Source organism: Terriglobia bacterium, from assembly GCA_035712365.1.
Taxonomy (GTDB): domain Bacteria; phylum Acidobacteriota; class Terriglobia; order UBA7540; family UBA7540; genus SCRD01.
This window is the reverse complement of sequence record DASTAW010000008.1, coordinates 1-57,671: the sequence shown is the minus strand read 5'-3', so window position 1 is coordinate 57,671 and position 57,671 is coordinate 1. Positions and strand designations below refer to the sequence as shown.

At 57.9% G+C, this 57,671-nt stretch carries 49 protein-coding genes; 33 read left to right on the top strand and 16 right to left on the bottom strand.

What is annotated here, in order from left to right:
- Positions 1 to 889: 889 nt before the first annotated feature.
- The 5 genes from recO (at position 890) to VFQ24_02215 (ending at position 7,975) form a co-directional block, all read left to right on the top strand.
- Positions 890 to 1,636 (top strand): DNA repair protein RecO, encoded by a 747-nt coding sequence (gene recO, locus VFQ24_02235; GenBank protein HET9177158.1) that lies wholly within the window; start codon positions 890 to 892, stop codon positions 1,634 to 1,636.
- Positions 1,637 to 1,679: 43 nt separating this feature from the next.
- Entirely contained in the window at positions 1,680 to 2,624 is a 945-nt protein-coding gene (locus VFQ24_02230) for a glycine--tRNA ligase subunit alpha (GenBank protein ID HET9177157.1), read from the top strand.
- The gene (gene glyS / locus VFQ24_02225; protein ID HET9177156.1) at positions 2,621 to 4,798 is read left to right on the top strand and encodes a glycine--tRNA ligase subunit beta; all 2,178 of its coding nucleotides are present in this window, start codon (positions 2,621 to 2,623) and stop codon (positions 4,796 to 4,798) included. Before VFQ24_02230 ends, glyS begins: the two co-directional genes overlap by 4 nt.
- Before the next feature lie 265 nt (positions 4,799 to 5,063).
- The gene (gene ppdK / locus VFQ24_02220) at positions 5,064 to 7,784 is read left to right on the top strand and encodes a pyruvate, phosphate dikinase (GenBank protein HET9177155.1); all 2,721 of its coding nucleotides are present in this window, start codon (positions 5,064 to 5,066) and stop codon (positions 7,782 to 7,784) included.
- A gap of 11 nt (positions 7,785 to 7,795) precedes the next feature.
- Complete coding sequence (locus tag VFQ24_02215; GenBank protein ID HET9177154.1) at positions 7,796 to 7,975, top strand: hypothetical protein; 180 nt, start codon at positions 7,796 to 7,798, stop codon at positions 7,973 to 7,975.
- 126 nt (positions 7,976 to 8,101) lie between these two features.
- Here the strand turns inward: VFQ24_02215 and lptG are convergent, their stop codons facing one another.
- Positions 8,102 to 10,402 (bottom strand): LPS export ABC transporter permease LptG, encoded by a 2,301-nt coding sequence (gene lptG, locus VFQ24_02210; protein ID HET9177153.1) that lies wholly within the window; start codon positions 10,400 to 10,402, stop codon positions 8,102 to 8,104.
- A gap of 299 nt (positions 10,403 to 10,701) precedes the next feature.
- Entirely contained in the window at positions 10,702 to 11,724 is a 1,023-nt protein-coding gene (locus tag VFQ24_02205) for a cytochrome D1 domain-containing protein (GenBank protein HET9177152.1), read from the bottom strand.
- 753 nt (positions 11,725 to 12,477) lie between these two features.
- Between VFQ24_02205 and VFQ24_02200 the strand changes: the two genes are divergently transcribed.
- From VFQ24_02200 to VFQ24_02185, 4 genes are all read left to right on the top strand, one after another.
- Positions 12,478 to 13,401: a deoxyribonuclease IV gene (locus tag VFQ24_02200; protein HET9177151.1), complete on the top strand. Its 924-nt coding sequence runs from the start codon at positions 12,478 to 12,480 to the stop codon at positions 13,399 to 13,401.
- A complete protein-coding gene (locus VFQ24_02195) occupies positions 13,382 to 14,050 on the top strand; it encodes an ankyrin repeat domain-containing protein (GenBank protein HET9177150.1) in 669 nt (222 codons plus the stop codon). The genes VFQ24_02200 and VFQ24_02195 overlap by 20 nt, the downstream gene beginning before the upstream one ends.
- Before the next feature lie 94 nt (positions 14,051 to 14,144).
- A complete protein-coding gene (gene leuS, locus VFQ24_02190; GenBank protein ID HET9177149.1) occupies positions 14,145 to 16,652 on the top strand; it encodes a leucine--tRNA ligase in 2,508 nt (835 codons plus the stop codon).
- A 22-nt stretch (positions 16,653 to 16,674) separates the two neighbouring features.
- A complete protein-coding gene (locus tag VFQ24_02185; protein HET9177148.1) occupies positions 16,675 to 17,001 on the top strand; it encodes a hypothetical protein in 327 nt (108 codons plus the stop codon).
- Between the two features lie 297 nt (positions 17,002 to 17,298).
- On the opposite strand, the gene VFQ24_02180 is transcribed toward VFQ24_02185, so the two are convergent.
- Positions 17,299 to 17,844: a hypothetical protein gene (locus tag VFQ24_02180; protein HET9177147.1), complete on the bottom strand. Its 546-nt coding sequence runs from the start codon at positions 17,842 to 17,844 to the stop codon at positions 17,299 to 17,301.
- Positions 17,845 to 18,353: 509 nt separating this feature from the next.
- Here VFQ24_02180 and VFQ24_02175 point away from each other — a divergent pair.
- The 3 genes from VFQ24_02175 (at position 18,354) to VFQ24_02165 (ending at position 19,554) form a co-directional block, all read left to right on the top strand.
- Positions 18,354 to 18,674 (top strand): hypothetical protein, encoded by a 321-nt coding sequence (locus VFQ24_02175; protein HET9177146.1) that lies wholly within the window; start codon positions 18,354 to 18,356, stop codon positions 18,672 to 18,674.
- Positions 18,675 to 18,778: 104 nt separating this feature from the next.
- A complete protein-coding gene (locus VFQ24_02170) occupies positions 18,779 to 19,147 on the top strand; it encodes a DUF6804 family protein (protein ID HET9177145.1) in 369 nt (122 codons plus the stop codon).
- Between the two features lie 194 nt (positions 19,148 to 19,341).
- Positions 19,342 to 19,554, top strand: coding sequence for a hypothetical protein (locus VFQ24_02165; GenBank protein ID HET9177144.1), 213 nt, complete (start codon positions 19,342 to 19,344; stop codon positions 19,552 to 19,554).
- 962 nt (positions 19,555 to 20,516) lie between these two features.
- Here VFQ24_02165 and VFQ24_02160 read toward each other — a convergent pair.
- Complete coding sequence (locus VFQ24_02160) at positions 20,517 to 20,969, bottom strand: fatty acid desaturase (protein HET9177143.1); 453 nt, start codon at positions 20,967 to 20,969, stop codon at positions 20,517 to 20,519.
- Between the two features lie 141 nt (positions 20,970 to 21,110).
- On the opposite strand from VFQ24_02160, the gene guaA reads away from it, so the two are divergent.
- Entirely contained in the window at positions 21,111 to 22,649 is a 1,539-nt protein-coding gene (gene guaA, locus VFQ24_02155; protein ID HET9177142.1) for a glutamine-hydrolyzing GMP synthase, read from the top strand.
- Positions 22,650 to 22,712: 63 nt separating this feature from the next.
- Here guaA and VFQ24_02150 read toward each other — a convergent pair whose 3' ends face one another.
- Positions 22,713 to 23,087 (bottom strand): helix-turn-helix transcriptional regulator, encoded by a 375-nt coding sequence (locus VFQ24_02150; protein HET9177141.1) that lies wholly within the window; start codon positions 23,085 to 23,087, stop codon positions 22,713 to 22,715.
- Positions 23,088 to 23,237: 150 nt separating this feature from the next.
- Here VFQ24_02150 and VFQ24_02145 point away from each other — a divergent pair, with 150 nt between their 5' ends.
- Genes VFQ24_02145 through VFQ24_02135 form a run of 3 tightly spaced genes read left to right on the top strand, consistent with a single transcriptional unit; the run spans position 23,238 to position 24,713 of the window.
- Entirely contained in the window at positions 23,238 to 23,849 is a 612-nt protein-coding gene (locus tag VFQ24_02145) for a sigma-70 family RNA polymerase sigma factor (GenBank protein HET9177140.1), read from the top strand.
- Positions 23,839 to 24,324, top strand: a complete 486-nt coding sequence (locus VFQ24_02140) for a hypothetical protein (GenBank protein HET9177139.1) — start codon at positions 23,839 to 23,841, stop codon at positions 24,322 to 24,324. The genes VFQ24_02145 and VFQ24_02140 overlap by 11 nt, the downstream gene beginning before the upstream one ends.
- The gene (locus VFQ24_02135; GenBank protein HET9177138.1) at positions 24,321 to 24,713 is read left to right on the top strand and encodes a hypothetical protein; all 393 of its coding nucleotides are present in this window, start codon (positions 24,321 to 24,323) and stop codon (positions 24,711 to 24,713) included. Before VFQ24_02140 ends, VFQ24_02135 begins: the two co-directional genes overlap by 4 nt.
- Positions 24,714 to 24,833: 120 nt before the next feature.
- Here the strand turns inward: VFQ24_02135 and VFQ24_02130 are convergent, their stop codons facing one another.
- The 9 genes from VFQ24_02130 to VFQ24_02090 all read right to left on the bottom strand — a co-directional run bounded on the left by VFQ24_02130 (position 24,834) and on the right by VFQ24_02090 (position 34,609).
- A complete protein-coding gene (locus VFQ24_02130) occupies positions 24,834 to 27,104 on the bottom strand; it encodes an NADP-dependent malic enzyme (protein ID HET9177137.1) in 2,271 nt (756 codons plus the stop codon).
- A gap of 304 nt (positions 27,105 to 27,408) precedes the next feature.
- Complete coding sequence (locus VFQ24_02125) at positions 27,409 to 27,966, bottom strand: outer membrane beta-barrel protein (protein ID HET9177136.1); 558 nt, start codon at positions 27,964 to 27,966, stop codon at positions 27,409 to 27,411.
- Positions 27,967 to 28,260: 294 nt separating this feature from the next.
- The gene (locus VFQ24_02120) at positions 28,261 to 28,725 is read right to left on the bottom strand and encodes a single-stranded DNA-binding protein (GenBank protein ID HET9177135.1); all 465 of its coding nucleotides are present in this window, start codon (positions 28,723 to 28,725) and stop codon (positions 28,261 to 28,263) included.
- Positions 28,726 to 28,772: 47 nt separating this feature from the next.
- Positions 28,773 to 29,705, bottom strand: coding sequence for an outer membrane protein assembly factor BamD (bamD, locus tag VFQ24_02115; protein HET9177134.1), 933 nt, complete (start codon positions 29,703 to 29,705; stop codon positions 28,773 to 28,775).
- A gap of 264 nt (positions 29,706 to 29,969) precedes the next feature.
- Entirely contained in the window at positions 29,970 to 30,734 is a 765-nt protein-coding gene (gene pal, locus VFQ24_02110) for a peptidoglycan-associated lipoprotein Pal (protein ID HET9177133.1), read from the bottom strand.
- Between the two features lie 392 nt (positions 30,735 to 31,126).
- Positions 31,127 to 32,470, bottom strand: coding sequence for a Tol-Pal system beta propeller repeat protein TolB (gene tolB, locus VFQ24_02105; protein ID HET9177132.1), 1,344 nt, complete (start codon positions 32,468 to 32,470; stop codon positions 31,127 to 31,129).
- A gap of 60 nt (positions 32,471 to 32,530) precedes the next feature.
- A complete protein-coding gene (locus tag VFQ24_02100; GenBank protein HET9177131.1) occupies positions 32,531 to 33,364 on the bottom strand; it encodes a TonB family protein in 834 nt (277 codons plus the stop codon).
- A 33-nt stretch (positions 33,365 to 33,397) separates the two neighbouring features.
- Positions 33,398 to 33,823 carry a biopolymer transporter ExbD gene (locus VFQ24_02095; protein ID HET9177130.1) on the bottom strand — a complete coding sequence of 142 codons (426 nt, stop codon included), beginning with the start codon at positions 33,821 to 33,823 and terminating at the stop codon, positions 33,398 to 33,400.
- Between the two features lie 93 nt (positions 33,824 to 33,916).
- Positions 33,917 to 34,609, bottom strand: a complete 693-nt coding sequence (locus VFQ24_02090) for a MotA/TolQ/ExbB proton channel family protein (GenBank protein ID HET9177129.1) — start codon at positions 34,607 to 34,609, stop codon at positions 33,917 to 33,919.
- Between the two features lie 226 nt (positions 34,610 to 34,835).
- Between VFQ24_02090 and recN the strand changes: the two genes are divergently transcribed.
- From recN to VFQ24_02055, 7 genes are all read left to right on the top strand, one after another.
- Positions 34,836 to 36,554, top strand: coding sequence for a DNA repair protein RecN (recN, locus tag VFQ24_02085; protein HET9177128.1), 1,719 nt, complete (start codon positions 34,836 to 34,838; stop codon positions 36,552 to 36,554).
- 113 nt (positions 36,555 to 36,667) lie between these two features.
- Positions 36,668 to 38,098: a tRNA (N6-isopentenyl adenosine(37)-C2)-methylthiotransferase MiaB gene (gene miaB, locus VFQ24_02080; protein HET9177127.1), complete on the top strand. Its 1,431-nt coding sequence runs from the start codon at positions 36,668 to 36,670 to the stop codon at positions 38,096 to 38,098.
- Positions 38,099 to 38,158: 60 nt separating this feature from the next.
- Complete coding sequence (locus tag VFQ24_02075; protein HET9177126.1) at positions 38,159 to 38,644, top strand: bifunctional nuclease family protein; 486 nt, start codon at positions 38,159 to 38,161, stop codon at positions 38,642 to 38,644.
- Between the two features lie 79 nt (positions 38,645 to 38,723).
- The gene (locus VFQ24_02070; protein ID HET9177125.1) at positions 38,724 to 39,488 is read left to right on the top strand and encodes a ParA family protein; all 765 of its coding nucleotides are present in this window, start codon (positions 38,724 to 38,726) and stop codon (positions 39,486 to 39,488) included.
- Positions 39,478 to 40,302 carry a ParB/RepB/Spo0J family partition protein gene (locus VFQ24_02065; protein ID HET9177124.1) on the top strand — a complete coding sequence of 275 codons (825 nt, stop codon included), beginning with the start codon at positions 39,478 to 39,480 and terminating at the stop codon, positions 40,300 to 40,302. Before VFQ24_02070 ends, VFQ24_02065 begins: the two co-directional genes overlap by 11 nt.
- A 91-nt stretch (positions 40,303 to 40,393) precedes the next feature.
- Entirely contained in the window at positions 40,394 to 41,428 is a 1,035-nt protein-coding gene (locus tag VFQ24_02060) for a YpdA family putative bacillithiol disulfide reductase (GenBank protein HET9177123.1), read from the top strand.
- A 106-nt stretch (positions 41,429 to 41,534) separates the two neighbouring features.
- On the top strand, positions 41,535 to 42,506 hold the full coding sequence (locus VFQ24_02055) for an aldo/keto reductase (GenBank protein ID HET9177122.1): 972 nt from the start codon (positions 41,535 to 41,537) through the stop codon (positions 42,504 to 42,506).
- 53 nt (positions 42,507 to 42,559) lie between these two features.
- Here VFQ24_02055 and VFQ24_02050 read toward each other — a convergent pair whose 3' ends face one another.
- Together VFQ24_02050 and VFQ24_02045 are read right to left on the bottom strand one after the other, a co-directional pair.
- Complete coding sequence (locus VFQ24_02050; protein ID HET9177121.1) at positions 42,560 to 43,507, bottom strand: MBL fold metallo-hydrolase; 948 nt, start codon at positions 43,505 to 43,507, stop codon at positions 42,560 to 42,562.
- 174 nt (positions 43,508 to 43,681) lie between these two features.
- A complete protein-coding gene (locus VFQ24_02045; GenBank protein ID HET9177120.1) occupies positions 43,682 to 45,067 on the bottom strand; it encodes a sulfatase in 1,386 nt (461 codons plus the stop codon).
- 368 nt (positions 45,068 to 45,435) lie between these two features.
- Here VFQ24_02045 and VFQ24_02040 point away from each other — a divergent pair, with 368 nt between their 5' ends.
- From VFQ24_02040 to VFQ24_01995, 10 genes are all read left to right on the top strand, one after another.
- Positions 45,436 to 46,119 (top strand): CerR family C-terminal domain-containing protein, encoded by a 684-nt coding sequence (locus VFQ24_02040; GenBank protein HET9177119.1) that lies wholly within the window; start codon positions 45,436 to 45,438, stop codon positions 46,117 to 46,119.
- Positions 46,120 to 46,123: 4 nt separating this feature from the next.
- Positions 46,124 to 47,350, top strand: a complete 1,227-nt coding sequence (locus VFQ24_02035) for an efflux RND transporter periplasmic adaptor subunit (protein HET9177118.1) — start codon at positions 46,124 to 46,126, stop codon at positions 47,348 to 47,350.
- Positions 47,351 to 47,359: 9 nt separating this feature from the next.
- The gene (locus tag VFQ24_02030; protein ID HET9177117.1) at positions 47,360 to 48,103 is read left to right on the top strand and encodes an ABC transporter ATP-binding protein; all 744 of its coding nucleotides are present in this window, start codon (positions 47,360 to 47,362) and stop codon (positions 48,101 to 48,103) included.
- Positions 48,100 to 49,251, top strand: coding sequence for an FtsX-like permease family protein (locus tag VFQ24_02025; GenBank protein HET9177116.1), 1,152 nt, complete (start codon positions 48,100 to 48,102; stop codon positions 49,249 to 49,251). The genes VFQ24_02030 and VFQ24_02025 overlap by 4 nt, the downstream gene beginning before the upstream one ends.
- Entirely contained in the window at positions 49,251 to 50,423 is a 1,173-nt protein-coding gene (locus tag VFQ24_02020) for an ABC transporter permease (GenBank protein HET9177115.1), read from the top strand. The genes VFQ24_02025 and VFQ24_02020 overlap by 1 nt, the downstream gene beginning before the upstream one ends.
- A 124-nt stretch (positions 50,424 to 50,547) precedes the next feature.
- Positions 50,548 to 51,930 (top strand): alpha-L-fucosidase, encoded by a 1,383-nt coding sequence (locus tag VFQ24_02015; GenBank protein ID HET9177114.1) that lies wholly within the window; start codon positions 50,548 to 50,550, stop codon positions 51,928 to 51,930.
- A gap of 248 nt (positions 51,931 to 52,178) precedes the next feature.
- Complete coding sequence (locus VFQ24_02010; GenBank protein HET9177113.1) at positions 52,179 to 53,597, top strand: Gfo/Idh/MocA family oxidoreductase; 1,419 nt, start codon at positions 52,179 to 52,181, stop codon at positions 53,595 to 53,597.
- Between the two features lie 390 nt (positions 53,598 to 53,987).
- Positions 53,988 to 55,703: a trypsin-like peptidase domain-containing protein gene (locus VFQ24_02005; protein HET9177112.1), complete on the top strand. Its 1,716-nt coding sequence runs from the start codon at positions 53,988 to 53,990 to the stop codon at positions 55,701 to 55,703.
- 132 nt (positions 55,704 to 55,835) lie between these two features.
- The gene (locus VFQ24_02000) at positions 55,836 to 56,885 is read left to right on the top strand and encodes a carbon-nitrogen hydrolase family protein (protein ID HET9177111.1); all 1,050 of its coding nucleotides are present in this window, start codon (positions 55,836 to 55,838) and stop codon (positions 56,883 to 56,885) included.
- Between the two features lie 41 nt (positions 56,886 to 56,926).
- Entirely contained in the window at positions 56,927 to 57,328 is a 402-nt protein-coding gene (locus tag VFQ24_01995) for a hypothetical protein (protein HET9177110.1), read from the top strand.
- Positions 57,329 to 57,671: the final 343 nt, after the last annotated feature.

Below are 57,671 nucleotides of genomic sequence, written 5' to 3'. Positions count from 1 at the left end.
GCGGCGTGATGTCCCCCGCCTGTCTCCAGTCAAACGACACGGACAGGGTGGCCGGGCCGCGATGGCGAACAAATTTGAGGCACAAAAATCAGACGCGGGTGTCGCGTTATTGCTGCTCCCAAAACAGAGCTTGGCGTCGTACGGCCACTGGACCTTCAGACAAAGTTGAAGCACTGTGGATCCGTCGTGAGGCAATCGCTTTACCGGCAGCCGCCGGGCCCCTCAACCAACGCCGCAAACACCATTGCACGGCTGTCCCAGCGGTTCCTTCTGAATGCCAGTGCTGGTGGCCTCCTCAAAACTTTCAGGTTGGCGCCCCAAAACAGTTAGGTGTTAGGGCGGGGAGGTGCGGTTCTCGAACGCAATCCCCGAGTCGAGCGGGGCAGAGCGCCAGAGCCCAAAGTCGTGCCACCAGCGAAATCCAGGCTACCTCGACGGATGCGTCTGATAATATTTAGAGTGCGCGACGACGGTTAACATAATCTGCCGCGCCAGCATCCCGCTTCTCTACCCATAAATTAAAGTGTTACTTTAATAATCAAGGGGCGCGGCGTCGTGGCTTTGAGGCCGCTTTTGTTGACGGCGGTGGCGCGAATCGGCTTGTCCGAAGGTGTAAAAAATCGCTGTTTCAAGGTGCTGCGGCATTACTCTGGAATTGGCCGGGGATTCGCGGTGGGCGGTGTGAGGTCGTACTTTGTCGTTCCTGCAGGAAGGTGGCACGGGCGCGGCGGATGCACGGCGTTTGGAGTGGTGTCAGGGGGCTATCTTGCATGGTTGGTGGGGCTTTCCGAGAAGGGCGGTGCGGCGCCTTGGCGAAATATTCTTTCGAACCTTTACGGCCTTGTGCTAAGTTAGTTTGTTTGCCGGAATAGCGACATAGTAATCTGCAATGCCCCTTATTGAAACAGAGGCCATCGTTCTCAGGACCTACCGGCTGGGGGAAGCTGACAAGATTGCATCGCTGCTCACCCGGCAACTGGGCCGAATACGCGCCGTGGCCAAGGGAGCTTTGAGCCGCAGGGGCCGCTACGGTGCGGCGCTGGAGCCGCTCAGCTATATTCGGGTCTGGGTTTATGATCGGGAGCAGCGGGACCTGCAGCGATTCGGTTCGGCTGAGATTGTGGAATCCTTTTTTGAGATGCAGACGGATTATCGCATCCAGCTTGCTGCGCAATATCTGGCGGAAGTCACCGAACGCTTCCTGCCCGACCGGGAAGTGAACGAGCGCGTCTTCCGGCTGCTGCTGGCTGTTTTGAGGGCTTTCAAGCGCTACGGCGAAGTGAATCGGTCGCTACTGTTTTTCGATTATTGGCTGCTGCGGCTGGGAGGGTTTCTCCCTGACCTGAGCCGATGCATGGCGTGCCAGAGGCCGTTTGCGGGTGAAGACGGTTTCTATGATCCGGTGGCCGTCGCACTTGTGTGCGCACAGTGCAAGGGCGGCGTTTCGAATGAGCAGGTCTCAGCGGGTGCCCTGGGGTTGGTTCCGGCGTTTCGTACGGCCCGCATCGAACAGTGGATCGAAAAGGAAGCCGCCCCGCAGGGCATCAGTGAACTTCGGCGGCTGCTGGAACAGATCATCGAGGCGCACCTGGAGAAAAGGCTGACCACGCGAGCGATGTTGGCGGATGAAATTTAGCCTCCGGGAAGTGATAAAACCAGAGTCTGAATCGATAGGGACTATGGCGGAAAACGCATCGGCAGTAAGGGCAGGAGTAAACGGCCTTACCTTCCAGGACATGGTAAGCCGGCTCACGAGTTTCTGGGCGCGGCAGGGCGCGGTTGTGGCGCTACCCTATGACATGGAGGTTGGGGCAGGAACGATGTGCCCGGAGACTTTCTTCCGTGTTCTTGGGCCGAAACCTTGGAGCGTGGCGTACGTTCAGCCGTCCCGGCGGCCTGCAGACGGGCGGTACGGCGAAAACCCAAATCGACTGATCAAGCACACCCAGTTGCAGGTGATACTTAAACCACCACCTGAGGATGTTCAGGACATCTACCTTCGCAGCCTCAGGGATATCGGAATTGACTTCCACAACCATGACATCCGGTTTGAGGAAGATAATTGGGAAGCCCCAACTTTGGGCGCATGGGGAATTGGCTGGCAGGTGATGCTCGACGGACTTGAAATCACGCAGTTCACCTATTTCCAGCAATCGGGTGGTGTGGATCTCGACCCGATCTCGGTTGAGCTGACTTACGGCCTGGAGCGGATTGCCGCCTTTCTTCAGAACGTTAACAATGTGTATGAAGTTAAGTGGAACAGCTTGGTGAAATACGGGGACCTTAGGCATCGTGAAGAGTTCGAGCTGTCATTATACGATTTTGAATCCGCCTCACCCGAAGCGATTCGTCAACTTTTTGAAATCTACGAAGCTGAGGCTGTACGGCTGCTGAAGGACTACTTTGCCGCTGGCCCGGCCCACTGGCCAACCCGCTTCCCGCTGCTCAAGGTGTATGAGTTCTGCCTGAAGTGCTCGCACCTGTTCAACATCCTTGACGCCCGGGGCGCCATCAGCGTCACCGAACGTGTTGCACTCATCACACGCATTCGAAAAATCGCCACGGAAGTGGCTCAAGTTTACCTTGAACCATCCACCGCCGCAGCAGAGATTAGACCAGCATGACGATTGCGCAGAAAGACCGCACAGAACCACTGCTGATCGAGGCGGGAGTCGAGGAGATTCCTGCGCGCTTCCTTGCTGGCGCCCAGCGAAACTTGGGACAGCGGCTGAGCGAGGCTTTGCAAAGTCTGCGGCTGGTTCCGACGGATGCGCAGCCCGTCAGCACCTATTCGACTCCGCGCCGGCTGGTTGCTCATGCCCCACAGATTCTGGCACGACAGCCTGATGAAACGGAAGAGATCATCGGGCCGCCTGTCAAAGTTGCTTTTGACCAGGCAGGCAATCCCACTCGGGCTGCCGCGAGCTTCGCTGAGCGAAACTCATCCTCGGTGAGTAAGCTGCTCAAAATTGACACACCCAAAGGACTCTATTTGGGTCTGCGGAAGCGAGTCCGGGGGCGCTCTGCACGTGACGTCCTGGCTAAGGCATTGCCTGAAGTAATCCTGGGTATCAGCTTCCCTAAGAGTATGTACTGGACCTCAAAGGCTGGCCCCAGATTCATCCGCCCCATCCGGTGGTTGTTGGCTATTCTGGCAGAAGGCGAGGGAGTGAGGGTCATTCCTTTTGAGATCGCAGGAGTGCGGTCGGGGAAGTCAACTTATGGTCATCGGGTGGCCGGGTCGAAAGCCATTCCGGTCAGAAGTTTTGAGGAGTACTCTGCCAGGCTGCGCGAGCACCACGTTGAAATTGATCCCAGAACGCGCTCGGAAACTATTCGCTGCGGAGTTAAGGCACTACTTGAAGGAACGAGCCTGAACGCCGTTCCAGATGAAGCCCTCCACGAGTGGGTTATCAATTCAACCGAGTGGCCCCACGCCGTTCTGGGCGGTTTCGACCGGCGGTTCCTTCATCTGCCGCGGGAAATTCTGGTGACCGTAATGCGCGACCACCAGAAATACTTTGCGGTCGAGAACGAGGCCGGGGAACTCCAACCCAATTTTGTGACTGTGATGAACCTTGGGCAGGACACTGCCGGCCTGATTCGCGAGGGGCACGAACGTGTGCTGACAGCCCGGTTTGCCGATGCCGAATTCTTCTGGGAGGCTGACCTTCGCATCCCGCTGGAGTCGCGCCAGGGAATGCTGGAAAAGGTGACCTACCAGGCTGAGATGGGAAGCTACGCCGCGAAAGTTGAGCGGACGGCAGCAATTGCGCGCCATATCTGCACGGAGCTGGAATCTCGGGGCGCCCTGGATGCTGAGGGCAGCGGTCATGTGTCACGAGCGGTCCATCTGTGCAAGTGCGACTTGACCACCCAGATGGTGCGCGAATTCACCGAACTGCAGGGAGTTGTTGGCGGTCTGTACGCGCGTGAGCAGGGCGAGCCTGAGGCTGTTGCCGATGCCATCTATGACCACTACAAGCCAGCGAGCATCAATGATGAAGGCCCTCGAAACAAGGTCGGCGCTGTTGTAGCGCTTGCCGACAAGCTTGACAGCTTGGTAGCCGGCTTCTCCGTTGGTCTTGAGCCAACCGGGTCGAGTGACCCGTTCGGTTTGAGGAGGGCGGGGAATGGGATCATCAAAATCGCCGTCGAATCGCTCCCGGCGCTCGATCTCGCCCATATCACCGCACGGGCCATCGAAATCGCCGACGCGGGGCTTCCAAGCAGCAAGGGAGAAGAACTTGGCCATCGTGTCAACGACTTTCTGCGTGAGCGGCTGGAGTTCTACTTACGAGAGGTTGCAGGAGTTCGGTATGACACAGCGCGGGCGGTTCTGAGTCCCGCGATCCCTGCCGGCTCGAGCATTCCGTCCGTGGTGCTCGCTCGCGCTAAGGCGCTTGAGCAGGTTCGTGACACCGAAGATTTCCTGGCGCTGGCTGCCGCCGCCAAGCGTACTCGAAACATCCTGACCAAGTCGGCGGGATCAGACCTCAAGGGTGATAATGCGCCCGTCAATAGGGATCTGCTGGGCGAGGGTCCGGAGCGCGAATTGTATTCTGCGTACCTTGGCCTCATGAACGATCTCGGGAGCTTGAACAAGTCTGGCGAGTTTGAGGCGGCATTCCGCACCATGGCCGGTATCAGACCTCAGGTGGATCGCTTTTTCGACAAGGTCCTCGTGATGGCCGAGGATCCCGCGTTACGAGAGAACCGACTCAGGTTGCTAATCGGTTTGAACCGTGATGTCTTTACCCGGCTTGCGGAGCTGTCAGAGATCGCAGTCGAAACCTAAATTGGACGGGGGCGGTCAAGTGCGGTAGATGTGGAGGGGCCGGACGCATCTAAAGTATTGCCTCAGCTTTTGTCGGCGCGCCGACATCCGGGGCCAAGGGTCGGCCAATCCGCTGTGGCACGACCATTCGGCCCGTAAGTTTTGACCGCGGCACTGGCGAGGAAACGGTGCCGCGCACACTGCGCCACTATAATTAACCGGGACCTCATCAACTCCGGTAGCCTTCGGGCCGTGCGCAGATTTCATCAGAAGGAGAGCAGTAATCATGGAAAAATTTGTCTATTTTTTTGGCAGCGGCAAGGCCGACGGCCACGGAACCATGAAAGAGGTGCTGGGCGGGAAGGGGGCTGGCCTCGCGGAGATGACCAACGCCGGGCTGCCCGTTCCTCCCGGTTTTACCATTGCAACATCAGCGTGCCGTGCCTACTTCGAAGGCGGTAACAGCCTACCTAAGCAGGCGGCTTCCGAATACGAAGCGGCGCTGGAGCGGCTGGAAGCCCTCCTCAAGCAGAAGCTCGGCGACGCCCATAATCCGCTCCTGGTCTCCGTTCGCTCGGGCGCCAAGTTTTCGATGCCGGGAATGATGGATACCATTCTGAACCTTGGGATGAATGACCAGGTCGTTGAGGCGGTGGCCCGCAAAACCTCTAATCCGCGCTTTGCTTACGACAGCTACCGCCGCTTCATCCAGATGTTCGGAAACGTGGTGCTCGAAATTCCCAAAGACAAGTTTGAGAACGTCCTCACTGCCCAGAAGAAGAAACGCAAGTTCACCCAGGACACCCAGCTTACGGCCGACGATTTGAAGCAGGTGATCCAGGGTTATAAGCAGATTATCGGGAAAGCCACAGGCAAAGATTTTCCGCAGGACCCGCGCGTGCAGCTCAGGATGGCCATCGAGGCGGTTTTTCGTTCCTGGAACAACCCGCGCGCTATGACCTACCGTCGCATGAACAAAATTCCTGATGAGATTGGGACGGCAGTGAATGTCCAGGCCATGGTGTTCGGAAACATGGGCGACACTTCCGGAACGGGTGTGGGCTTTACCCGCAATCCAGCCACCGGCGAAAACAAGTTTTATGGCGAATTCCTCATGAACGCCCAGGGCGAGGACGTGGTGGCCGGCATCAGGACGCCAGTACCGATTGCCGAACTGCAGAAGGTCATGCCTGGCGTCTACGACCAGTTGCGCGAAATCACCTCCAGGCTGGAGCACCACTACAAAGATGTGCAGGATTTTGAATTCACCATCCAGGAAGGCAAGCTCTACATGCTTCAGACGCGCACCGGCAAGCGGACAGGAAAGGCAGCCGTAAAGATTGCCGTCGATCTGGTGGACGAAGGAATCATCACGTCGAATGAGGCGCTGATGCGCGTTGAACCTGACCAGTTGAACCAACTACTTCATCCAATACTTGATGAATCAAAGCCTTTGAAAGTGATTGCGAATGGCTTGCCAGCTTCTCCAGGGGCCGCCGTCGGGCGTATCGTCTTTACGGCGGAAGATGCTGTCGAAAAAGGGAAGCAGTATCCCGTGATTCTGGTCCGTGCGGAGACGGTCCCTGACGACATCCACGGCATGGAAGTTGCCGCCGGAATTCTGACCTCGCGCGGTGGCATGACTTCCCACGCGGCCGTGGTGACCAGGGGGATGGGCAAGTGCTGCGTGGCCGGCTGCGGCGCCGCGGAAGTGGACGAGAAAAAGAAGCAGATGCGCATTGGCAAGCTGACCCTCAAGGAAGGCGACTGGATTTCACTTGATGGCTCGACCGGGCGGGTGATCCTCGGACAAATCAACACGCAGCTTCCTGACCCCTCGAGCGGCGATTTTGCCACTTTCATGGGTTGGGCCGACGAGGCCCGCCAACTTGGCGTGCGCGCTAACGCAGATGTCCCACGAGACGCCTCAGTGGCCCGCCGATTTGGCGCCGAGGGTATCGGGCTCTGCCGGACCGAGCATATGTTTTTCGCCAGCGACCGCCTGCCGCACGTTCAGCGGATGATTATGGCCTGTAAAGACACGGCTGATGAAAAGGAGGCGGCCGCCTACCACAAAGAGCGCCGTGCTGCCCTCGCCAAGCTTCTCCCCATGCAGAGGAAAGACTTCATGGGATTGTTTAAGGCCATGGACGGCCTGCCGGTCACCATCCGGACGCTCGATCCGCCGCTCCACGAATTCCTTCCCAAGCGCGAAGAACTGATGGTTGAGATCGCCGTTCTTGAAGCGAAAGGGAAGAAGGGAACCAAGCTGAGCCAGCTCAAAAAAATGCTGGCCGTAGTTGAAGGACTGCATGAATTCAATCCCATGCTGGGTCTGCGCGGGTGCCGCCTCGGCATCATGTACCCGGAGATTACCGAGATGCAGGCGCGAGCCATTTTTGAGGCGGCAGCGGAATGCAAAAAGAAGGGCATCGACGCCAGGCCGGAAATCATGATCCCGCTGGTGGGCGATGTCAGGGAACTGGCGCTGCAAAAGGAAATCGTCAACCGCGTCGCCGAAGAGGTTTTCGACAAGAAGGGGACCCGTGTGGAATACCTGGTGGGCACCATGATTGAACTCCCCGCCGCGGCGCTCTCCGCCGCTGAGATTGCCGGCGAGGCGGAGTTCTTCAGCTTTGGGACTAATGACCTGACGCAAACCACCTTCGGCCTTTCCCGCGACGATTGCGGAAAAATTATTGCCGCCTATGTGAAGCAGAAGATCTGGCCTGCGGATCCCTTCGCTGTCATGGACCCGAAGCGCGTCGGGCGGTTGCTCAAGATCGGCACGTCTGAAGGGCGGAAGGCGCGCGCCCATCTTAAGGTGGGGATTTGCGGGGAGCACGGAGGCGATCCATCCTCCATCCAGGTTTGCGCTGATGCCGGATTGAATTATGTGAGCTGCTCGCCCTATCGCGTGCCCATCGCCCGGCTGGCGGCTGCCCAGGCAGCCCTGCGCAGGGCAGAGGAGGAGAAGCCAGCCGCAGAGATCTATACCACGGCGTAGTGCCGCGCGCCATGACAGTCACTCGCGCGGCTGACCGTGGGAGCAGTCTGGAAAAAAAACAGAAACATCACGCAAAGGCGCAGAGGCGCGAGGTAGGAGAAAAACCTCCGTGCGAAACAGAAGTGATCTCTGAAGCCAGCATGTGGCACGCCGTGGAAGTGCTCGACCTCAAGTATTACTTTAATCATTGAATTTGTCGCCCCGACCCAGGTTCAATCGGCCTGACCGATTGCTTGCCGCAATGTCGGCGCGCCGACATGGAACCCTTCCCGCCAGAACCGGGCACCGTCGAAACGCAATCATCGCAGGCCCGTTTTTCAGGTTTTGATCCGCATCAACAGGTAGACGCCCGCCAGACTGAACAGGACGTCCGGCGACCAGGCGGCGACTGCCGGCGGAAGCTGGCTCAGGTTGCCCATCGCCTCAAACAGGCTTGAGACGGACCAGTAGACAATAGCGATGCCGATGCTGAGGGCGATCCCGGCGAGCGCGCCGCGGCTGCCGGTAGAGAACGCGAAAGGAATGGCAATCAGGGTCACGACAAAAGCGATCAGCGGATAGGAGAATTTGCGGTAGAAGGCAACGGAGAGGCGCACCACATCGAACCCGCTTTGCTTCAGGCTGTGGATGTACTGGCGCAATTCAAGTACGCTCATCTGCTCGGAAGGTTTAACTTCCTTCTTGAAATACGACGGCGACTCGTTCAATTCGTCGAAGGTATGGACCGCAAACGCCTGATAATCACTGACCCGCCCATTCGAAAAATCGCGCGTCCAGCCGTTTTCCAGCACCCAGCGTTTGATCTGGGGTTCCCAGAAAGCCCGCTCGGCGTAGATGCGCCGCTTGAGGTGGAACGAATTCTGATCGATTTCAAAAACCGAGAGGCTGGCGAAAACGTTCAGGTCAGGATCGAAAAACCGGTAGTTGTAGATTTTGTCTCCATTGCCGGAAATCCACTGGCGGTCTGGCCGATACATGGTCTGGGCGGGTTTTCCCTTGATCTGATTTCGAAGCGAGTCCTGCTGCTGGTTGGTCCCAGGCAGATAATCGTTGCCGAGCAGGAACATGCCACCGCTGAGGAGACCGGCGCCCACCAGAATCGGCAAAGAAATGCGATAAAGACTGATGCCGGCCGACTTGATGGCGGTGACCTCGTTCGACTTGCTGAGCAGTCCAAAGCTGACGAGAGTTGCAACCAGAATGCTCAAGGGCAGCATGAGGTAAATAACCTGCGGGGCCAGATACCAATAATACTCAATGACCAATTGGGGCGAGATCTGATGACGGACAATATCGCCCAGCAACTGGAAGAAGTCAAAAATCATATAAATCCCGGTGAACGTAATCAGCAACAGCACCAGATAAAAAAGCCAGCTCCGAAACACGTAAAGATCGAGAATCTGGAAAGCTCGCCCGCCAAAATTCCGGCGTTTCAGTTTGCGCGGCTGGCCATCGGTCCGGCCGTTGCCTGCGTGGAAGCGTTCGATCGCGCGGCCGATGGTCTCAAGCCCGGCGTGAAGAGAATCCACTCCTGTACGCACCCGGTTGGTCTGGCGCAGCATGATGAGCCCGGCAATGGCGAATGCGACGTTTGCCATCCATAAGCCGGAAATGGGATTCAGCCGCCCCTCTTTCGCCAGGTTCAGGCCGGAAGCCATCAGGACATAGTAGATGAACACCAGAAGAATGCTGAGCATCAGGCCAAAGGCTTTGCCACCCTTGCGGGAGATGAGTCCGATCGGGACTCCGACGAGGGCCAGCACCAGGCAGGCAACCGGCAGCGCAAGTCTGTAATTCAATTCCACCATGGCCGCGTGACGTTCTCCGGGGGTGTGAAGCCCCTCGATGAGCGCCGCCGGCGAACGCATGGAAGGTGTGAGGCGTTGCTCAGCAGTTTCGGTGCGTTCGGAGATGGGGACTTGCCACTTGTCAAACGACGTCACGGTATACTGCTGCCGGTGCTGCGGGTCAAATTCATGGGTAGCTCCGTTTTGAAGGTAAAGCATCGTCTGGCCGGAAGCGTCATCGTTCACCAGGCGGCCCGATTCCGCCAGCGTAACCTTTACTTCATTGTTCTGGCTGCGGTCAACGACGAAGACCCCGCGCCACTGGGTGTTCGAGCTCGTAACGTCTTTCAAGTACAACAGGAGATGGGGGAATTGTTCGATGAAGACGCGGGGCTGGATCTCATAGCTGGCCTGAGCAGCCGCCAGGCTCGCTTCAGACTGATCGAGAGATCGCGCCGCCGCCGGCGCCAGATACAGGCTCATCCAGGAGGTCAGCACCCATCCACAGATTGCAAACGTCAGCACGGGCCGCAGAAATTGCGCCTTGCCAATGCCCGTGGCGCGGATGGCGATGGTTTCGCTGTCCGCCGACATGCGGCTGAGGCCAATCAGCGTGCCCAGCAGCACAGCCATGGGGATGGTGATGACCAGAATTCTGGGGAGCAGCAACAGAAAAAGAAATGCGTCCTGCGTGGCGGGAAGGTCCCGGCGCGCCACCAGTTCGAGAATCTGGCTGAGAGGCCGTACGTAGAGGACAAACGTGAAGACCACCAGCCCTAGCAAGCTGTGCGCAACCAGTTCCTTGAAAATGTAGCGGGTGAGTATTCTCATCGCCGGTTTCCGCGAAGTTTCATTGCCGGATTATCCTGAACGAAGCATCGCCGCGAGGCTGCGCCAGCGCATAGGCCCATGCATACGCGATTGAAAGTCGTTTACCAACTTCAAGAGTATGCCCCGAGATGAGGTACACGGGCAAGCCTTCTGCCTCGCATTAAAAACCGTGGAGCAAGCCTCCCGCACAGAGCGCAGACGGGAAGGATTTGCTTGCGGCGTAAAGTGAAAGTTTTGGATTAACTTTTGTCGGGCCGTTGAAACATTGCTTATGGCATCGATGCATTCGAGAGGAATCCTCACCGCGCTTTGCCGTTCCACTCCCACCCGGGAATAAGAACATCAACCGGGTTCGCGCCGACAGGCACAACGGTGATTAAAGACAGAGGGGCCGCGCGAATGATGGCCAGAGCGCCCGAGGCGCCGTCCGCCGCGGCCAGGACCCGCTCATCGGGGGTCAGCGCAAGTGCCCGGGGCGCCACGCCTACGTGGAGGGTGTTCAGTACCGTGCGATCAGCAACGTCGAATGCGGTGACAAAGCCGTCTCCCTGCGTGGCCACGTACATCACGCTCGAATCCTGCTTGAAGACGGCGGCGACAGGATCTCTTCCCGTGGGCAGCACCTGCTCGACGTTGGCGTGCGAGGCGTCAACAATTGTCATGGTTGACGATCCGTCGCTGAGGACGAAGAGTTCGCCTCCATCGGGCTTGAGGACCAGCCCGCCTGGCCTCGATCCCGTCTCAATGTGCGCGATGATGGTGCGCGAAGCGATTTGCGCCGCGGAGATTTTTTCGTCCCCGGTATCTGCCACAAAGACTACGGAACTGTCGAGCGAAACCGCGAGATTGCCGGGAGTTTTGCCGACCTCGACATCTCCGAGTATTTTTTGTGTTTCCGCGGCGATAAAGAACAACCGGTTACCTGCCGGGTCGCTGACAATCAACGTTTTGCCATCAGGCGTGATGGCCATGTGTGCGAGATTCGGAACCAGGTGGACGCGGCCGGTTTCTTTCAGCGTGTTGCAGTCGAGAAAAGCCACCTGCCCGGCCGGCGGATCAAGCACATAGGCGCGGTTTCCGTCGGGCGAGAACACGAGGTCGCCCGCCGAAGGCCCGATATCAACGGTGTGCGCAACGGTCAACGCCGGGAAATCTATCACGCTGATTTTCCCGGACTGTGATACCACGTAGATTTCCTGGCGGCCGGGTCTTCGGACAGCCTTTTCGGGCAGTGGGGCCACAGGAATTGTGGCGACCACTTTGGGATCTGCCAGATCAACAACGGCGACTGAGCCGCCCAGGTGGTTGACAACGAAGGCCATGTAGGGCCGCGGCGGAGGCCCTTGCCTGTGGCAGCTCGCGCAGGCAAGCACAAGCAAGGCGATAGCGCAAAGGGCGGAAACGCGCGTCGTCAACGCGGGGGCATCGCACGAAGCGGCTGGAGCTGAGCAATTTTGTGGAAGTCTCATGCGGCGGGTCGGCCCGTCTGGATAGCGAGTCCGAGGAATTTGCCATTGGTCACAGCCAGGAACCATATTTGCCACTAAAATGAAAATCCGCGGCCTGGGCAACCAGACCTGCTTCGGCGAGGCGCGAGAAAGCCCAGCGCATACACGTAGCAATTGGCTTCGACCGAAGCGAGGAAGTTTATCGCAGGGGGTGGAACAATACAACTGTGCCAGGGGAGCAGGTTGGTGGATGTTGATTTCTGCGGGTTCGAGCGCCAGGTCGTCGGCGTGACCGGGAGAGATCGGCTGCCTGAAAACATTTATCAAGTGTTGCTTGAGGAATTATCCAAGGCGGTCACGCGCAACCGTCATCGTACTTGAAAGAACGCAGAGTGGGACCTCGATGGGCGGCGAACTCAGGCAAGCCCTTAATGTAGAACTTCAACATGTCGGCGCGCCGACAATCCAGCGCATCGAGGGTTGCGCAATCGCCGGCAATCAGCATCTCTCCAAATACATCCCAATCTTGCGTGGGCCGCTTGCCCCTTTGCGGTTCGCCACGGTTGCTGTTCCGCCCGGCAATCCCTCGAAATTGACGCTTCCAAATAGGCTCTGTTAAGATGCCTCATGCCGAAAGCGCAGAAAAGCCGATTGCGGGTGGGAGTACACACCTCGATTGCCGGCGCTTTGGAAAACGCCGTTCGCCGCGCAGGCGAAATCGGCTGTGACACTTTCCAGATGTTTTCCGCCAATCCGCGCGGCTGGCGAACGATCGATCCCACGCCGCAGCAGTGCGAACGCTTCCGCGAAGAGCGTGAGGCCCGCAAGCTTTCACCGCTGGTAATACACGACAATTACCTGATCAACCTTGCCGCTGCTGATCCCGAAATTCGCCGGAAATCGGTTTCTGCGTTCCGGGGCGAACTGCGGAGGGCGCTGGCGCTCGGCGCCGAATACCTCGTGGCGCACCCGGGCAGTTCCAAAGGCTCCAGCGTTTCCCAGGCCATCGCGGCCTGCGTCGAATCGATCAAGCAGGCGGCCAGCGGGCTGCGCCTAGATGGACTGATGGTGCTGATTGAGAATACGGCCGGCCAGGGGTCCGCCATCGGCAGGAGCTTTGAAGAGGTCGCGGAACTTGTTTCGGGAGCCGGGAGTGAATTGCCGGCCGGGGCGTGTATTGACACCGCCCACCTGTTTGCGTCTGGTTATGCAATTCACACCGCGGCCGGGCTATCCAGGACGATCATCGAACTGGAAAAGACTGTAGGCCTTAAGAACGTTTGCGTGATTCACGCCAACGATTCGAAGCCGGCGTTCAACTCTCATGTTGACCGGCATGAGCATATCGGCCAGGGACAGATTGGCGCGGAGGCTTTCGGCAGGATCGTTTGCCATCCGAAATTGCGCAGAATCCCGTTCATCTGCGAAACACCGCTGGACGAGCCGGACGACGATCGGCGAAATCTTGCCATGATGCGCAAGTTGGCTGCCGCCTCGAAGCTGAAGGCAGTGCGGGTACTGGAGGTCGGCAATGATCGACAAGATCACTGACGGGCGCACGGACCTAGTATTTGAGTATCTGGAAGAAGGCCACGGCGCCGATTCCGTGGATCAGGATGGCGTTTCGCTGATTAAGTGGTGCGCATATTATGGCGACGTTAGCGCAATCAAGTATTTGCTTCTCAAGGGCGAATCACTCTCCTCGCTGGGTGAGAACTTCGGCTTGAACGGCGCAGCCTTTCACGGGCATTGGCGATTGGGACAGTTCCTGATCGAGCGCGGCGCGGACACCAAGCACCCGCAGAGTGACACCGGCGAAACGCCGCTGCACGCTGCAACCGCATCTAATAAGCTGGCGCACCATAACGTGGTGAAGGTACTGATTGCCAGTGGCGCCAATCCAAACTGCACCACCAAGCCGTCGGTGGGAACTGGCGCCTTCATGCGCGATTGTCGAACTAAGGGCGAGACCCCTTTGCACCGTGCCGCCGCATTCGCAAGCGAAGAGACCATTCAACTGCTGCTGGATGCCGGCGCCGGAGTGGAGGCCAGAGACATGCACGGCGACACGCCCCTGAGCTGGGCAAGCTGGTATCAGCGGCCCGATTCGATTTTGAAGAAACTGTGCTATGGTAACTTTTCTGTGCGCGCAGGCAGACTTTCCATGGAAGCATACCTTCTCGGGAAACCGCACGGTTAGTTGATCTGCCTTGACAGGGTGCGTGGTGCTGGCGTGGGCTGCATACCCGAGAGTTAACACACCGCAATCGCATTTCAACATTCATCATTTGGATATGAACACAAACTACGATCCTCAGAAAATTGAAGCGAAGTGGAGGAAGCTCTGGGCTGAGCAGAACCTGTTTGATGCTGACGCCAATCCCGGGAGCAAGAAGTACTATGTGCTTGAGATGTTGCCCTATCCTTCCGGCGACATTCACATGGGCCACGTCCGCAACTATTCAATCGGTGATGCCTTGGCGCGCTACATGTGGATGAAAGGCTTTAACGTCCTTCATCCAATCGGATGGGACTCTTTCGGACTGCCCGCCGAGAACGCGGCCATCAAGCACCAGCGCCCGCCCGCGGAATTCACTTTCGCTTATATCGACCGCATGCGCCGGCAGTTGAAGCGGCTGGGCGTCAGCTACGACTGGCGCCGCGAAGTAACCACTTGCGTGCCCGAGTACTACCGCTGGAACCAATGGTTTTTCCTGAAGATGTATGAGCGCGGCCTGGCCTATCGCAAGAAGAGCCGCGTGAACTGGTGCCCCCAGTGCGAAACCGTGCTTGCCAATGAGCAGGTGGTGGACGGCTGCTGCTGGCGCCATGAAGAGACGCCGGTGGTGGAGAAGGAACTCGAGCAGTGGTTCCTGAAGATTACCGATTACGCCGAGCGACTGCTGGACGACATGCAAAAACTTGTTCGCTGGCCGGAGCGCGTCCTGGCCATGCAGCAGAACTGGATTGGGAAGTCGAAAGGGACAGAAGTTGATTTCAGGATCGAAGACCTTGACCTTCCAGTTCGCGTCTTTACCACTCGCGTGGACACAATTTTCGGATGCACGGTGGTCTTCTTGGCTGCGGAACACCCACTGGTTGAGAAACTCATCGCAGCATCGGAAAAACCGGAGCGCCTTCGGAGCGAGGTGGAACGCATCAAAGCATCCGCCATCCGCGCCCGGGTTGAAGTAAACCTTGAAAAAGACGGGGTGGCGACCGGATTCAGCGCGCGCAATCCTTACAGCGGGGAACCTGTTCCCGTATGGGTGGCGAATTTTGTGTTGATGGATTACGGTACCGGGGCTGTGATGGCGGTGCCCGCCCATGATGAGCGGGACTTCGAGTTCTGCACCACTTTCAATCTGCCCATCCGAACGGTTATTGTGCCGAAGGACAGAGGACCTCAAGTAGAACTTGAAGCTGCTTTCACAGAGTATGGCAGGCTGGTAAACTCCGGCCTCTACACTGGTCTCACATCGGAGCAGGCCATCGAGCGCATGACGAACGATGCTGAACATGCGGGATTCGGCAAGGGGACCGTCCAGTACAGAATCAAGGATTGGGGTATCTCACGGCAGCGTTACTGGGGCACGCCGATTCCCATGGTCTATTGCCGCTCCTGCGGAGTTGTGCCGGTCCCGGAATCGCAACTGCCGGTCCTGCTGCCGGCGGAGGTGAAACTGACGGGAACGGGACAGTCGCCGCTGGCCAGCGTTCCGGAATTCGTCAACACAACATGCCCAAATTGCGGCGGCCCGGCGCGCCGGGAGACGGACACGATGGACACCTTCGTCGATTCGTCGTGGTACTTCTACCGATACGCCGATCCCAGGATTGACACGTCGCCCATCAACAGGGAAGCCGTGGATTACTGGTTTCCTGTGGACCAGTATATCGGCGGCATCGAGCACGCGATCCTGCACCTGATTTACATGCGCTTCTTTACCAAAATGATGATGGACATCGGGCTGGTCAGTTTTTCCGAGCCCGTGGCACGGCTGTTTACGCAAGGCATGGTGATCAAGGACGGCGCGAAGATGTCCAAGTCCAAGGGAAACGTGGTCGATCCCACAGCCATGTTCGAGAAGTATGGCGCCGACACGGTGCGCCTCTACATGCTGTTCGCCGCGCCGCCTGAAAAGGACCTCGATTGGAGCGATACGGGAATTGAAGGCGCTTCACGCTTCCTGAATCGCGTTTATCGTGCAGTCGCCAAATACGCGGACAACCTCGCCGCGGTGGAATCGATGCTGGGGAAAGCTGCGCGTCCCGCGGTTGTTCCAGAATATTCAGCCGACGAGCGGAAGCTGCTTCGCAAGACCCACCAGGTGCTCCGGCATGTAACCGAGGATATGGAAGATCGCTGGCATTTTAATACCGATATTGCCCTGGCCATGGAACTGGTGAACGAACTTGCCGGATTGGAGTCCGCGATTTCAGGCGGCAAGGTTCGCGCGGAAGCAGTTAAAGAAACACTTGAAGTATTGGTCCTGATTATGGCTCTCTTCACGCCTCACATCGCCAATGAGCTTTGGGAGGGGCTCGGCCATACCGGCGCTACCCTGCGCGTCGCCTGGCCGGCGTATGACGCCGGGCTTGCTGCTGAAGAAGAACTTGAACTTCCCGTCCAGGTGAACGGCAAGCTGCGCACCCGCATTCGCGTAGCGGTGGGGGCGAGCGAGGATCATATCCGGCAGCTCGCGCTTGCTGATGAAAAGGCCGCCCAGTATATCAATGGGCGCCAGATTGTCAAAGTTATTGTCGTACCGCAGAAGCTCGTCAATATCGTCGTCAAATGAGTCGTCTCCGGTTGGTTGTTCAGTGGGCAATTTGCTATGGTTAGCTGTTGCCACTCTCCTGCCATCCCTGCAGGGGGTAGAGCAGGGAACAGATTCTTCCTGCAGTGAAGCCGATTACCGATATGCCCTGAAGAGCGATACGCTCTTCGAAGGAGAAAGCAGGCCGATAATGGTCAACCCTGCTGAAGTAAAAGCTGCAAGGGTTCAAATGCTGAACGCACGAAAGGCACTCGAGAACTACGAAAAACTCAAGGGCCACGCCGCGTCCACAGAGCACACAAGGCTCATCAAGGTGTTCGCCAACACCGCAAAGATTTACCTCAGAGTTTCAATGAGCGAGAACGACTAATACTTTCTAAAGTGTATAATTCCGCAGAATACATTTGATTACAAACCTGCTGCGAACGTCCATTACCCACACTCAACACTCAATACTCAACGTGTCCGACACTGTCAAACCGCTACTCGTGGATATTCTTAGAGCGTACGATCTGCCAGACTCGAGCCTTGGTGACGAATCGGGCCGCTAAGCGGCAGTCCATGGCTGAAGGTGTACCTGTGCACGGAGGGTCGTGGTGGGAAGGGTCCGGGGAACTTGCCCCGAAACAATCGCATGATGACTGGCCCAGGCCGAAACAGGGACAGCCTACCTTTTTCCTGGAACGCGAAAATGCAGAGGATCTCTAAGATTTTGAAGTTCCCGGTAATAATAGAGGGCTGTAGGACGCTTCCCGCTGAGTCGAAGTCTCTTCAGGAATTCGATTTCTTCTTCGGTCGCATCGCCGCTTAGGAAAGCATTGCGGAGAAATTCCTTAAGTCCCGGCTCTGTGTCGAGGACTGGTTCCGGTTCTTTCTCTACGAACTCAAACGTCGTAGTGTGGCCAGGGGATACTCTCGAATTTAACCTGACCTCCACCCTAAAATTAGCGAGGTCAATGTCCCAGGATTCGACCAGCGGATCCAAGAATGAGACGCAGTTCTCGATCGATACGTCGAAAACGTCCGTGTCCAGGAACTCGAGGATGGAAACCCGTATGTCTTCGAAGCTACGGTTGCTCAGTCTGGCCACCAGCCGGAGCCAGTTTTCATTTTCCAGTTCTTCCCTGGCAGCCTGTTTAACCACGTCCAAGAGCTTCTGGGTAATGAGGCGTTCGACTTCGCCGAAGGGCTGCTTTTCAAAAATCGCCTGCATTTGCTCCTGATTTTCGGGTTTACATTTGCGGAGCACCAATTCGCGGACCCCTTTGAACAACGGTGCGGGCGGGTCCGCCAATTTCCTTTTGAGCCGTTCCTGGCGCTGCAGGTCTGCCAGCTTAGCCAGTTCACCTTCTGGAAGCTTCAAGAACTTTGACATCTTGTCGTAGATATCTGTTCGAGCAGGCGCCGGAGGCATTTTTTTTCGAGTCAACAATTGCGAAATGTAGGACTCCGTGACCTGCGCGGCGCTCGCCAGATCCCGCTGCTCAAGGCCCAATTCATCCAGGCGGTGTCTCATTACCAGGGAAATATCCATCGGCCTCTTCGCCTGTTAACTTACAGTAGTTAACCTTCGTAGATTATCTCCGATTTCGCTTGACAGGTAAAGTTAATTAACTCATGCTGGTTAATGAGACAACTCCTCCCCATCAGTCTCCAGACAACCTGAACTAAGTCGGGTTACCTGCAATCGCACCTCTTAGACTACAACCCAGGAGGTTGCTTATGTTTGCACGATGTGTCTCCATGCATCTAAAGGCCACTAGTGTCGGGGAGTTTACCCGAGCGATCGAGGACGAAGTCATTCCGCTGCTTCGAAAGCAGAAAGGTTTCCTGGACGAAATTGTCCTCGCCGATCCCGGTAAGACGGAAGCAGTAGGGATCAGTCTGTGGGACCGGAAAGAGAGCGCTGAAACCTATAACCGTGAGACTTATCCTCAAGTGCAGAAGGCCCTGGGGAATTTCCTTGAAGGGACCCCTGTAGTTAAGACCTATGAGGTCACCAGCTCGACCTTTCACAAGATCGCTGCTCACGCAGCAGCCTAGGCCTCCGGCCTTGGCGTTCATTGAGGGCGGCAAGTCCGCCCTCTTCCTTCTCATGCAAAGGACGATCCGTCGATTGCCGGAGATTAAGAAATGAGGCGTGTATTATGATGTTTACGAATCCGATGTTCACGAAAATTATTAAGCTCGTTTGTGCTGGGGCGCTGCTGGTGACGGCATTCTGGGTAGCCCCGCCAGGTGTTGAGATCCTGCGAGACATACTCATCAGTGTGGGCGCTATAACGGTCGCCACTGAGGCAGTCGCCCTCCCAAAATACCTTTGGGCAGCCGGGTTCGTTGCAATTGCCGTCCTGTTTAATCCCATAGCGCCCGTCGCACTCTCCCGGAATGTGTTTCTCGTTCTGGATTTGGCCTGCCTGCTGGCGTTTATGATCTCGCTTGAGGCTCTCAAGAGCCGGCCGATCCTGTCCATTCCCTCTATTACCAATCGAACGCCGGGAAGCCAATCACTCTGAGCGGACTGGCGCTGGACCGGGAACGCCGCCGCCTGTCGCTTGCCCAGCGTCTTCCGGGATCCAGCCAAGGGGTATTCCGAGTGAGTAGCCTAAGGACCGGAGGAAGACGGACTTTTGCCCTCGGTGAGAGGGGCAAGTTTACCCGCTCTCATCAGGAGAAGAGGAATCGGGTGCAGTTAGAAACGAGGTGTCCCATGCTTATGAGAATGATGGGGTGGGTTTCTATCCCGGCATTGTTCCTGGTGCTGTGGGCGTTATTATGGCCCTTGTCAGCCGTCTATCTCATTCTTGTGGCATCTGCGGTTTGTGTAGGGGCCATGGTGGGCTTCCAGGCGGGCCGCACAGCGAAACCCTTTTGGGAGGCCAGGAGCGTGACAATTTCGCGCAAGGTGAAATATGAAAACTAGAATTCAGCGGACTCGATTGCGGAGAATTTTCGGTCCAAACAAGCCTCTAATCATATGTCTGGACGGATGCCGCCGGCACCGCGTGGTCCAAGTTCATCGACGCGACTCGTCGCCGAGGAAGGTCCAGCATGAATTCAGGCAAAGCCTTTCGATTTGCCACGGGATCTTCCAGACCAACACTCCGTGCATGAGCTAATGCGCGACAGGTGAATGCGGATGAATTTCAGACCTCTCCATGATCGAATACCTGATCCAGCGAGCTAAAGAGAAGGAAGCGGGTGTAGGGCGGAACCATCGCTCCCCGGCACAGGCAGGGCGAAACCTCAAGAAGGCCAAGTCATCGCCGTTGAGCATGGCAAGAAAACCGAAGGCGGAAAGGTGGAAGCGATTAATTGGTTGGCAATGGGACCAAGCCAAATTGTCTGCCGCCTGACCGATAAGCCCGGGGCACGCATCGGAGGAAGCTTTGTCAGAAAGACATGGTGACAAATCAAGGTTCGGCCGGTTACGAAAGCAGAAGATACTCCGGCGGAAGCAGTCTCGCGAATTGCGAAAGGCGCTGGAAACACAGCAGCAAAACGTTAGGGTGCTCCCGACGCCGAAACAGGCCTAGTTTACCGGAGGGCCGCCGGGCGGCATAGGGGTAAAGAGGCCAATCTGCTGTCCGCGTCGTGCAGGGAGAGGAAAGGATCTGCCATGTATATCCAGTATCGCGGTTTCTCTTTCGATGCAACCTCTCGAATCTATGCTTATCGTGTGATCGACCCGCCCCAGGGGCACCGCGAATTCACCATTGATGTCCAGAACGATGCATTCCGCTCGCCGCCCTTTAAAATCCAGGATGGACCGGGAATATGCTTTGCGAGATTGCAGCTGGAACTGGGCCGCGAGACAAGCGAGGCCCCCGCCGAGCATCACCTGAGCATTTCAGCAAGCGACATTCAGGAGTACGTTGAAAAGACCTACCGTAAGCCTGTCAAAAAGGAGAAGGAGGCTTCAGGCTGGAGCGCAGAGTAATGGCTCTGGATCTGCTGGAGCATCAGACCCTCGTTGTGGCACTTCTCCAGGTTGCAGTTGGGAAACCACGAGTTCAGGTGATGGATGCTGAGATAGCCAATATTGCCTGAAAACCATTGCAGGAGCCTGGGCAACTTGTAAGACGAGCTGCCTTTCACGGCTGCTGCAGAGTATTTCCATTCGCCGTGGGGTTGCCAGTTGGCTCGCTCAAATTGATGCTGCACGTAAAACAACCAGACTCCCGCCGTGCTCGTCACCGGCATCGTCGTGCCGCAAAAGCTCATCAACGGCATCACACGAGAAGCGACCGCTTCCTTGAATCGTTCCGGGGCTAACAAATCCAAATCCAGAATGGCATGCAGCGCCGCGTGAGGGAACGGTGTTTTACAGCTAAACATCAGCGTGCGCGCTCAGGCTCCTCGGGTGCGGCCGTCGCGGTTTGCCGGGCCTGTTGTACAATAACTGGCTCTGCTGACTTTTAAACATGACGACCCGATCATTCCTCTCGAATCCTATTTCTATGGAGCAGGTGAGAAAACATGCAAAGCCCTCGGCCTATTGTTGTACTTGATTTCGGATCGCAATACACGCAGTTGATTGCGAGGCGCATCCGGGAGATGCACGTTTATTCGGTGATCGTGCCGTGCCACCTGCCGTTTGACGAGCTTGTCAACATGAAGCCGCAGGCCGTCATCCTGTCCGGTGGGCCGTCTTCGGTTTACGATCCGGCATCGCCCGCCTGTGATGACCGCGTTTTTCAGCTCGGAGTGCCGATGCTGGGCATCTGCTACGGACTGCAGTTGATGTCGTACAAGCTGGGTGGCAAGGTTGAGCCCGCGACCCGGCGGGAATACGGCTTTGCGCAGCTTGAAGTGACTCCTCCCAGCGAGCTGTTTGCCGGATTTGAGTCGCCGCTGCGGGTCTGGAACAGCCATGGCGACCATGTTGTGGAAGTCCCGCCGGGCTTCCGAGTGGTGGGCCGCACAGAGAACGCTATTTCAGCCATCGAGAACGTTCAGACGCGAATGTATGCGGTGGAATTCCACCCGGAGGTGCGGCATACGGTGCGCGGCAGCGAGGTCCTCAGGCGTTTTGTCGAGGACATCTGCGGCGCCCGGGCCAACTGGCATCCGCAGTCGCTGATCGAAGAGACGGCCAGGCGGGTGCGGGCGGAAGTCGGCAATGAGCGGGCGCTGTGCGCTCTATCGGGAGGAGTGGACTCCGCCGTGGCCGCCACACTGGTGAGCCGGGCCATCGGCGATCAGCTTATCTGTGTGTTTGTGAACAACGGACTGCTGAGAAAGAACGAATTTGAAGAGGTAACGTCGGCGCTCAACGCCCAGGGACATCTCAACGTGCGGGCGGTGGATTACTCTGACCGCTTTCTCGGCCGGCTTGAGGGCATCACAGACCCGGAGAAGAAGCGGAAGATTATTGGAGAGGAATTCATTCGCGTGTTCGAGCAGGAGGCGCGCGCGTTGGGCGAGCCCCGGTTTCTGGTGCAGGGAACGCTCTACCCGGACGTCATCGAATCGGTCTCCGTCAAAGGGCCGGCGGCCACCATCAAGAGCCACCACAACGTGGGCGGCCTGCCACGGGACCTGAAGTTCCAATTGATCGAGCCGTTGCGAGAAATGTTCAAGGATGAAGTCAGGATCGTGGGCCGGGAGTTAGGGCTTGGCGACGAAGTCATCTCCCGCCAACCATTCCCAGGGCCAGGCTTGGCCGTCAGGATTCTGGGCGCAGTTACGCCTGATCGGCTTCGCATCGTTCGCGAAGCAGATGCCATTGTGGAGCAGGAGATACGCGCAGCACGGCTCTACAATGAATTGTGGCAATCCTTTGCGATCCTGCTGCCCGTATCAAGCGTCGGGGTCATGGGTGACGCGAGGACATACGCATCCACCATCGCCCTGAGGGCCGTGACTTCCGAAGACGGAATGACGGCCGATTGGGCGAAAATCCCCCCGAATGTTCTCGAACGGATTGCCACCCGCATCGTGAACGAGGTGAAGGAAGTCAACCGAGTTGTCTACGACATTACTTCGAAGCCCCCGGGAACCATCGAGTGGGAATGAGTGCTTCCCCCTCCATACAGCCCTCGCGCATCCCATGGATCCCCGAACGGCGAATCGTCCTGGCTAACGATTCGCTAACTTCTGTGCCATGTAGAGCAGCAGCCGTCGATCGCGGTCGTTGATGTCGCCAAGCAGGCGCCTGACTTTCTGGAAAAACCGCGAATCACGGTCTGCCGGAATCTCCATGGCCAGCTCGTCGGTGCTCTTGCGCTGGGTCAGATTAGGGAGGTCCGGTGGTCTTTCCCCCTCATAAAACAATTGATAGAGGGGGATCTCCATAGCTGCAGCCAACCGCTCCAGAGTCTCCAGAGAAGGCACTGTATGGCCGTTCTCAACCCGGGAAATGTAGCAGCGCAGGAGTCCCGTGCGTTTCTCAATGTCGCCCTGGGAGAGTTTGCGTTCTTCACGTAACTTCCTCAGGCGGATACCTATAATCATGGAACGCATTATTCCACAAGGTGACCGATAAGTCAATAGAAATTACCGTTACTGGCAGAGCGGCCAGCCCTGATTTTCTTCCCACGCCTGTAACCCGATCTGGCTTATGTTCGTCATAGGACACAGGAAAAGGGCTACTATGGATGCTGAATGGTACATTCTCGACCTGATCCCAGCCAGGAAGCTGACTGGATCAGACGCTGCCAGTCTGGAGAAACGGAAGCTTTTGCGCCACTGGTTGACGCCTATCAACGCAGGATATTTTCCATTGTTTTCCATCTGGTCCGGCGCAGGAACGATGTGGAGGATATCGTCCAGGAAATTTTTATGAAGGCTTTTGCGGCGATCGGGAGTTACAATTCACAGTCATCATTCGGAACGTGGCTCAATCGAATTGCAGTCAATCACTGTTATGATTACCTCCGCCGGCAACGGTCGTCGAGGATCAGCTATTTCTGGGAGATGTCGGAAGAAGGGCAGCGGCAGGTTGAATCGCACAGCCAAAGTCCTGCAGAGGGCGGACTCGACAGTTCGGAAAAACTCGCGGTGGATGACCTGGCAGGCAAACTGCTGGCGAGGGCGCCGGCTGAGGACCGGGTGATACTGACCTTGAAGGAGCTTGAAGACAGGTCGGTGGAGGAAATCTCGGAAATACTGGGTCTGAAGCTAAGCACGGTTAAGGTACGCTTGCATCGCGCAAGAAAGAGAATGATCAAGGATTTTGAAAAACTGGCAGGAGGGACGGTGAACCATGCGGTGTGACGCTGTCCGGCAAGTTCTTGAAGAAAACTTGACAAGGACGCCTGCGGTCGAAGCCCATGTCGATTCCTGTTCGGGTTGCAGAGATTATCTGCGCAAGTGGGAGACGCTCCATGCCAGCCTCATCGCGTTGAGAAAGGAGGGGCCTCCTGAGCCGACCCTCGGTTTTACGACACGTCTGATGCGCCGGCTGGAAAGCGCTCCGGCAGATTTTCCGCTTGGCTACCAGTTCATGGACCAGTTTGCAAGACGGATTGTTTATGCAACGCTGATGGTGGCGTTGGTGCTGGGTTTGCTCCTGGCGCTGCCGTCGTCAGGCCCACTGCGCAGTTCTGGAATCTCCGAATCCGTGCTGGTGCAAAACCAGGTTGCGACGCTGGCGAACGAAGAGGTGCTGGGTGTGGATGGCGTCGATCTCGGCGATACGCAGGACCCACCGCCAGCGGTCAGCAACACAGAGGCGCGAGGTTCCAAGTGAAACGGCGGGCCTACGTCTATTTTGTACTGATCTTCGTGCTGGGCATCGTCATCGGGGCCGCCGGGATGTACAGCTACGCCTGGTATTCTGGCCATTGGCATCACGGGTTCAGCCGGCATCGTGTGATCGATTATCTGCAGAAGGAACTCGCCCTCTCGCAAAGTCAGACCGAGCAACTGCAGCAGATTCTCCACAACATGGACCAAAAAGAATCTGAAGTGCGCGACCAGGTTGCGCCGCAGTTTCAGGCCATCCGCGAAGAGGCCCGCGCTGAAACTCGTAAGATTCTAAATTCCCAGCAGCTCGAGAAGTTTAACGAAATGGTAAAGCGCTGGGACGCAAACAGGAAGAGATCTGCGCGCCAGCCGTCACCTCCGCCGCCGAAATAATTCCAGCCCGTAAGCTCGCCGTTGCTTACAACCAAACCCCATCCCGGCATGTCCGGTTACCCTAGGGGCGCTGCGCTTGCAGCGCGCAACAGTCAAGGCCCGTTAAGTTGCCGTTCGGCGCTATTCAGCGTTCGCGGATGAAGCAATCGCGCGCCCGTGCGCGACGGCGATGGCGGCCATGTTCACAATTTCTTCCACCTCGGCGCCGCGCTGAAGCACGTGGACGGGCTTCGACATGCCGACCAGGATGGGGCCCAGCCCTTCTGCGCCGCCGATGCGCAGCATCAGCTTGTAGGCGATGTTTGCCGACCCGAGATCTGGGAAGATCAGCACGCTTGCGCCGCCCTTCAGGGTCGAGAAGGGATAATCCTCCTCCAGGATTTCGGGGACCAGGGCGGTGTCCGCCATCATTTCACCATCCACCATCATCTCCGGGCGGGCTTGCCTCACAAGTTCCGCTGCCCGGCGCATCTTTTCCGACATCGGATGCCGGGTGCTGCCGAAGTTCGAAAATGAAAGCATTGCCACTCGCGGCTCAAAATTGAAGTCACGGGCCACTTCCGCGGCCAGCAGCGATATTTCCGCCAGGTCTTCGGCCGTGGGTTCGATATTCACTGTGGTGTCGGAAAAGAAATAAACCTGCTGCCGGGTGACGATCACATAGACGCCTGAGACCCGCCGCACGTTTTCGCGCATCCGGATGATCTGCAGTGCTGGCCGGATGGTTTCCGGGTAGTGCTGGGCGACGCCGGCCAGGAAACCCTCGGCATCGTCCATGTGCACCATCATCGCGCCATAGTAGTTCGGATTGATCATCTGGTCGCGCGCCTCGCTCAGCGTCACCCCGTGGCGCTGCCGAAGGCGGAAATATTCCTCCACATAGGGCGCCAGACGCGGCGACCGTTCCGGCTCAATGATCTCGGGTACGAAGTGCTGAATGCCGAGGTCCGCGAGGCGTGCCCGGATCACCCCCTGGCGACCGATCAGCACCGGCCGGCCGATTTTTTCTTCATTGATCTGGTAGGCGGCGCGAATGATCTTTTCGCGTTCACCTTCCGAAAAGACGATGCGCTTGGGCGCAGCCTTGGCGCGCTGCCGGACGCTTTGCATCACCTCGTAGGTGCGGCCCAGGCGCCGCGAAAGGGCAATGCGGTATTCTTCAAGTTTTACTTGAACCCTTGCCACGCCCGTTTCCATCGCGGCTTCTGCCACCGCTGCCGATTCCCAGATCAGCACCCGCGGGTCAAAGGGCTTGGGGATGATGTACTCCGGCCCGAAGCCGAGTCTGCGCAGCCCGTAGGCGCGCAGTACGGAATCCGGAACGTCCTCTCGCGCCAGCGCGGCCAGGGCGTGTGTGGCGGCAATTTCCATTTCAGGATTGATGGTGCGGGCGCGCACGTCGAGCGCTCCGCGAAAGATAAATGGAAATCCCAACACGTTGTTCACCTGGTTGGGATAATCGGAGCGTCCCGTGGCCAGGATGGCGTCCGGGCGCGCGGCCTTGGCGTCCTCATAGCTGATTTCAGGCACAGGATTTGCCATGGCAAAGACAATGGGCCGGTCGGCCATAGAGCAGACCATTTCCGGTGTCACGACTTTGCCAACCGAGAGACCGACGAACACATCCGCATCGCAAATCACCTGCTCCAGCTTTCGCTGCGAAGTGCGCGCGGCGAACCGGGAATTGTAAGGGTCCATGCCTTCCTCGCGTCCTTCGTAGATCACCCCATACACGTCACACATCACGATGTTTTCTTTTCGGACCCCCAGTCGCACGTAGTGCTCGGCGGTGGCCAGCCCGGCCGCGCCCGCCCCGCTGAATACCACGCGAACCTGGTCGATTTCCTTGCCGGCGATCTCAAGCGCGTTCAGGAGCGCTGCTCCGGAAATGATCGCCGTCCCATGCTGGTCGTCATGAAACACCGGAATCTCCGCGGTCTGGCGAAGGTCCTCCTCGATGTGAAAGCATTCCGGCGACTTGATGTCTTCCAGGTTGATCCCGCCGCAGGTGGGCTCAAGCATCCGGCAAAACTTGATGATATCGGCAGGGTCCTTGGAATTGACTTCGAGATCAAAGACGTCAATATCAGCAAAGCGTTTGAACAACACGGCCTTGCCTTCCATCACAGGCTTGCCGGCCGCGGGGCCGATGTCGCCGAGGCCCAGGACCGCGGTCCCATTCGAAACCACAGCCACCAGGTTGCCGCGCGCCGTGTACTCAAAGCTGAGGTCAGGCGATTTGGCAATTTCAAGGCAGGGCTCGGCCACGCCGGGCGTGTAGGCCATGCTCAGGTCCCATTGCGTCCGGCAGGGCTTTGTGGCCACCACCTCGATCTTGCCTTTGCGCCCTCTGCGGTGATAATCGAGAGCGTCCTGCTGATGAATTTCCATCTGGAGCCTCCCTGGCGATTCCAACCGGGTGTCTGACAGGCGGCTGGGATTGGGCTGTCAGAACTTTCCTGCCAGCGGGCGGAATTTTCAGTTCACCGCTGGAACCGCAAATCATCTCGCGCCTGCCAGGAGTTCGCGGCCTGCCGCATGTCACGGACGGCGTGACGAATAGCACCCCAGTATACATCCGCGCCTGCGCGACATTCATGCACGCTGATCTGACGAGTTCAACAGAGGAGACGGCCCCGAAGCCGCCTGTTCCAGCAAGGCTTGCTGCGAAAATGTACGGCCTGAATGCCGGGTGTCACCAGTTGCCGAATCGGAAAACAAGGCCGGCTGAGATGCGCATATCGTTCTGCGCATTGTTGGTGAATTGGGCCCGAAGGTAGTCCACCTGGATCAATCGCACCCAGATGCGCCCTGTGGCTTTGACGTTGAGGCCGCCCCCGAATGCCATGCCAAATGCCTTTTCCGTCAGGCCAGCTCCAGTAAAGGGGGCGGTTGCCTCGCCATTAACAGTTCCGAAAAGCGCGTGGACGTAGGGATGGACTTTGGGTAGGGCAAGTGTGAACCGGGGGCCATAAAGCTGGGTGAAACCGGGTACGTAATACGGGTGCCCACCTGAGGTAAGCGCGGTTACCGAGGAGACTCCGTAGTGCTTGCTATAATCTGCCTCGATGCCCCAGGGCCCCAGCAGATGGAGGTAAGCACCACCGGCCCAGCCGTTCGAGCTTGTGGAGGGAGCGCCGCTTAGTTGCAGGCGGGAATACCCGCCAAAGAGCTCGACCTGGCTGTAAGCTTTGGGAACTGATGCAAGCGTCAGGAAAAGTAAGATGGACCCGAAGGTAAGCAGTTTGCGCATAGAGGGACGTTCTCCTTCTTCATCAGCATTGGAACATCAAACGTTCCGAGCGCCGCAATGCATTCTCCCCCCTGGCACTTCCACCTATGATGTAACAGGATGCTGTTCGGTTGCAAAGGAATATTAGTTGATCAGCGCCCGGCCCGGTTGCTTCCGCTAGACATCGCTTGAGCCGCAACAGCGCCACCCCTTGAACAGATTGCTGCCGCCAGGCGCGGACCTTCCGCTTGTGAAGGCTTCGGCGCGACACAGCGACACTGGGGAGAGTGCGGTGAGACGAGGCGACCGGAGTGGTTAAAAGGGAATGTCGTCGTCCGTAATTTCGCCGTCGGCGGGAGGCTCAGGGCCAGCGTCGTGTTCTTCGGGACCCGCCCCCTGGGGGGAGGCGGGACGAACGCCTGCCGCTGCCGCGCGCTCAGCGTCAGCACGCGAACCGAGCATCTGCATGTTGCGGGCGACAATTTCGTAGTTGGTGCGCTTGTTGCCGGACTGGTCTTCCCACTGCCGGCTTCGGATGCTGCCTTCAATGTAAACCAGCTTGCCTTTGGTGAGGTATTCGCCGCAGATCTCGGCCAGCTTGTTCCAGGCCACAACCCTGTGCCACTCCGTGTGCTGCTGCTGCTCGCCATTCCGGCTTTTGAAGGATTCATCCGTGGCAACGGAGAAGTTCGCCACTGGAGCGCCGCCGGCGGTATAGCGGACTTCGGGATCCTGGCCAACGCGCCCGATCAGGATGACTTTATTCACGGTCCCGGCCATAAAACCCTCGTGTGCAGATTTTTTGCCATGCGGCAGAAAGCTGCGGGCTATCCCTGGTTTCCGGCGCGGATGATGATGCCCAACCGCCGCAGGCGTTGCGACGCCAATTCCGATTCATGGGCCTTGGGATTCTGTTCCACCAAGGCACGAAGTTCGCGGATACCAGCCGCTTTGTCGCCGCTGGCCAGCAGAGCATATCCCTTCTTGAGCCGGGCCGCCAGCGTTTTATCGCCGTTGGGGTAGCGCTCGACACATTCGTCGTAAGCCTCGACCGCGTGCTTGTAATCTCCGTTGTTGTAATAGCTCTCACCAATGTAATACTGGGCGCTGGAAGCGCGCGGAGTTGTCCCGTAGTACTGGAGAAACTCCTGAAATCCCTGGATGGCGAGGGCATATTGCCCGCTGTTGAAGCTGCCCATCGCCGAATTGAATAGCGAGTTCGGATCAGGGATGTTGGGGGGAGCTGCTCCGGCAGCCTGGTTCGATCCGGTGGTACCCGGCGGGACGGCTAGAGGCGTACCATCGGCGCCCGGCTGCGGCGAGCCGGGAGCACCGGGCGTACCCGGTGCAACGGCCGGAGGAGCGTTCAAAGTCTGTATCTCTTTTTGTGTCTGCGCGAGTTGTTCGCTGAGTTTGGTGAGCTGCGCCTGGGCCTGGTCAAGGCTCGAGCTGAGCGCCTGGACCTGCGAGGTCATCGAGTCCATCTTGGACGACGAAGCCGCCAGGTTCTGCTCAACGTTCTTCTCCAGGTCAGTCATCTGGGATTTCATTCGGCTGACATCCTGGGAAGTCTGCTGGAGCAAAGTGTGCAAGATCGCGGTCTGCGTACTCACCGTATTTTGAAGGGTCTGAACGGTTTGCTGCAGCGTATCCAACTGCTGCATCATCTGGATGATCTCACGGCTTACGCCAAAAGCCGGGGAAGCCGTGACCACTGACAGCAGAGCAATTGCGCATATAGTCAGGGCATACCTTTTCACCGTGGTTCAACCTCCGGCAAGAAGATTCAATCAGTTGACAGTCTATCCTCTGGATAACGGCGCGGTCAACTGGCAGTGGGCAGGGAATACGCATTTCCCCCAAAGCATGTGCAGCAGGCAAGCGGCAGTTTGCGAGGGCAGGCTGCCCGGCTTAGCTCCGTCTCTTGTGCCAGAGCGGGCAATAAAACAGCTTGGCAGAGACGAAACAAAAACCGGGAGCCCCGTCCATCTTTCCTGCAAAGGACTGGGACTCCCGGATTGTTGTTACTGCGATTGCCCGCCGCCCATGACCAGATGGGCGCGCCGGTTTTGCTGCCAGCACGCTTCATTGCTCTCGGTGCAGAACGGACGGTCCTTGCCGTAGGAGATCGTGGTGATCCGTGAAGCGGGAATGCCCAGGTTCACCAGGAAGCTCTTGGCTGCATTCGCCCTGCGGTCGCCCAGGCCGAGGTTGTATTCCTCACTGCCTCGTTCGTCGCAATGGCCTTCAATCGTGAAGCTGATGCTGGGGTGAGACTTGAGAAAATCGGCATCAGCCGTAAGGGCCTGCTGTGCGTCCGAACGAATATCTGACTTGTTGTAGTCAAAATAGGCGTCCTTAATATTCTGTTCAAAAAGGCTTGCCTCCGATACGGCGGGCTGTTCCTGCGGTGGCGGCGGCGGTGGCTGGCTGGTGACGGTGACACGAGCGGTGGACGTTGCTGTACCGCCAGTACCTGTTGCCGTCAGGGTGTAGGTGGTTGACTCAGTTGGGGAGACGCTGGTTGATCCGCTCGATTGAACGGCTCCAACGCCTGGCTGAAGATCAAGGCTCGTGGCGTTTTCCGAAGTCCAACTTAGCGTCACTGACTGGCCCTGTTCTATCGTACTTGGCACTGCAGTCAGGTTGACGGTCGGTTTTTCTGGAGCAGCTGCAGGCGGCGGTGGTGGTGGTGGCGGGGCTACGGCCTTCTTATGGCAGGCTGCCGCCAGCAAAACGACTCCCAAAACACCGACGAGAAGCGCGAGACTGCGTTCCCTCTGTCGCATATCGAATCCTCCTTGATGGGTGGGGCACTTTCGTTTTCCACGAAGCTTTCGGAAATGGTGAGATAAACCAAGTTTCAAAAGTTATGATTAACTGTAATTGTTCATAAACCGCAAACCAAGTCTGACATCAAAGCCATGAATCGTAGCACCAAATAAAAAGAAAATTCAACTGCTGTTTTTTTCAAAGCGCCGTGGTGGCTTAATTTTTATTAGAATTTGGTGTAAACACGACCCTCCCGGGTGGGGTGGAAAGAGCATCGAAACTTTCAATCGCGTCCCTCAGCATCAGTGGGCGCGGAACGATCCAGAGCGCTGGCGAACTGGCGCGCAGTCGCTATCGGAGCAGTTACCGATATTAGAAACACGATCCCGCACTGGGTCGTGATCGGCAGTTACTTCGACCAGTTGCCGTTCCAATTTTGCCCTTGCGTTGTCAACTGATGAGGGTTGGATCCGTCAGCAAGCATGGTCCATATCTGGCGCGTTCCCGTGCGGGTGGATTCGAACACCAGGTGACGACCGTCCGGCGCCCACGAGGGGTGCTCGTTTCTTCCGGCGTCGTGGGTGAGCTGCACGATGCGTCCGGATGCGATTTCAATTATGTAGATGTCCCAGTGCCCGGTTTCCCTGACACTCCAGGAAAACGCCATAAAGAGCCCGTTGGGAGACCAGGAAGGAGCTTCCGCGTCGCCGCCTGCCGTGATGAGCCGGCGTAAATTCGATCCGTCGGAGTTCGTGATGTATATCTGCGGGGCTCCGCTGCGATCGGATACAAATGCAATCTCATTGCCTGTTTTAGGGTTCCATGTCGGGGAGATATTGACGCTCGGAGAGAATGTAAGTCGCTGGAGGCCCATCCCGTTGGCATCCGAAACATAGATTTCCTGCGTGCCGCCCATACTCGAGCAGAAGGCGATCTTCTTTCCATCCGGAGACCAGGCCGGCGTGGTATTGAGTCCCTTGTAGGTGGGAAAGGATATTCGGCGGTTGGTGAGCAGCGAATAGAGGTAGATTTGCGGATTGCCGCTCGCGTAGCTCGTAAAGGCGATTTCTGAATTGTCCGGAGACCAGCGCGGCGTCAGATTGAGCGAGGGATAGTTCGTGACCTGGTGCTGATTGTACCCGTCGTAGTCCATCACCCAGATCTGTGTGTGTTTCGTTCGATTGCTGACATAGGCGATTTTCGTCAGGTTGATTCCGGGGATTCCGCCACCCAGCGTCTGGATAATCTCGTTGGCGAAGCGATGAGCTGCGTCACGGGCGGAAAGCTCATTCAGGTCCGCCACGTAACGCTTGGCCAGCACGCCGGGATTCTGAGGGCTGTGGACATCGAACAGGCGGGCAGTGACGACGAGGCTGTTATTCCGGACCTCAGTGAAGCCAAAGGCCAGCATCTGGGCTGAGGCAGGCGGATTGCTCCAGGCATTGAAATCCACATCCTGCGGTTCCTGTGGGACCTTGATCGGGTAAAGGCTCTTGCTGACAACGTCTACTATCCCTGAATTGTTCAGGTCGTTCCACAGCACTTCGTTGAAGACTTTTGTCAGGTTAGCCACTCGCGGGTCAGTCGAACGGGTAGGGAAATCGGGTACCGCAATCCGGACGACCGCCTGTCCCATGTTGATTCCGAACCGGAACCAACCCTCGTTCTGGCTCTTCACCACTACCGCTCGACCCATAAGGACCGCTACAGCGATTGCAACCAGGGCAACGCAATTCAGGATTCGTTTTTTCAAAGTCATCCACCACCGTAAATGGATTTCACTGAGGCGGCTTCTTGTCACCGCCCCCGGAATTTACCGCTTCAGATCGAAGTAAACCTCCACGGAAACTTTATTTCCGGAATAATCGGCCGGGAGCGGGGCGAGAGGACTGGATGCGAGGACTGCCCGCAAGGCTGAGCGGTCCACCTCCGGGATGCCGCTTGACTGCTTGACTTGCGCATTGCTGATGCTGCCATCGCGATTGATGTCAAAATCGACATAAACTCGAGGCGCGCTCAGCAGACTGGGGCTGATCATCGAAAGCAACCAGTTACTGCTGACACGGTTCTTGACCGCTTGCACGTACCAGCCATAGCGCTCGCCGAAATCCTGCTGGCCAATCGCAAAACCGGCTTCGCCGGAGGGAGTCGCCGTCGCACTGTAGCTCATGGTCGGCGGCCCGCCCTGGCCATAAGGCACGGCGTTGGGAGGCGGTTCAATCTTTTCCTTTGGTTGAATCCGCGGATTGGCAAGGACCTTTGGTTGAATCCGCGGATTGGCAAGGACCTTCGGCTTCGGAGGTTTGACGGCTTCTTTAAATTTAGGAAGCTCCTGCCCTGTCAGCAGGGATGATGGCGGCTTGGGGACGGTCTCAGGCTTATAGAGGCCCGGGTTTTCGACCGCCACGGTGTTCGGAGTCGTGATTTTGGGCATCGGAAGGGGTACGCCGGGCAGGGAAGCCACGGCATTCACACGGACGGCGCTGCCCGTATTGATATTAACTCCCCAGCCCTTTCCGAGCCGGGCTCCCCAGAGACTATACACGACCGCGGAAAGCGTCAGCAGAACGTGAAATACAATCGATGCCGTCAGGGCCCCTCGGAGGCTCTCCCGATGATCGAAGACTGGAAACGATGCGGCGCCCATGCTCAATCGCTCTGGATGAACTCCTCCTCTAAATTACGACGACCCCTTGGTATTAAGCGGTTCGGTGACAATATTGATGTTGGTTAGATTCGATTGCTTCAGTGCGTCGATCACCTGGGCGAATGCACCGAATGAGACCACCTGGTCACATCGAATAAAGACTGGAGATTTATCGGCGTTTTTCAAACGCTGGCGAACGATGTCTCCGAGGCGGTGGATGTTGACGGGATCGTTCCCTACGTAAATGGTCTGTCGCTTATCGATGGTCACTACGACGCGCTCTTGTGAAATCACTTGCACGGTCCGCGTTTTCGGCAGGTCTACTTCGATACCTGACTCCAGCAGCGGAGCGGTGACCATGAAGATAACCAGCAGCACCAGCATCACGTCCACAAAAGGGGTGACGTTGATGTCGGACATCGAGGTCTGAGTTGTCCCTTTGAGGGTTGTGAATGCCATATTCAACCTCGCTGAGCGTTTTAGGTGGCTCCCTGCGCCTTGATGTAAAAACCGTGGAACGGGGTTGCCGCAGGTCCCGGTGGAGTGCGGTTTCTATGTGAAATATCGTTCCGTCATGTTGAGGAACTCGAGCGCAAAGTCATCCAGCATGCTGCCGAACTGCTTCAATCGCTGGAGGAACTGGTTATAGGCAATCAGGGCGGGAATCGCAGCGAACAATCCCGCCGCTGTGGTGATCAACGCCTCGGAAATGCCAGGGGCTACGGTGCGAAGACTGGCCGCCCCGGAAGTTCCAAGACCATTAAACGCATCCATGATGCCCCAAACGGTCCCGAACAGTCCGATGAACGGGGCTGCAGCAGCCGTCGTGGCCAGCCACGGCATCCAATTCTCCAGGCGAGTCAGTTCTGCAGTGGACCCAATCTGCAACGATCGCCGCACGGAATCCAGGCTACGAATGACCGGCTTGCCTGGATTTTCACTGACCGTTGCCTGGCTCTCAATTTCACGATAGCCCGCCTGAAATACTTCCGGCAGAGGGCTGCCCGATAACGTCGAGCACGACGAACGGATTTCGGACAGCTTTTTACTCTGGCGGAATATATGCAGGAACTCCCCCGATTCACGGATTGCACGCTTAAAAACACGAGACTTGTGGAATATGATGGCCCAGGAAAGAACGGAGAAAAAAAGCAGGATCAGCAGAACAAGGCGTGCGACAAGACCGGTGTTCGACAGGTATTGCCAAATATCACCCTGAAAAAAAACGAGTAGGGCTGGAACCAATCGACCTCCTTCGATGCCGTAAATCGTGCGACACAATCATTCCTCGAACCTAGCATAGCGCGACAAACCCCGTCAATTGCCCTGCGGTCCAGGTCGAGACTTTTTATCCAAATGCTGAAGGGTCCTGCGTGTTTCCTATCGGAGCATTCCGGAGTATGATCGGCTATCGCCCTTTGCGCAGGGAGAATGCCGCGTCAGGAACGGCATTCGGGCAGGGCGAGCTCTTATGCTCCACGAAATTCATATTCAAAACTATGCCGTCATCGATGACCTGACGGTGGAATTTCATCCCGGGTTGAATCTGCTCTCGGGTGAGACTGGCTCTGGAAAGTCCATCGTTGTTGACGCGCTGGGGCTGGCTCTCGGCGGCAGGGCCGCTGCCGACGTCGTTCGAACAGGCTGCGACAGGACCACGATCACAGCGGTCTTCCGGGCGCCCGACCAGCCTGCATGGCAAAAACTCCTGGCAGACCTTGGTGTGGAGAGAATGGACGGGGAAGAGGTCTTTTTTCGCAGGGTGATTCATTCCAACGGTCGCAGCCGGCTGTTGCTGAATGACCAGCCTGTCACCGTTTCTGGCATCAGAGCGCTGGCCGATCTTCTGATTGAGGTTCACGGGCAGAATGAGCAGGTCGCACTGTTTTCTCGGGAGGCCCAGCTTGAATTGCTTGACCGCTTCGCGGGCGCGGATGAATTGCTTAAACAAGTGGCGGAACTCTATGCGCGCCGGAGGCAGCTTCAAACGGAACTGGACAGCGTTAGTCAGAATGAGCAGGACCGTCTGAAGACGATTGACCTTCTCAGCTTCCAGCTTCGTGAGTTGGACCAGGCGCAGCTCGATCCGTGTGAAGATGCCAGGCTCGAAGAAGAGAAACGCGTCCTGACGCACCGCGAAAAAATCCTGTCAGCGGTAGCAACGATATACGGCGCGCTGTACGAGGACGAGAACTCCGCGTGCGAAAGGGCCGGCCTGGCAGGGCGGGTGCTCGAGGACCTGCGGACCTATGATTCGTCCTTCGACACCCACGCTGAAGCCCTCCGTGAAGCCAGGGCCCAGATTGAAGATGTGGCGCTGACTGTTCGTGACTACGCGAAGGACCTTGACTCGAGCCCGCACCGCCTGGAACAGGTTGAAGATCGCCTGGCAGTCCTCGACCGAATCAAAAGGAAATACGGCAGCACCCTCGAGCTGGCGATTGCTCACCGTGAGAAGTTGCGGGACCAACTGTCCGCCTTCGAAAATTCCGACGAGCGCCGCCAGGAACTGACGCGCGAATTGGAGCACGTGGCGGCGAAATTCCACGGTTTGGCGAAAGAGCTTTCCCAGCGGCGACAGGAAGCTGCGGCGCGGCTTGAAAAACTGGTCCGGAAGGAACTCGCCGCGCTCAGCATGGAAAAGACCCGGTTTGCGGTCCAATTTGAAACGGCCTCCGAGGGCGGTGCCCACACCGGAGGCCCCAAAGGAATTGACACGGTCGAGTTCAAGATCTCGACAAACCCCGGTGAGAACCTTCGCCCGCTGGGTAAGATTGCTTCGGGCGGAGAACTCTCGCGCATTATGCTGGCATTGAAGACAGTGCTTGGCACGCAAAGGCTCGGCCGGGACACGGGAGGGAAGAGGACCCCGGACCCCACTTTTATCTTTGATGAAGTTGATACCGGCATTGGAGGCCGCGTGGCCGAAAGCGTCGGCCAGCGGCTTAAAAGCCTGTCACAAACGGCCCAGGTCATCTGTGTGACGCACCTCGCGCAAATTGCCTGCTTTGCCGATCATCACTATTATGTTGAAAAATTCGAGCGGTCCGGCCGGGCGCACACCATGATCCGGCGCCTGGAAGGGGAAAGGGAGCGCGCCCAAGAACTGGCCCGCATGCTCTCCGGCTCGCAGGTGACCGATGCGGTCCTGAAACACGCTGCCACAATGTTGAAACATGCCTCGGCTTAGGTTGGAATTCGTTTCCTGTCTCATGGCAGAATAGATTCTGCGGCGGAACATGGTTTCTACCCAAAGCGACCATCTCAAGATATACTGGTCGCAGCGAGGCGAGTTTTTCTCCGATGAGCAGTGATCTTTTTCCAATCCTGTCCGGCGGCGGTCACATCGCCGCAGACGCAAAACTACCGGACGGCTCCTGGGCCGGATACTCCGCGGAAGGCAAGCCTTTCTACATTGAAACCTTCGGATGCCAGATGAACGTTCATGATTCGGAGAAGGTGGCTGGTGTCCTGATGGCGCGCGGGTACCGCCCCGTGGCGACTCCCGAAGATGCTGACATCATTTTTTACAACACATGCAGCATCCGCGAAAAGGCGGCGCAGAAAGTTTTTTCGAGGCTTGGAACGTTCCGCAAAGGACGTGCGGCCAGCGGGAAGATTTTTGGCGTCCTCGGCTGCGTTGCCCAGCAGGAAGCCGGGAATATTTTCGAGCGCGCGCCGCACGTCAGCCTGGTTTGTGGTTCCGCGAGTTACCCAAAGCTGCCAGACCTCCTGGCGCAGCTCGAGTGTGGCCACCGCCGGGTTACCGGGCTCGACCTCGACACCGAAGACTGCTTTGAAACTGAAATGACGCGGCGCGACAATCGCTTTCGCGCCTACATCACCATCATCGAGGGCTGTGACAAAGCCTGCAGCTATTGCGTGGTTCCGAAGACCCGCGGACCGGAGCGCAGCAGGCCCGCCGATAACATTTTGGCTGATGCACGCCGCCTGGCGGATGAGGGGTTCACAGAAATTCAGCTCCTCGGCCAGACCGTCAATTCCTATCTTGATCCTTCACCTTTGCGGATGAGTTTCGCGGATTTACTCGCGCGCGTGGCCGAAACGCCCGGCATTCGCCGCGTGCGATTCACCACGTCGCATCCGCGCGATTTCACGCAGGACATCATCGATGCGATTGACACCCACCCGGCCCTGTGCAACCAGATCCACCTGCCCGTGCAGTCCGGCTCGAACTCCGTCCTGAAGCGGATGCTGCGAACTTATACGCGCGAAGAGTACCTCGAAAAAATCCATTGCATCCGCGACGCAAAGCGTGCTATTAGCATTTCGACGGACATCATCGTGGGCTTCTGCGGTGAGACGCTTGACGATTTTGAAGACACGCTCAACCTTCTTGGCGAAGTCGGGTACGATCAGGTTTTTTCCTTCAAGTATTCACCCCGCCCCAGAACTCCGGCCGCCCGCTTTGAAGATTCAGTGCCGGAAGATGAAAAGGGGCGGCGGCTCATGATTCTTCAGGAAAAACAGCGCGAAATTCAAATCCAGAGAAACCAGGAATGCCTCGGCCAGCAGTGCGAAGTCCTGGTCGAGAGTTTTCACCCCCGCCTGGGGCAGGCGGTGGGAAGGACCACCAGCAACAGGGTCATCAACTTTTCCGGAGAGCCATCGTGGATAGGACAATACATGGTGGTTCGAGTGACAGCGTCCGGACCGAACAGCCTGGTCGGCCAGCGGGTGGGGGAACCTGCTGCCGGACACGCAGATCTGTGAATGCTTTTCAGCCGTTAGCAGCCGCATCCGTATACGCCAAGGCTGCAGGAAGGATGCATGATGGAAGTTGAAGTCAAAATTCGCGGTCTGATGATGGATCCTGTTACCAACATGCCGATCGTGATTCTCAAGGACATCGAAGGCGTGTCCGTCCTGCCGATCTGGGTCGGAATTTACGAAGCTAACGCCATCGCGCTTGAAATCGAGAAGGTGACGACTCCCCGTCCCATGACGCACGATCTGCTGAAAAACCTTCTGCTCGGCCTGGAAACCCACGTAAGGAAAGTAGTCGTGAATGAACTGAAGGACGACACCTTCTACGCGCTCATCTGGCTGGAGAAGGATGGCGAGACCTTTTCTGTAGATTCCCGTCCCAGCGACGCGCTGGCCCTTGCGTTGCGCGTGGACTGTCCGATTTTTGTCGAAGACGAAGTCCTGAAGAACTCCAAGGTTTCCGGCGCTGGCACTGACAAGGCCAGCCACGACGAATTGCGCAAATGGCTGGAAAACCTTAACGACGAGGACATCGGCCGTTATAAGATGTAGCAATTGAAGGCAGACAGGGTCGTCCTCTTCGACGAGGCGGCCGATGGCTGGTCCAACCTGCCTCAACCGGAGTCAAGGAGTGGCAAGAGTCATAGCCGTTGCCAACCAGAAGGGGGGGGTTGGCAAAACCACAACTGCAATCAACCTCTCCGCCGGGCTGGCATTGCACAACCAGAGGACCTTGCTGATTGACCTCGATCCACAGGCCAATAGTACCCTGACCTTTATCAATCCGGCCGAAGTTGACGGTTCCATCTACGACGTCCTCACCGATGGCAAACTGAAACTGTCGCAGGTGGTCAAGCCGACTCGTTGGATGAATTTGTCTCTGGTTCCATCGCGGATTTCGCTCGCCAAGCTGGAGGCGCAACTGGTGGGGCAGTTTGACGCGCCGTTCCGGCTGAAGGACGCAATCGCTGCGTGCCGCGATGACTTTGATGTGATTGTCATCGATACGCCGCCGGCCCTGGGCATTATCACGGTGAATGCCCTGGTGGCAGCCTCGTTTCTGATTGTTCCCATTCAGGCATCGTACTACGCGCTGGAGGGCACCGACGATCTGCTGGAGACGCTGGAGCGCATCCGTGCGCGGCCGAACCCCGAACTGCAGTTGCTGGGCGTCGTCATGACTCTTTACGACAAGCGGACCAACCTGGCGCGCGACATCCATAAGCAGGTCAGGGACGTGTTCGGGCCCAAAGTGTTCAAGACAGTCATTGGCAAAAACGTCCGGCTGGAAGAAAGCCCGGCGTACAGAGAAACGATTTTCAGCTTCGCCCCGCAATCTTCCGGAGCGCATGAATACGCCAGCCTGGCGAAGGAGGTCCTGCAACGTGTCGGTTAGACGCTCAGGATTGCCGGTAGCGGTCCAGATGCGCCATAGTGCGCACTATGTCGAAGATATCATCTCGCGCAGCGGGGCCGCCATCGGACGAATGATCGCGATTGAGGATATCCAGCCTTATGCCGACCAGCCGCGGAAGCAGCGCGGTGATTTGACGGGCCTGGCGGATTCAGTGCGCCAGAAGGGCGTGCTGGAACCTTTGCTGGTCCGCAAGAACCCGGATTCGGGAAAGTATCAAATCATATCCGGTGAGCGGCGCTATTTTGCAGCCCGCATGGCGGGCCTTGCCGAAGTTCCGTGTATCGAGAAAAGTGCTGATGACGGCGAGACTCTGGAACTGGCTCTCATCGAAAATATGCAGCGCAAAGACCTGACTCCTTTCGAAGAGGCTGACGGCGTCCAGGCCCTCGGCGACCGGTTTGGCCTGACCCACGAGGAGATCGCGGCCAAAATAAGCAAATCACGCTCCTCGGTAACCGAGCTTCTGACGCTCCGCGTCATTCCGGACGACATTAAAGCTGTCTGCATTGAAAGCGGAGTGATCTCCAAATCCCAGCTTCTCCAGGTCGCCCGTCAGCCCACCGAAGCCAGAATGCGTGAGGCTGCCCGGCGCTTTGCCCAAGGCACGCTGAATCGCGAGCAGGCCCGCCAGGAGCGCAATCCCAACAGGAAAGCCCGCCACGGATCTTTCCGCTACGTCCCGCCCAACAAGGATTTCAAATTGACGCTGCAATTCAAGAAAGGCGGCGTCGGGCGCGAGCAAATCATCTCCACGCTGCGCCGCGTCCTGGAAGAGCTCGAAAGAGAAGACTGAGGCGCTGAAGAGCGTCTGTTTCCCGGATGACCCACGGAGCGAGATCATCTTCAGCGGCCGCAGACGGGATTGAAGGAAAGGACGACGCGGGATGGAATGCGTGCTGGATGTTCTGGTGATTGGCGCTGGGCCCACGGGTCTGGCCTGCGCGATCGAGGCCATGCGCAGCAATCTCGACGTTCTCGTGGTCGAGAAGGGATGCCTGGTGAACTCCATTTTCAGCTATCCGCCCGGCATGACATTTTTTACCACTCGCGAACGCCTGGAAATTGGCGACATCCCTTTCACCACCATCAACGTGAAGCCCACCCGGGCGGAGGCCCTGGAATACTACCGCGGTGTTGCCAGGTTTTATCATGTTCCGGTGCGTTACCATGAGCGCGTTGTGGGTATTGCCGGGTCCGACGGAAATTTTGAGGTCCGCGCTGCCGCAACGGATGGCGACCCAAAATGCTACCGCACGCGCAAGGTGATTATTGCCACCGGTTACTATGATATTCCGAACCTCATGGGAGTCCCCGGGGAGGACCTTCCTAAGGTTTCGCATTACTACGGCGAGGCCCACGCGTTTTATCAGAGAAAAGTGGCGGTCATCGGCGGAGCCAACTCGGCGGCGATTGCGGCGCTCGACCTCTTCCGCCATAGCGCCGAAGTCACCCTCATCCACCGGGAACCTGAACTGAGCCGGCACATCAAATATTGGGTCCGGCCCGATATTGAAAACCGAATCAAAGAAGGCTCCATTCGCGCCTGCATGGCGACAGCCGTCAGAGAGATTACGCGGGACGCGGTATGGGTCGAAACGGCCCAGGGCGAACCTACGCGCATTGAGAATGATTATGTATTCGCTCTTACAGGGTACCATCCGGATTTCGAATTCCTGCGCCGTGTCGGAGTTGAAATCGATCCCGGAACGTCCCGCCCAAACTGCAACGCCAAGACCCGCGAAAGCAATGTTCCCGGTGTCTATCTGGCCGGAGTGGTTATTTCCGGGCGGCATACAAATGAAATTTTCATCGAGAACGGCCGCTTCCACGGGAACCAGATTATTGCGGACATCCAGAAGCATCCTGGGGCCCGGGCCCCGAGGCCGAAGGAGACGGCCGGTCCCCCGCCGCTGGAGTGATGCGTAGTAGGTTCCACGCGGTACGACGTCCGTCTTAATGGCTGTTCCTCTGCATCCCTCGGGTTGGTTTGCCAGGACAAAACGACGGGCGCTTCAGGAGGGTTGAATGGAGTATCGCACCCTGCCGAATACGGGTTTGAAAGTTTCGCGCGTTTCGTTTGGGACCATGACGTTTGGCTCACAAACGGACGAAGGCGTCGCGCGGCGAATGATTGACCTTTGCCTTGGGGCCGGAATCAATTTCATCGACACCGCGAACATCTACAATCGAGGCCTCTCTGAAACGATCGTGGGAAAGGTGCTGAAAGGCCGGCGCGATAAAGTTGTGCTCGCCACCAAGGTGCGCGGCAAAATGGGAGAGGCGCCGGATGAGTCCGGCCTCTCACGCGCCGCCATCCGAAAGGCCGTGGATGCCAGCTTGCAGCGCCTTCAGACCGATTACGTTGATCTCTACTACCTCCATCAGCCGGATTACGATGTGCCCATTGAAGAAACGCTTGCGGCGATGGATGAGCTGGTCAAGGCAGGAAAGGTGCGCTACCCGGCGGTCTCAAACTATGCCGCCTGGCAGGTGGCCGAAATCCACTGCATCTCGCAGAAGAACGGGTACCTGCCGCCTTTCATCTCCCAGCCGATGTACAACCTGCTGGCCCGCGCCATTGAAGATGAATACCTGCCCTTCTGCAAACGCTATGGCGTCGCCGTGGTTCCCTACAATCCTCTAGCGGGCGGATTGTTGACAGGCAAGCAGTCGCACGGGAACAAGCCGATAGCTGGCTCGCGCTTCGATGGAAACACGATGTACCTGGACCGCTACTGGCACGAAGCCGACTTCGCCGCCGTCGAAGAGCTCAAAACCGTTGCCAGGCACGCTGGCAAGAAGCTGATCGAGCTTGCTTTGCAGTGGGTGCTGAGCCAGGACCAGGTTGATTCCGTCATCCTCGGGGCGTCGGGGCTGGAGCAGTTGGAGGAAAACCTGAAAGCCTGCGAAGGACGGAAGCTTCCGAATGACCTGCTTCAGCGGTGCGATGACGTCTGGCGTCATTTGCGCGGTGTCACGCCAAAATACAACCGTTAGCCCTCGGGGGGGGTCAGACATTCGGGAACGCGATCGCATCCAGTACTCGGTGTTTAAGCCGCAACCCATTTTGCCGGATGGCTGCTACGCTCCAACTTCGCCCGGCCTTGCTGCTCCAGGCGGTCCATATGGCCCTTGATGGGAAACATGGCAAGGAAGACGCCATCGTCAGGCCAGTCACCCGCGGCGGCGGCCACGGTATCGATCAGTTGCTTCAGCGTCATCCCTGATCGGTTTTTCTCCAGGCTGTGCAGGATCACACGGTCCACAAATTCCACGGTGCGGCGCGATTCCGAAAGGAAATCCTTGACCTCATCTCCGCGCATCACCGGCCAGTGTCCCGAGTAGAGGACGCTGATCGGCAGATGTTCAAAGTACTGGATGGTTGAGAGATACATATCGACATGGTAGTACGTGACGGGAATCGCCATCTCTCCCGTGGCCTTGGGGCAGCCGCGCCCCTGCACGGCATCGCCCGAAAATAGCGCCCCGAAGTTCCGATCATAGAGCGCCAGGTGGCCATTCGAGTGGCCGGGAACCTGAAGCACCTCCAGCCACCAATTCTCTGCCAGGTGAATTCTCTCACCACCGCAAAAGGTCACGTCCATATGCCGGCGCCGGCCTGCGTTAGGTGATGGAATTTCATCAAATCCCACCTCGTGATCTTCTTTCAGAAAGTTGTACCGCTCATCGTAAAGGGTCCCGGGATTTTCCACCAGTTTGCGGTCGGCTTCCCCACAGCTCAGCATGGTGCCGGGCGAGATGCGCTTGATGGCGTCATTGCCTCCCTGGTGGTCAAGGTCGGCATGTGTCGTAACCGCAAGCGTCAAGCGGTCAGGCCTTAGCTTGATATTGTCAAAGAACGGGAAGATCGTCTCTTCCGGACTCGTGGCGATGCCCGTGTCCAACAGCACCACATTGTCGCCTACAAACAGATACTGAAACAAATTCCTGCCGCCATAGAGTGACTGAATCTGGTAAACGTTGGGATAGAGTTCCATCCTGAACTGCCTCTCGTGGTATCGGATAACGGCAACAGCATTGCTCCGGTCGTGCTCCTCGCTTTACAAAAATAAGCAGCAGCCGAGCCGGGGTCCCGGACCGCGCAAGCAGAATTCTATTCGCTGCCGCTACCGCGGTCAATCAAGGAGACAGCAAGCCCATACGGGAATCGATCATTCCATCAACTGATCGATGTCGGGTGGACGAATTGGCGGCGGCAGGAAGTCGTGCGTACCGATCATCCACCGGCTCAGCGATCGCTGCAGGTGGAGCAATTCAGACTTGTATTTCGGGTCGTCCACCAGGTTCTTCATTTCGCCAGGGTCGTTCTGCAAGTCATAAAACTCTTCCTCCGGGCGGGGCTTCTTGAAATAGCGCTGAACCAGCGGTGCAGAGAGCTTCCCCTGGCGCTCGAGGCCCTCAATACTTCGCCAGCTTGGCGAGCGTGCGATGTCGCTGAGCGGCAGGTAGGGAATTTCCGGAAGGTAGTTCTGGATCAACTTGTAACGCGCTGTTCGCACGCTTCGGATCAAGTCGAGATGAGTGTGGAAGTTCCGCTCGGCATACACGGCCTCGCGCGGCTGGAAACTCCTGCCCAGCAGGAGCGGCAGAAAACTTCGGCCTACCATTGCCGCAGGCACGGGAAGGCCCGCGGCTTCCACCCACGTTGGCGCAAGGTCCTCCAGCGATACCAGGTCTGATGACACCCGCCCAGGCGTGATTTTCCCCGGCCAGCGCGCGATGAGAGGAACGTGAAGCCCCGGGTCGTATAGCGTGCCTTTGGCGCCTGGAAATGACATGCCCTGATCGCTGGTAAAAATGACCAGGGTGTTCTCCGCCAGCGCGTATTTTTCGAGAAGCTCGAGAAGCTTGCCGACTGTCATGTCGAGCCTCTCGATGGCCTCATAATAGTGAGCAATGTCCTTTCTGACGGCAGGAGTGTCTGGCAGGAAAGACGGAACGGCAATCGAAGCACGCGGATTTTTTTCGGGATAGCGTTCACCGGGCAGGTAGGGCCGATGGGGATCGTGATAGCCGATGTGCAAAAAAAAGGGGCGGTCTTTCGGTCGCGCATCGAAGAACGTATGGACTGGTTTGTGCAGACCTTTGAAGTCCCATCGCTGCCAGAACTCAGCGCCCTGATGGACTTTTTTGAAGGCCCCGGTGTAATAGCGCGCGGCTTTCAGATATTCCAGGACCGTTTTCTGCGCCAGCGGCATGGGCGAACCGAAACGAGCGGTCCCCGTTTCGTGCGGCGGTCGGCCGGTCAGGATGGCCGAACGGCTCGGGCTGCAGGAAGGTGACGGCGCAAAGGCCCGTTCAAAGCGCAGCCCCTCACTAGCCAGTCGATCAATGTTTGGAGTGTGGACGGCAGGGTTTCCATCGCAGCCGGCGCCGGAGTAACTCTGGTCATCGGAAATCAGGAATACAAAGTTTGGAGGCAAATTTCTTCCGGCGGCATCCGTGGCGGACACGGAAGCGGCGCGTTTTGACGAGGCTGCAACGCCGGTCAGGCCCAGTCCGGCGCCCAGTCTGGTCATGAATTTCCGACGGTCCATTTCGTCTCCCATATGGCTGTTCAGTCGAATCGAACCCAAGCCACTCGGTTTCCGGCCATGCATCAACCTCGCCCTCGCTTCATGAGAGAGGAATTGCACGCCACCGTGTTCCCGCCGACTCGCCGCCAACGTATCAACTTATGACATCGGTGGAAAAGATAAAAGGCTTTTCTTTCCTCCCGTTATCTCTCCTTTGCGGCAAGCCTTGCTCAGGACGCTTTTGAGAGGTAAGTTTCCTCATAAGTCTGAACGTACGACGAGGCATGCCTCGATCTTTCCCCAGTGCTGGCCCAGCTTGACAGAAATCAAACACTTGTTGTATATGTTTGTTTCATACGAATGTTTTTTCACGTGACTGGGGCGGCCAAGTGGCGGCGACAAACACTGCTGATAAACTGGAGACACGGGAACGGTTGCTTGAAGCTGCCGGAGAGCTGTTCGTCGAGCGCGGCTACAACCACGTAACGGTTCGCGATATTTGCCGGGCTGCGGGAGCCAATCTGGCCGCAGTGAACTATTACTTCCGGGGCAAACTCGGGCTTTACCAGGAAGTCCTGATGAAAATCATAGAATCCATGAACGAGGGCTCCAGATTGGCCCACGTGGACAGGCCCGGTATCTCGACAGAAGAGAGATTCAGCCACTACGTTCGAACTTTCATGGGCCACATCCTGAACAATGGACGAGCGTGCCGCGCGGGCAAATTGATGGCGCGCGAAATGGCTGATCCGAGTCCAGCCTTCGACCTCATTATCCAGAAGGCGATTCGTCCCAATTCCGCCCGGGTGGCGGCGCTGGTCAGCGAACTGACCGGTCTGCCGCCGGGCGATCCGAGGGTCGGCATCTGTGTCGGGTGCATCCAGACCCAGATCACAGGTTTCACAAGTCCGGTGGCGGCGCGCATGGTTCCGGGCGGACAATTTACCGCGGAAATCATTGATTTTGTCGCGCAGCAGGTCGTGGAATTTTCCCTGGCCGGGATGCGCGCTATCGCGCGGCAAAGCGCCAAGCCTGTTCGCAAGGCACGGCGGAAACCGCCGAAACGTCCATAATCCAATGCCTAATTCTGACCTCTCATCGCTCAAGATTCATGATTCGGCCCGCTCAAAGGGAGTCGGCGGCAAAATTCTGCGAATTTTTGCCGCGTCTCTGGGCGTGCTGGTCCTGGTCATTGGAGGCGTGATTGCCTTCCACAAGCGGACCCCGGCGGTGCAAGTTGCCGGCGCGCTTCCGGCAAACGATCCGCAGGCGGAAACCTTGCTGAACGCCAGCGGCTACGTAACCCCCCGGCGGCGCTCGACGGTTGCCGCGAAAATCACGGGGCGCGTGACAGGCGTGTTCTTCGATGAAGGCATGAGGGTAAAGGAAGGCCGGCTCCTGGCCACTCTCGATGATTCGGACGCCAGGCGCGCCCTCAATGCCGCCACGGCCGATCGCAACGCCTCTCGCGCCGCTATTGCCGACCTCGAGGTCCAGCTCAAGTATGCGGAAATTCAACTGCACCGCGCACAGGAGCTTTTTTCTGAGAAGGTCCAAAGCCAGGAGGCACTCGACACCGCGCGAACCAACGTTGATAGTCTGAAGGCCAAAATTCTTCTGGCCCAGGACCAGGTGCGCGCCGCTGAAGCCCGGGTGCTGGAGGCCCAGCAGGCCGTAGACAACTGCATCATTCGCGCGCCATTCAGCGGAATCGTTGTCTCCAAGGACGCTCAGGTGGGCGAAATGGTTTCGCCGATTTCCGCCGGCGGCGGATTTACCCGCACCGGCATCGCCACCATCGTGGACATGAACTCGAATGAAATCGAGGTGGATGTCAATGAAGCCTACATCGCTCGAGTTCGTCCCGGGCAGAAAGTTATGGCCACGCTTGATGCTTACCCTGACTGGCACATGCCCTGCCGCGTTCGCACTATTATTCCGACTGCCGATCGGGACAAAGGAACGGTCAAAGTGCGCATTGCATTCGACAAGCTCGACTCGAAAATTCTTCCCGATATGGGAGTAAAAGTCGCCTTCATGAGTGGAACGGATTCGTCGAAAAAGGTTAAAGCTCAGGGGCCGGCTGCCCGGGCGATCATCCCGCAGGCCGCCGTGCGCGGGGCCGGCGCAGGGTCCTATGTCTTCGCCGTGCGCGACGGGAGGGTCGAACGCCGCGCCGTCACCCTGGGACGGACGGTATCGCAGGATGTTGAAGTCATGGCCGGCGTCAACCCAGGCGATGAGCTCGTGGTGCGAGGTCCCGGGAATTTGCAGGACGGCATGAAGGTTGAAATTCGCCAATAGGAGCAAACAATGGCCAGCGTCAACAACAACGGCAGTTCCAGCGCCCTGATTCAGGTCCGGGGCCTCAACAAGGCTTACCGGCGCGGCGGAGAGGAGATTCAGGTCCTCCAGGGTCTCAACCTGGACGTGGATCGCGGCGACTTCGTCGCTTTCATGGGGCCGAGCGGCTCCGGCAAAACGACGTTGCTCAATCTACTCGGCGGTCTGGATGTTCCAACCGCGGGAACTGTTTCTGTGGCCGGCGATGAGATCACCCACATGTCTTCCGGCAAGCTTACCGAATGGCGTGCCCGCCACGTTGGCTTCATCTTCCAGATGTACAACCTGATTCCGGTCCTCACGGCATTTCAAAACGTCGAACTGCCGCTGCTGCTGACCCGGCTTTCCAAGTCCGAGCGCCGCCAGCACGTTGAGACGGCGCTTTCCGTTGTGGCTCTTGCGGAGCGCATGCACCATTATCCCCGGCAGCTTTCCGGCGGCCAGGAGCAGCGGGTAGCGATCGCCCGCGCCATTGTTTCCGATCCCACTTTTTTGCTCTGCGACGAGCCGACGGGCGACCTCGACCGCCGCAGCGCCGACGAAATCATGGCGCTCATCGAAGAACTCGTCGGCCAGCACGGCAAGACCGTCCTGATGGTGACGCATGATCCCGTTGTCGCCGCCCGGGCCCACACACTGCTCCATCTGGAAAAAGGGGTTTTGGTGGAGGCTTCGAAGCCAGGCCAGGCGGTCCCGGCAGGAGGTGCAGCATGAGATTTCGCCGCCTGGTTCAGGCCAATCTGTTCCGCAAGAAAGCGCGGCTGCTCCTGACGCTCGGCTCCTTTGCGGTGGCCCTGTTCCTTTTCGCCTTTCTCGCGGTCGTGAGAGAAGCCTTTACGCGCGGCGGGACCCTTGCCAGCGCCAGTCGATTGGTCACCATCAATCGCGTCTCGATCATTCAGCCCCTGCCTCTCTCCTATCGCGACAAGATTGCCGCTCTTCAGGGCGTCGAGGCCGTTACACACTACAACTGGTTTGGCGGGGTCTATCAGGACCCCAAAAACTTCTTCCCCCAATTTGTCATTGACCCGGAAAATCAGCGTAAGGTTGTCCCGGAGCTGGTCGTGCCCGACGGCCAATGGAACACCTTTCTTAAGGACCAGCAGGGAGCGATCGCGGGCGCCCGTACGGCTGAGAGATTCGGGTGGAAGGTTGGGGACCGCGTTTCCATCAAGTCCCCTCCTTATCTGGGCAGCCAGGCGTGGCAATTTAACATTGACGGGATCTATCACGGGCAGAAACGGACGGACGACGAGTCCCAATTCTGGCTCCAGTGGAAGTATTTCGAACAGAATGTGCCGCCCTCGTTCAAGGACATGACCGGATGGTATACCGTCAAGCTCAACTCGCCGGACGACGCTCAGCGGGTGGCGAAGGCAATTGACGCGGAGTTTGCCAACTCGCCTTACGAGACCAAGACCGACACCGAATCGCAGTTCGCAGCGAGCTGGGTCAACCAGATGGGCAACATTAAATTCCTGATTCTCAGCATCGGCAGCGTCGTCTTTTTCACCCTGCTGCTGGTGACGGGCAATACCATGGCCATCTCCGTCCGCGAGCGCACGGGAGAACTTGCCATTCTCAAGGCCATCGGGTTCAAGAACGGCACAGTGCTTCTCCTGGTGCTTGCCGAGGCGCTGGTGATTGCCCTGGCAGGGGCGGTTCTCGGGCTGGGTCTGGCGACGCTGGCCATTCCCGTTCTCGGCGCTGCCTTGAATGGATTGCTGCCGAACCTGATCCTGTCGAATTCCATGATGGCTGTCGGCGTCGGATTCGCGCTGGCGACAGGCGTCCTGAGCGGCCTGCTGCCCGGCATCGGCGCCATGCGGCTGCGCGTGGTCAACGCGCTTCGGAGAATTTAATGATTGCCATTCCCATCATCTACAACGTTCGCAGCACCAGGGCCCGCTGGACCTCCGCCATCGTTGCCGTGCTGGGCATTGCCGGAACGGTTGGAGTGTTTGTGGCCATGCTGGCGCTGGCGCAGGGGTTCCGCGCCACTCTGGTCTCCTCCGGCTCCGCGGAGAATGCCATCATTCTGCGTGCCGGTTCTAACTCCGAAATGGAAAGCGGCGTTTCGCTCGACAACGTCAATATTCTTCAGGACGAGCCGGGCGTGGAGCGCCAGAACGGCCAGCCGCTCATCACCCCAGAGGTCGTCGTCATCGCGCCCTTTCCACTTCGCTCGACGGGCACCGACGCCAATGTGCAGGTGCGCGGCGTTTCACCGAATGTCCTGAGGGTCCGGCCGAACGTCAGGATTGTCCAGGGCCGCATGTTCCGCCCCGGCCTCGCCGAACTGGTCGTCGGGCGCAACGCCGTGACGAGCTATGCCGGATTGGGCCTGGGCAAGAAAGTCCGCTTCGGCGGGGGCGAATGGACCGTCACTGGAATCTTCGACGCTGGAGGCTCCGCCTTCGATTCCGAGGTGTGGTGCGACGCGCGCGTCCTCGACGGCGTTTATAAGCGTCCCGCCAACGTCTTCCAGTCTGCCACCGTCCGCCTCACGTCGCCGGACGCTTTCCAGAAGTTCAAGGACGCTGCCAGCAAAGACCCGCGCCTCAATGTGGACGTCAGCAGGGAAATTGATTACTACGCCAAACAGTCGCAAACCTTCACCCGGCTGATTACCATTCTCGGCGGGCTCGTTGCGGGCGTCATGGCCATTGGCGCGATCTTCGGTGCGCTCAATACGATGTATTCCGCCGTCGCCGAGCGCACCCGCGAAATCGCCGTGATGCGTGCTTTGGGCTTCGGCGCCGCTGCGGTGGTGTTTTCATTTCTGATTGAGGCCCTGCTGATTTCCTTTATCGGAGGGGCCCTTGGATGCCTCGCTGTGCTGCCGCTGAACGGTTTCACTACCGGGGCCATGAACTGGCAGACTTTTTCTCATCTGGCTTTTGCCTTTCAGGTTACGCCCAACCTGATGGTGGGCGGCGTTATCTTCGCGCTGGGGATGGGCGTTGTGGGCGGCTCTCTCCCCGCCATCCATGCTGCGCGCCAGCCCGTTGTACTGGCGCTGCGGAAATTGTAAACGCGGCGGACTGGCTCGCGGAATTTTCTCTGCGCGCCAGGTTCGTGATATAACTCCCGGCATGCCAAATCGACATCAGCTCTCCTCGTCTGATTGTTCCGCGAAGAACAGAATCTTTACTCCAATGTCCCGCCGCCGCATGATGGGGGTGCTTTCGGCGCTTGCGGTGGCGGCCTTTGCGGGCTTCACGCTTCCCCGGCGATTGGCGAGCCAGAATTTTACCGACCTCACTCCCAGCCCTCAGCAGGTTGAATGGCAGGATCTCGAATTCGGCGTCATCGTCCACTTCGGCCTCAACACCTTTACGGACAAGGAATGGGGCAGTGGAAAGGTTGATCCGTCCGTATTCAATCCCACGAAATTCGATCCCAACCAGTGGGTAGAAGCGGCGCAGGCGGCCGGGGCAAAGTACCTGGTGTTCGTGGCCAAGCATCATGACGGCTTCTGCCTTTTTCCCACGCCGCTGACCAAGTACAGCGTGGCCAGCGGCCCCTGGGAAAACGGTCATGGCGACGTAGTGCGGGCGGTGGAAGAGGCGTGCCGGCGTCACGGCATGAGGTTCGGCATCTACCTCTCACCCTGGGACCGGCACGAGCCTTCCTACAGCTCCAATTCGGAATACGACAAGTTTTATCAGGGACTGATGGAGGAACTTCTAACACGCTACGGACCCATCGAGGAGTTCTGGCTGGACGGCGCCGGGAGCGAGGGCCATGTCTACGATTTTGATTCCTATCTTCACTTGCTGAGGGTTTACCAGCCCAACGCGCTGGTCTTTGCCGATGTGGGATTCATGAAGTGGGGCGACATCCGATGGGTGGGCAATGAGGATGGCTATGCGCCTGAGGAGAACTGGGACGTGATCGACCGCGCGGGCTATCTGCGCTGGCGGCCTGCGGAATGCGACACGCCGCTCCACAAGCGCCACTGGTTTTGGCATCCGAATGACGCCGCGTCCCTCAATACGATTCCCGAGCTCATGAAGATTTATGACAACTCCGTGGGCCATGGATGCCAGTTGATGCTGGGCATCGCCCCCGACGAGCAGGGCCTGCTTCCGGCACTTGATGCTGACAGGCTGCGCGAATTCGGCCACGAGCTTCAGCGAATTTACGCCCACAATCTTGCGCTGGAGCGCAAGCCTCCGTCATCTGGCGATATTGACGACAGCGCCGCATTTGACGACAATCCTGACACGTTCTGGATGGCGGCCCCGCACACTTACCATGCCACGCTGACGGCAAAATTCTCGAAGCCGATCTCGTTCGATCGTACGGTCACAATGGAGTGGCTGAATCGTGGCCAGAACATTGAGAGCTACGAGATACAGGCGTGGACTCCGGCGAAGGGTTGGAGGACTTTGCATCGGGGCGCGAGCATCGGCCATAAGAAAATTGACATATTCCCCGAGACAACGGCCAACGCAGTCCGGCTAAACGTTCTGGCGGCCTCTCACACTCCGGCCATCCGCGAATTTCAGATTTACGACGGCCATGGCGCGCCTTAGCGTGGCCGCGCAGAAACCAGATTGAGGTTGTTTTCCTGTCGGGTCAGTGATATACAAACGGGGAATCATAAGGTTGGTCAGAACAGACTGAAGCTGTTGCATCGCAGATCCGTTCATGGTCCCGCCGGTTGCCGCGTTCGTCAGGTAGAACGCCTGGATAAGTAACTTCCTGCATTGGGTGGCGGTGGAAACCAATACCTTATAGCCAGTTCTGAACAAGTTTATAAAACATTCGAGGAGGAGTACACATGGCCCAAGAACCACAGAAGCCGCAGGTCAGCCGGCGAGATTTTCTCAAGACCGGCGCCAAAGCCGGCGCCGCCGGCCTCACGGCATTCAGCGGGATCACTTTTATTACCAAACCCGAGCGGGTGTTTGGCGCCAATGATCGCGTGAACCTGGCGGTCTGCGGCGTTAGAGGGCGGGGAATGGATCATATTCGTTCGTTCGGGCGACTGCCCAACGCCAACCTTGCCGCCCTTTGCGACGTGGATGAAAACATTCTGGATGAGCGGTTGGCGAATGTGGAAAAAATGGGGAAGCCGCGCCCCAATCGCTTTGTTGACTGCCGCAAGGTGATGGAAGACAAATCCATTGATGCTGTGTCCATCGCCACGCCCGATCATTGGCATTCATTGATTGGAATCTACGCCTGCCAGGCGGGAAAAGATGTTTACGTTGAAAAGCCCGTCTCGCATGCCTGGTTCGACGGTCATCAACTGGTGGCGGCGGCGGAAAAATACGATCGCGTGGTTCAGATGGGCGCGCAGAGCCGCTCCAACGAGGCCATCCGCGAAGCCATTAAGCACTTGAACGACGGCCTGATTGGCGAAGTCTACCTGGCTCGCGGGCTTTGCTATAAGTGGCGCGACACTATCGGCCGCACGCCCGTTTCGGCCGTTCCTGCCGGCGTACACTACGATCTTTGGCTGGGCCCGGCGCCCGACACGCAGTTCACCAAAAACCGCTTCCACTACAACTGGCACTGGTTCTGGGATTTTGGAAGCGGCGACCTCGGCAACCAGGGCATTCACGAAGTGGACATTTGCCGCTGGGGCCTGGGCGTCGATTATCCATCCAAGATCACGGCCCTTGGCGGAAAGTTCATGTTCGACGACGACCAGGAAACTCCTAACGTCATCAACTGCGCCTATGAATTCAAGCGGCCGGACGGCTCAACCCGCATGATGGAATTCGAAGTGCGTGGGTGGGAGACCAATCATGAGGCGGGCATCGGCGGCGGCGGTTTCAAGAGCGGCGGAGTTCCGGCGGCTGGCCTGGGCGGCAAGCGCGCGCGAAAACGCGCCGAGGATACCATTGGGAACATTTTCTATGGCTCGAAGGGCTACCTTGCCATCCAGGGGTACGATTCCTATAAGACGTGGCTCGGTCCAAGCCAGGAACCCGGACCGGAGGCCAATGGCAAGGGAGATCATTTCGCCAACTTTATCGACGCGGTGATCGCCCACAAAAAACAGGACCTGACGGCGCCGGTGGACGAAGGCCATAAGTCAACGTTGCTGGTGAACCTTGCCAACGTTTCCTATCGGCTGGGCCGAACGATCAACTTCGACGGCGCCGCGGAGAGCATCGTCGGCGACGATGAAGCCAGCAGAATGCTGCACGGAACCTTCCGCGCGCCGTACAGCGTGCCGGAGAACGTTTAACGGGATGTTAATTGGGCCGGGCCCGGCAACTTTAACCGGGCCCCAAGCCCTTGCGTCTTCATCCGAAGCCGTGATTGCCTGCTTGATGAAGATGATTCGATCAATAACTTAAAAGCACCGGATATTCGCCAGGCCACCCTGGCACCCGCATTGTCTGAATTCCTGGCACTGAAATTTTCTGTGTGAGCGGCCTGGAGAGGCCCCTGCACATGTCCTGACCAGGAACTTGCCCTGCTCCAGTTGGTTGCCACCTTAATACTCCCGGGCCATTCAAGTCGCAAAGGTCCCGCTGGCGGGAACGTGTCCCTTGCAGGTCGTGATCTATTTTTACTGTTACAATGCCCAGGCTCCTGAGTCTAATTGTATAACCTGATAGTAGAGGGGGACGCCTTGGAAACATCCCGTGAAAAAGTCCTGATTATGGATGGCGACGAGTCGGAGCGCGTGACCCTTCGCGACATGATGCTGGCGGCGGGATACGAACCTTTCTGCGCTGAATCGTGCGTGGAGGCGCTGAAGTGGGCGCGGGAGCGGGGCATGGATATTCTGCTTCTCGACCCCGAGTTTCCCGGGATGCTGTGTACGGACCTGCTGGCTGAAATCAGAGGAGCTACTGCCAGCGCAGGCATCAGGGTAATTCTGCTGGTCGCAGGTGGAGCGCACGAGCGTATTCAAGGTCTCGACCTCGGGGCCGACGACGCCGTGTCCCGGCCATTGGAGCCTGCCGAGCTTCTGGCCCGCGTCAGAGTTCAGCTTCGCGCCGCTAAGGCGATGAAGGCCCTGCGAGACAGGACCGAAGTCGCCGAAGAGGGCGTCAAGGTTACGCACACGGCATTTGAGGCGCTGGCAGTCACGGAAAAGATGTCTCGCGACGCCTCACGTCTGGGAAAGGGCCTAAAGCTCGGTCTGGCCGCCATTCTGGTGGTGGCGGCGGCTATGGCTGTCATTTTCTTCCTCTTCTCCCGCCGCGCCAATCGCGAGATACAAATCGCTTCCAGCGTTGCCGCCCGCATCAGCGGGAATTTAACCGACCAGGCAAACCTCGTGGAGAGGGCGCGGCAGATCAGCGAACAGATGGAGAAACATGCGGCGAACGGTCCGCAGGGCCAACGGCAGAAGCTTGAGCGCAGATCGCGAGAGTTGCGCGCCCAAATGGCCAACGCGTCCCCCGATGAAGTGGCAAGCCTGCGCGATCAACTCGCCAGGGCGGAGGCCGGTCTGCGCAAAATCCAATCAGAAAGCTCGATGGCGGAACAGATCATCCGATCTTATGCTCCGAGCGTATGCCTCATTCACGTGGTGGTCGGCTACCGAGATCCTGCTACCGGCCAAAGCCTCCGCTTTGCCGGGTTGACCGCCGAAGGGGAACCTCTTCATGACGGCAAGGGCAATCCGTTACTCAACGTGGGGGGAACAGGGCCTGAAGTCGAGGTGGACGCCCTGGGGACGGGATTCCTGGTGGCGCAAGACGGTATAGTCCTCACGAATCATCATGTGGTTGAGCCCTGGTGGAAAAGCAAAGAGTTGAGTCTACTGGCTGGACAAGGCCTCGTGCCGAAGGCCCTCGAGATGAATGTCTATTTTCCCGGGTCGCCGCGCGTTTTTCCAGTGAAAGTCGACGCAATCTCGCCGGAGGCCGACCTTGCTGTTGTCCAGGGAGATTTCAGCCCGCTGAAGGTTAATCCCCTTCCTCTCGACCTGAGCCGCGGCACGTCCGTAAGCGGTGAGCCTGTGGTCCTGATGGGTTATGCCACAGGAGTCGACGCTTTACTCGCGCGCGCCGATGAATCGACCTTGCGAAGCATTGCCAAGGCGAGCCAGGGGAAGTCGGAGCTGGTTTTGGACGAGCTGGCGAAAAGGAATCTTATTCGTCCCATCGTTACACAAGGACATATCGGCGACATCCTCCAAGACAAGATCGTGTACGACGCGCAAACCACTTCTGGCGGCTCAGGCGGACCCCTGTTCAATCAGAGCGGAAGAGTAATCGGCGTCAACTACGCCATCCTGGAAGGTTTCGGGGGCTCCAACTTTGGAATTCCTATTCGCTATGCTCACGCGATCTTGACGCAGTTACATGCTGATAGCAAACCGGCCTCGCGCTGACGTGCCAGAGGGTAGATGCGGGGTCGCAACGCCGTCGAAGAACCCGCCCAATGTTGCTTCGCATGAGTGCGACATCAGCACCGGAATCATGTAGAATTGCGGAAGGTCGAAGCGTTCGCAGGAGGTCGCACCATGTCTAATCGAGTTAATCGAAGAGATTTCCTCAAGGGATCGGCCGCGGGAGCTTCGGCGCTGGCGGCGGGGCTGGGAGGCGCTGGCGGCGCGGCTGCCACCCCACGCTCGGAAAGCAGCATGGCGGAAGCCGCCACAAATCAAATCGGACGGCCAGTGCGCGTGGTGAGCATTGGTTTCCACGCCGGGCGTCCGCTTGAAGAGATCGTGCAACTGGTGGACGAGCAGGGCGCGCAGGGGGCCGACATCATTGCCATCCCGGAAACCTGCCGGGGCCTGAACAAAAACACTAAGGAACTGATCGACGGCCCCACGGTTACGGCCATGTCGCGCCTGGCCCGCAAGCATAACACTTACATCGTCTGCCCCATCGACCGCCAGCATGGAGAGCAGCACTACAATTCTGCTGTGTTTCTCGACCGCTCCGGCAAAGTGGTCTCGATGTACGACAAAATTTTTCCCGTCTGGCAGCAGGAGTGTGTGCCGCTTGGCGTGACGCCCGGAAAGCAGGTGAAGGTTTTTGACGCCGATTTCGGCCGCGTCGGCTTCGCAATTTGTTTTGACGTGAACTGGGCCCCGTTGTGGGAAGGGCTGGCCAACCACGGTGCTGAATTGGTGATCTGGCCCAGCGCCTACTCAGCGGGACGCTCTCTCCAGGCCCAGGCCATTCTCTACAACTACTATATCGTCAGCGCAACGTGGTGTCCCGACTGTCACGTCTTTGACATTGACGGCGAGAAGCTCATCCACGATGAGCACAACCACGACGCCAAAACCAACATTACTCGCGTGACCCTTGATCTCGACCGCTGCATCTTTCATCAGGATTTGAACTATCCGGAAAAACTCCACAAGCTCCTCGCGGAGCGTGGCGAAGATGTCGAGCAGGAAAAGTGGATGCCGCTCGAGGGATGGTTCGTGCTGAAAGCGAAGCGGCCCGGTGTCAGCGCCCGCAAGCTGGCCGCCCAATACGGCATGGAGGAACTCCGCCACTACATCAATCGCAGCCAGTGCGAGATTGACAAGTGCCGCGGCTGGGAATTTGCCTGAGCGGCCTGCGCTGGTCTGGGGCCGGGAAGTGATATCGACTGATGTGTGAGATCTGCAAATCAATGCTGGCGGCCGAGCACACCGAGCAGCCCGGAGCGGAGCTTTGCCCACAGTGCCGCCGGTTCCCGCTGGACGTGGACGCGCCACTGGATCTGGGCCAGTGGGATTACGTCGCCCCGGACTTTAAGGATGCGGTCGAATCCAACGCGTTGGCGCCACCGGCATTTCCAGACCCGATGCCTGATCTCCCGCTGGGAAGTTCCGAAGATCACGTCCCAGAGGATTTCGACCAAGAACTTGCAGAGGACCTCGACGAAGGACCGGAAGAACACGTGCGCACCTGCTATCACTGTTACCAGGCTGATTCGGAACTGGCCGAGCTTTGCCCGGTGTGCGGCGATTCTTACCTGCCTCCTTCGCTGCACCAGCCGCACAGGGCCTGATTGAATTCCCCAGTCCGACGCCGCCGGCCATCGTGATCCCTGGCCGGCCGCTCCAGCCCAGGGGCTTTCAATTCTTTCCTTAGGGGGTCGGAGCTTTTAGGTCAGACATTTCTCTTCCCGCTCAAGCGAAGGGGCTTTTTTCAGCCCCTGAAACGATCATCGGGCAATTCTACGTCACTGACCCGCCGCTCCTGACTTCTAGCTCCCGGCTCCTTGCTCCTGACTTCTGGCTCCTGACTTCCAGCCTCTCCCGGCGAATTTGCTGTCAACGCAAAATAGAAAGTTCCGGTATTTAGCCAGATAGAAACTTCCCCCTCCAGGGGTGGTTTGGGGGAGGGGTGTG

Bases quoted from the DNA above. Each gene is read 5' to 3' on its own strand.
- VFQ24_02075 (HET9177126.1), top strand. From the start codon at position 38,159: ATGGAAGTTGAAGTCAAAATTCGCGGTCTGATGATGGATCCTGTTACC.
- recN (HET9177128.1), top strand. From the start codon at position 34,836: ATGCTCCACGAAATTCATATTCAAAACTATGCCGTCATCGATGACCTG.
- VFQ24_02050 (HET9177121.1), bottom strand. From the start codon at position 43,507: ATGGAACTCTATCCCAACGTTTACCAGATTCAGTCACTCTATGGCGGC.
- VFQ24_02095 (HET9177130.1), bottom strand. From the start codon at position 33,823: ATGGCATTCACAACCCTCAAAGGGACAACTCAGACCTCGATGTCCGAC.
- VFQ24_02055 (HET9177122.1), top strand. From the start codon at position 41,535: ATGGAGTATCGCACCCTGCCGAATACGGGTTTGAAAGTTTCGCGCGTT.
- VFQ24_02145 (HET9177140.1), top strand. From the start codon at position 23,238: ATGGTACATTCTCGACCTGATCCCAGCCAGGAAGCTGACTGGATCAGA.
- VFQ24_02150 (HET9177141.1), bottom strand. From the start codon at position 23,087: ATGATTATAGGTATCCGCCTGAGGAAGTTACGTGAAGAACGCAAACTC.
- VFQ24_02230 (HET9177157.1), top strand. From the start codon at position 1,680: ATGGCGGAAAACGCATCGGCAGTAAGGGCAGGAGTAAACGGCCTTACC.
- ppdK (HET9177155.1), top strand. From the start codon at position 5,064: ATGGAAAAATTTGTCTATTTTTTTGGCAGCGGCAAGGCCGACGGCCAC.
- VFQ24_02025 (HET9177116.1), top strand. From the start codon at position 48,100: ATGAGATTTCGCCGCCTGGTTCAGGCCAATCTGTTCCGCAAGAAAGCG.
- VFQ24_02035 (HET9177118.1), top strand. From the start codon at position 46,124: ATGCCTAATTCTGACCTCTCATCGCTCAAGATTCATGATTCGGCCCGC.
- VFQ24_02215 (HET9177154.1), top strand. From the start codon at position 7,796: ATGACAGTCACTCGCGCGGCTGACCGTGGGAGCAGTCTGGAAAAAAAA.
- VFQ24_02130 (HET9177137.1), bottom strand. From the start codon at position 27,104: ATGGAAATTCATCAGCAGGACGCTCTCGATTATCACCGCAGAGGGCGC.
- leuS (HET9177149.1), top strand. From the start codon at position 14,145: ATGAACACAAACTACGATCCTCAGAAAATTGAAGCGAAGTGGAGGAAG.
- VFQ24_02170 (HET9177145.1), top strand. From the start codon at position 18,779: ATGATGTTTACGAATCCGATGTTCACGAAAATTATTAAGCTCGTTTGT.
- lptG (HET9177153.1), bottom strand. From the start codon at position 10,402: ATGAGAATACTCACCCGCTACATTTTCAAGGAACTGGTTGCGCACAGC.
- VFQ24_02000 (HET9177111.1), top strand. From the start codon at position 55,836: ATGTCTAATCGAGTTAATCGAAGAGATTTCCTCAAGGGATCGGCCGCG.
- VFQ24_02120 (HET9177135.1), bottom strand. From the start codon at position 28,725: ATGGCCGGGACCGTGAATAAAGTCATCCTGATCGGGCGCGTTGGCCAG.
- VFQ24_02125 (HET9177136.1), bottom strand. From the start codon at position 27,966: ATGCGCAAACTGCTTACCTTCGGGTCCATCTTACTTTTCCTGACGCTT.
- guaA (HET9177142.1), top strand. From the start codon at position 21,111: ATGCAAAGCCCTCGGCCTATTGTTGTACTTGATTTCGGATCGCAATAC.
- VFQ24_02175 (HET9177146.1), top strand. From the start codon at position 18,354: ATGTTTGCACGATGTGTCTCCATGCATCTAAAGGCCACTAGTGTCGGG.
- miaB (HET9177127.1), top strand. From the start codon at position 36,668: ATGAGCAGTGATCTTTTTCCAATCCTGTCCGGCGGCGGTCACATCGCC.
- VFQ24_02165 (HET9177144.1), top strand. From the start codon at position 19,342: ATGCTTATGAGAATGATGGGGTGGGTTTCTATCCCGGCATTGTTCCTG.
- VFQ24_02020 (HET9177115.1), top strand. From the start codon at position 49,251: ATGATTGCCATTCCCATCATCTACAACGTTCGCAGCACCAGGGCCCGC.
- VFQ24_01995 (HET9177110.1), top strand. From the start codon at position 56,927: ATGTGTGAGATCTGCAAATCAATGCTGGCGGCCGAGCACACCGAGCAG.
- VFQ24_02200 (HET9177151.1), top strand. From the start codon at position 12,478: ATGCCGAAAGCGCAGAAAAGCCGATTGCGGGTGGGAGTACACACCTCG.
- VFQ24_02015 (HET9177114.1), top strand. From the start codon at position 50,548: ATGTCCCGCCGCCGCATGATGGGGGTGCTTTCGGCGCTTGCGGTGGCG.
- glyS (HET9177156.1), top strand. From the start codon at position 2,621: ATGACGATTGCGCAGAAAGACCGCACAGAACCACTGCTGATCGAGGCG.
- VFQ24_02100 (HET9177131.1), bottom strand. From the start codon at position 33,364: ATGGGCGCCGCATCGTTTCCAGTCTTCGATCATCGGGAGAGCCTCCGA.
- VFQ24_02030 (HET9177117.1), top strand. From the start codon at position 47,360: ATGGCCAGCGTCAACAACAACGGCAGTTCCAGCGCCCTGATTCAGGTC.
- VFQ24_02195 (HET9177150.1), top strand. From the start codon at position 13,382: ATGATCGACAAGATCACTGACGGGCGCACGGACCTAGTATTTGAGTAT.
- recO (HET9177158.1), top strand. From the start codon at position 890: ATGCCCCTTATTGAAACAGAGGCCATCGTTCTCAGGACCTACCGGCTG.
- VFQ24_02060 (HET9177123.1), top strand. From the start codon at position 40,394: ATGGAATGCGTGCTGGATGTTCTGGTGATTGGCGCTGGGCCCACGGGT.
- VFQ24_02140 (HET9177139.1), top strand. From the start codon at position 23,839: ATGCGGTGTGACGCTGTCCGGCAAGTTCTTGAAGAAAACTTGACAAGG.
- VFQ24_02045 (HET9177120.1), bottom strand. From the start codon at position 45,067: ATGGACCGTCGGAAATTCATGACCAGACTGGGCGCCGGACTGGGCCTG.
- VFQ24_02160 (HET9177143.1), bottom strand. From the start codon at position 20,969: ATGTTTAGCTGTAAAACACCGTTCCCTCACGCGGCGCTGCATGCCATT.
- VFQ24_02010 (HET9177113.1), top strand. From the start codon at position 52,179: ATGGCCCAAGAACCACAGAAGCCGCAGGTCAGCCGGCGAGATTTTCTC.
- VFQ24_02205 (HET9177152.1), bottom strand. From the start codon at position 11,724: ATGGCCTTCGTTGTCAACCACCTGGGCGGCTCAGTCGCCGTTGTTGAT.
- VFQ24_02180 (HET9177147.1), bottom strand. From the start codon at position 17,844: ATGCAGGCGATTTTTGAAAAGCAGCCCTTCGGCGAAGTCGAACGCCTC.
- pal (HET9177133.1), bottom strand. From the start codon at position 30,734: ATGCGACAGAGGGAACGCAGTCTCGCGCTTCTCGTCGGTGTTTTGGGA.